The organism is Halomonas campaniensis, assembly GCF_002211105.1.
GTDB lineage: Bacteria > Pseudomonadota > Gammaproteobacteria > Pseudomonadales > Halomonadaceae > Vreelandella > Vreelandella campaniensis_A.
The window spans coordinates 1-49,015 of record NZ_JPUA01000026.1; the positions used below are offsets into that span (position 1 = coordinate 1).

Sequence of the window (49,015 nt, forward strand, 5' to 3'; positions counted from 1 at the left end):
GATGTCGTTCTCCTCACGGGCGAGGTGTTCAGCCAGTGTGCCGCCGACCTGGCCGGCGCCGAGAATAATAATTTTCATTAGTCGTTAGGTCACTCCGGCGACATGTTAATGCAGATACTCACCTACCCAAGGGGAAACTGTCGAGGGTAGGGAGCTTCAGATCTCTACTTTTGGCCGACGAAAAAGGCTTTTTTTACGTCTTTTTGACGGCTAACGCCTTAAACGCCATCGAATTTTTACGCCTGCAATCTCTAAGCTCAAGGTGCCAATCAAAGGAGGCACTTTCATGAATATTGCATTGCTAATTATCGCGACCGGCACAGCGGCGTATCTATTTTACGCACTTATCTGCCCCGAGCGTTTTTAGGAGATTACCATGAACGATATGATCGCTATTTACGCCCTCGTGGCTCTGCTTAGCGTACCACTGGGTATCTACATTGCCCATGCGCTAGGTGCCCAGCCGAACCGTCTCGACACGCTGTTTGGCGTGATTGAAAAGCCTATCTACCGGTTGGCGGGCGTTAACAGTCAACATGCCATGACGTGGCAAGTGTACGCGTTAGCCATCCTGAAGCTGCATATGGGCTTGATACTGCTGGCATGGCTAGTGTTTATGTGTCAGGGCCTACTGCCAATCAATCCGGACGGCATCCCCGGCATGGCTTGGGACACGGCGCTGCACACGGCGGTGTCCTTTGCTACCAACACCAACCAGCAGCACTACTCTGGCCAAGCGCAGCTTTCGCATTTAAGCCAAACCTTCGCCATTGTCACGCTGCAGTTCTTAACCCCCGCCACGGGGCTCGCAGTGTTGGTCGCCATTGCCCGCACTTTATTAGTCGCTAAACCTGCCAAGGTGTTAAACGGCGTTGGCAACTACTACCACGACCTTACCCGCACCCTGGTACGGGTTATGTTGCCACTGGCAGCGGTAGTCGCACTATTGCTCACATGGCAGGGCGTACCGGCCAGCTATCAGGCCGCCCACCAGGTAGAGATGCTGGATCCCCAGGTGGAAGAAGTGCAGTCGATTCCCTTAGGCCCGGTGGCGTCCATGGTGGCGATCAAGCAGTTGGGTACCAACGGGGGTGGCTGGTACGGGCCCAACTCAAGCGTGCCGCTTGAGAACCCCACGCCGCTGGCGAACGTTATCGAAACCGCTTCGCTGACGATTATCCCCGTGGCGCTGCTTATTGCGATTGCTCTGATCAGTGGCCGACGCCGACTAATGATGGGCATTGGCGCCGTAATGATCGCGTTCTCACTGATCTCCACCTCGGTGGTGGTCTATTCGGAACGCATGCCAAATGCTGCCCTGGCCGAACTCTCCCAGCCGGGGGCCAATTTGGAAGGCAAAGAGCTGCGTTTTGGCACTGACCTTTCCGCTCTGTGGGGCAGTTGGACAACGCAAACCTCCAACGGCTCAGTCAACGCCATGCACGATAGCTTCAACCCCATGGGCGGCATGATGCTGCTGATGGATATGTTCGTGAACGTGACCTTCGGTGGCGTGGGCGTTGGGCTGATTGGCTTCTTTCTCTACCTGATGTTAGCGGCCTTTGTGGGCTCGTTGATGGTGGGCAGGGCGCCCGAGCTTTTTGGCAAACCGTTAGAAACCCGCGAGATGCGCTGGATTTCACTGGCGATTCTGGCTCAGCCGCTGGTCATCCTGGGGTTGAGTGCGCTGACCGTAGCGATGCCAAACGCTGCCGCCAACTCAAACCCAGGGTTCCATGGCTTATCCCAAGTGCTTTACGAATTTACCTCCGCGTTTGCCAATAACGGCTCTGGTTTTGAAGGGCTGGGTGATGACACTCCATGGTGGAATATCGCCTGCGTGGTCGCCCTGTTGATTGGCCGCTTCTTACCCATGCTAGTGCCATTAGCGGTAGCCGGCTGGTTGGCCGCTAAGCGCACGGCACCGGCGGGGCGTGGAACCCTACCTATGGATAGCCCCGCCTTTATGGGCTTAACCGCAGGGGTGATTGTGATCGTCAACCTGCTTGGCTTCTTACCGGCGTTAGTGCTTGGCCCGATTGCAGAATCCGTCGTGCAAGGCTTCTAGGAGAAAAGAGATGTCACATACAGAGCTTGCTAAACAGCCGCGTCGTTCGCTGCCCATTGGCCAGGTCGTCGCCGGCGCGGTAAAAGGGCTTGCGCCCCATCTACTGGCGCGCAATCCGGTTATGGCAGTGGTCGCCATTGGTACCGTGGTGTGTTTCGGGCTAACGCCGGTTGCCTTCGCTCAGGGCGAAAACGGCGGCTTTGCGCTCACCATTGCGCTACTGCTGCTCGCCACCGTGCTGTTTGCCACCGGTGCGGAGTCACTGGCGGAGTCCCGGGGTAAGGCCCATGCAGGAGCGCTGCGCAAAACCAAAGGGGAGCTCAAGGCGGCTAAGCTAAACGCTGACGGCACCACCAGCGCCGTGACCGCCGACTCGTTGCGTAAAGGCGACCGAGTGAAGGTGGTGGCAGGTGAGCTGATTCCGGCAGATGGCGATATCGTCGAGGGTGCGGCGTCTATCAATGAGTCGGCGGTAACCGGTGAGTCCGCGCCGGTGCTGCGTGAAGCGGGCACTGATAACAGCGGCGTCAGCGCGGGCACCAAAGTGCTCTCGGATCAGCTGATTATTGAAGTCAGCGCCAACCCCGGTGAGTCCCTGCTGGATCGCATGATTGCCTTGGTAGAGGGCGCCAGCCGTCAGAAAACGCCTTCCGAGCTGGCGCTGTCGGTGCTGCTGGCGATGCTGACCCTGGTCTTTCTGATTGTGGTGGTGACGCTGGTGCCCATGGCCGCTTTCGTAGGAGTAGAAACCTCGACGGTCATGCTGGTAGCGCTACTGGTGTGCTTGATCCCCACCACTATTGGCGGTCTTTTACCCGCCATTGGCATTGCCGGTATGGAGCGCGCCATGCGGGCCAACCTGGTCGCCAAGTCAGGCAAGGCGGTGGAGATTGCTGGCAGCATCGATACGCTGTTGCTGGATAAAACCGGCACCATTACCCTGGGCGACCGCCGCGCGACGGAGTTCGCCCCCTGTCAGCAGGTGTCGCGGGACAAGGTACGCGACGCGGCGTTCCTGACCTCCCTGGAAGACCCCACGCCGGAAGGCCGCTCGATTGTGGCGCTCGCCACCGAGCAGGGGGTGGATGTGCAGCTCAGTGAAGAAGCGGATGGCGCAACCTTTGAAGCCTTCAGTGCTGAAACCCGACTTTCGGGGGTGGATCTAACCAGCGGTAAAAAGCTACGGAAAGGTGCCCCCAATGCCATCGCCGAGTGGGTAAGGACGCAGGGCGGCGATATCCCCAGCGACTATAACCAGGTCATTGAGCGTATATCTCGGGATGGTGCCACCCCCATTGCGGTGGCGGAAGATAAGCAAGTCTTGGGCGTAGTAGCACTGTCTGACGTGATCAAAAGCGGCATCGCGGAGAAGTTTGCCGAGCTGCGTGCCATGGGTATCAAAACGGTGATGATCACCGGTGACAACCCGATTACCGCTTCGGCGATAGCCGCCACGGCTGGGGTCGACGACTACATTGCTGAGGCCACGCCTGAGCGTAAGCTGGCGCTGATTCGCGAAGAGCAGGCCAGTGGCCGACTGGTGGCCATGGTGGGTGACGGTACCAATGACGCTCCGGCGCTGGCCCAGGCTGACCTTGGTCTGGCCATGAATTCCGGCACCCAAGCCGCCCGCGAAGCGGCCAATATGGTCGATCTGGACTCCGATCCCGGCAAGCTAATCAGCGCGGTGGAAATTGGTAAACAGCTGCTGGTGACACGAGGCGCACTGACCACGTTCTCTTTGGCGAACGATGTCGCTAAGTACTTCGTGATTTTACCGGCACTTTTTGCGGCAAGTTTCCCGGCGCTGGGCGTGCTGGATGTAATGAACCTGCATTCACCCACTACGGCGGTGCTGGCAGCCGTGCTATTCAATGCGCTGATTATCCCTGCATTGATTCCCTTTGCGCTGCGTGGCGTGTCCGTAAAGGCCGCTTCGGCGACGGTACTATTGCGCCGCAATCTGCTGATCTACGGTCTTGGTGGTCTGCTACTACCGTTCCCTGCCATCAAGCTGTTCGACATGCTGATTGCGCTGTTTATCTAGGAGAAGCGTCATGAATATAGGTATTAAAGATCCCGCGGCGATTAATGACGAAGAACAGCAGGCACCAACGTTTGAGGCAAAAGCCACTTGGGGCAGTGCGCTGCGTTTTATGGTGGTGATGGCCGTTCTGCTTGGGCTGGTGTACCCCTTAGCGACGACAACGGTCGGTGGCTGGTTGTTTCCTGAGCAGGCGCAAGGCAGCTTGGTTCGTGACGCCGATGGTCGGGTAGTGGGTTCAAGCCTGGTGTCGCAAACCTTCGTCAGCGATGAATACTTTATCGGTCGCCCGTCAGCGGCGGGCAACGATGCGGGTGGAGTTTCTGGCTCTAACCTGGCACCTAGCAATGAAGCGCTTCGTGAGCGTGCCCAGGCCGATGCCCAGTCGATTGCCCAGCGAGAAGGCGTCAGGGTCGATCAAATCCCGGTTGATCTGATCACCGCTTCGGGTTCCGGGGTTGACCCGCATATCTCGTTACCAGCCGCTGAATTACAGGTTGCAAGGGTAGCGCAGGCGCGTGAAATCGACGAAGCTAGCGTCACTGAGCTGATCGGCCAAGCGCTTGAAAACACGGGCTGGCTGGGGTCGCCAGTGGTCAACGTATTGCAGTTGAATGTGAGTTTGGATGAGCGTTTTCCCGTCGCCACCACCACATCGTCCGTCCCCCCTGTGGAGTAGCTAAATGTATTCAGCGGATCAGCGACCCGATCCCAATGCATTGCTAAAAGCCGCGCGCCGAGAGGCGCGCGGCTGTTTGCGTGTTTTTTTGGGAGCCGCCCCCGGCGTAGGCAAAACTTACACCATGCTTCGCACGGCCCGGGAGCGGGCAGAAGAGGGTGACGATATCGTAATTGGCGTGGTGGAGTCCCACGGGCGCGCCGATACCGAAGCCTTCTGCGAGGGGCTGTCGCGTGTTCCGCTGGCGCCTTTACAGCACCATGGCCGAACGTTTTACGAATTCGATATTGATGCGGCCCTAGAGCGGAAGCCCACCATTCTGCTGGTAGACGAGTTGGCCCATCGCAATATCCCCGGCAGCCGACATCCACGGCGTTATCAGGATATCGAAGAGTTGCTGGATGCGGGGATTGATGTCTGGACAACGGTGAACGTCCAGCATTTGGAAAGCCTTAACGACGATGTGGCCCGGATTACCGGCATACGCATGCGCGAAACCGTTCCCGATACGTTGTTGGAGCGCGCTCGGGATGTGTCGCTGGTGGATTTAACCCCGGAGGAGCTGCTCGAACGCTTAAGACGCGGCAAGGTATATATCCCGGAACAGGCACGCGCCGCCATGGAGGGCTACTTTAATGAGTCGAACCTCAATGCGTTGCGCGAGCTGGCGATTCAAACCATGGCCGAGCGGGTGGATGCCGATGTAAAAGTGGCCATGGATGCCAGCGGCAGAGCAGGCCCTTGGCCGGTAAGGCCGCACCTGCTGGTGGTCGTTAACGGGAGTGAAGACGATGTGTCCCTCGTGCGCGCAGCCCACCGAATGGCCGAGAGGCGTCTGGCCGTATGGCGGGCGGTCTATGTAGATAAAGGTGTCGCCTCGCCCGAGCAGCAGCTAACGGTTGAGAAAATATTTAGCCTGGTGACCCGCCTGGGAGGCGATTCACTTCGCTTGCAGGGGCATAGCCAGCTAGGTGAAGTGATCAACTACGCCCGCTCGATTAATGCCACCACGATTATGGTGGGCCGCGACGGCAAGCGCCGCTGGTGGCCGTGGTTGCGGTTGCGGCCGCGGCCGCTTGCCCAACGCTTGATCGCGCATACCGATGTCTTTGATATCGTGGTAGTAGCGCAGGGGAGCGTGAAGCAAGGTAGGCGTAAGCGGCAGCCTGGCTGGAGAGTGCGTCCACCTCAACTACTCGCTACCAGCTTGGCGGTGATGGCCTCATTGGGAATCGCCCACCTGCTAGAACCCTGGCTGGAGCTTGCTAATCTGTCGCTGGTGTTTTTAGCCGCCGTGCTGTTCAGCGCTATCTGGGCGGGCACCGCTATGGCCATGTTGAGTGCCGTGGTGGGCTTTTTGGTGTTTAACTTCTTCTTTACAGAGCCGCGTTTGACCTTTGCCATGGTGGAGCGGGGGCAACTACTGACGGTGGTGTTCTTCTTTTTGGTAGCGCTAGTGGTGGGGCAATTGGCGGGCCGTGGACGCCAGCGTTTAGTCGCACTGCGGGCCAGCCGCGACCAGACCCAGCTTCTGTTGCGCTACGCCGAGCAGCTTTCCACCGCCACCGACAGTGCCAGCGCCGCTAAAGTGGGTGTCGATACGCTGGTGCAGTGTTTTGAAGTCCCCGTTATCTTTATTGAAACGGCGGAAAGCGCTAGCGAGGTGCAAGTGGTCTACGCGCTACCGGATGCCGAGCGTTTGGATATGACCGCCAAGCAGGCAGCGGTATGGAGTTGGCAGCACCAAAAACCGAGCGGTCGGGGCACTCAAACGTTGAGCCAGCAGGCGTGGCGCTTACTTCCGCTGGCGGTGCATGGCGAAAAAGTGGGGATGCTGGCGCTCAAACTGTCGGCAAGCCCAAAGGCGCTCAACCATGAGCGTGAGTCGCTAATTGACACCCTGGTGCGGCAACTCAGTATGGCCCTGGAGCGCACGCGTTTGGTGGCCGAATTGAATACAACGCGTGTGTCCGAGGAGAACGAGCGCTTACGCTCGGCGTTGCTCTCGTCGGTTTCTCATGACTTGCGCACGCCGCTGTCATCTATCATTGGCGCCACCAGCTCACTAATTGAGCTAAAACCCCAGCTCAGTGAAGACGATCAGCGCGAGCTGCTAGACGGTATCTTATCCGAGAGCGAGCGGCTCAACCGCTATATTCAAAACCTGCTCGATATGACGCGGCTGGGGCACGGCACGCTGAAAATAGAGCGTGACTGGGTGTCGTTTGACGACGTCATCAACTCAGCGCTGAAGCGACTGGGGCAATCGCTAAAACACGTCGTGGTGCGCAAACAGTGGCCCACCACGCTGCCGTTGTTGTACGTTCATCCCGCGCTGGTGGAGCAGGCGCTGGTTAACGTGCTGGATAACGCCCAGCGCTTCTCTCCGCCAGGCGGCGAGCTGCTGATCAAGGCCCACCTTAATGAAGGTGATCCAGCCACCTTGGTAATCACCATTGAAGACCAAGGCCCAGGGATTTCCCCCGAGCTGCGCGAGCAGGTATTTGATATGTTTTACAGCGGCGGCGACGGCGACCGCAGTGCCCATGGCAGTGGCCTCGGTTTGGCCATTTGTCGTGGCATGATTGGCGCCCATGGCGGCACGATTAATGCTGACACCGGCGAAAGCGGACGGGGCACAGCGATTATTATTACCCTGCCACTGTTGGGCGCAGATATTAGGAGTGTTGATGAAGAGTGAAGGCAGTGGGCGCATTCTGATTGTTGACGACGAACAGCAAATACGCCGTTTTCTTCGTATCAGCCTAGCCTCTCAAGGCTACGCTGTGCTGGAGGCAGAGAACGGTGAGCAAGCCTTGGCAGCGGTATATACCCAAGCGCCCGACGTGGTGCTGCTTGATTTAGGCCTACCCGATATGGATGGCCACGAGGTGCTGCAGGGCATCCGTGAGCACAGCGCTGTGCCGGTAATTGTCGTATCCGTGCGGGATAGGGAGGAGGAGAAAGTCTTATCGCTGGATAACGGCGCCAATGATTACGTTACTAAACCCTTCGGCATCCAAGAACTGCTTGCTCGCATTAGGGCCGTACAGCGTCAGTCGCAGCAAGCGAGGGGAGAGGTGGCCGCTAGCTACTATGTTAGCCAGGGACTGGTGATCGATCTTGAGTTAAGGCAGGTTTCTCTGCACGAGGTACGTGTGCATTTGACCCGCAAAGAGTTCGCCGTGCTGGCCCGTCTTTGCCGCTATGCCGGGCGCGTTGTCACCCAGACCCAGTTGCTTAAAGAAGTATGGGGGCCGACCCATGTAGACGACACCCATTACCTGCGTATTGTGGTCAGCCGCCTGCGCCAAAAGCTCGGCGATGACCCCCAAACACCCGTACTGCTACAAACAGAAGCCGGGGTCGGCTATCGGCTGTTGGTAGAGCCAGCTCAGCGACCCGCAACGTCCTAGGTACCTGGAAAAAAACAATAGGTGCCTGAAAAAACTAGCGGCGCCAGAACATCGGCGTCATTAGCACTACCACCGTCAAAATTTCCAGGCGGCCCATCAACATACCGATACACAGCAGCCATTTTGCCGCCTCGGGTAGCGACGAAAAGTTACCCGCTGGGCCAATAGTATCTCCAAGGCCGGGGCCGACGTTGGCCACCGCAGTGGCTGCACCAGAAATAGCGGTAACTAAATCCAGCCCAAGTGCCGAAAGGCTAAGGGCCAGTGCCGCAATGGTAATAAAGAAGAAGAACGAGAAGGCCACCACGCTTCTGGAGATATCGCTGGTGACCGGCTGCTGATTATAGCGAGTAGTAAACACGCCGTTGGCATGAATGAGATAACGCAGTTGGTTGAGCAGCATCAGCATGGCAATTTGAAAGCGGAAAATCTTCATGCCACCGCTGGTAGAGCCACTACAGCCGCCCACAAAAGTTAGGTAGAAAAAAGCAGTCACCGGTAACGCGCCCCATAGCGTGTAGTCGTCAGAGGCGTATCCGGTGGTGGTCACCACTGAAATCACGTTAAAGGTGACGTGGGTAAGCGAAACAAACCAATCATCGCCTTGCAGCACCCGCCACCCGCTAAGCACTACTATCGCGACCAGTAACAGCTTTAAAAGTCCGCGTACCTGCTGGTCTTTCCACAGAGCGGTGCGCGATGTACGAATAAAGCGAATATATAAAACAAACGGCAGCGCCCCGCTTAGCATAAAAAAGCTGCCCATCCACAGTAGCCATGGCTGCTCGGCGTAAGCCCCAAATGAAGCATCCGAGTTGGCAAAACCACCGGTAGCCAGGGACGTCATGCCGTGCACAACAGCATCAAGCGGTAACATGCCTCCCGCCCAATAACTCACCATGGCCGCAAGCGTTAGGGCTACATAAATGCTTAGCGTCGCTTTGGCAATGCCGCCTGTGCGGGGCATGACTTTGTCCGACCAGTCGGAAGACTCGGTATGAAATAGCCGCATACCGCCCACTTTCAGAAACGGCAGAATGGCAATGCCCATAACGATGATGCCGATGCCGCCCATCCACTGCATTAAGCCGCGCCATAGCTTCAATCCGTCGGAGAAATGCTCAATCCCCACCATCACCGTCGAGCCGGTGGTGGTGATGGCAGAGACGGATTCAAAGACGGCATTAGTCACGCTGAGCTGGGGCGCGCCTAAAATCAACGGTAGGCTCGCAAAGCCAGTAATGCTTGCCCAACTGGCCGCTGTAAGCACAAACATTTGCCAGGGCTTTAGCTCCAGAGACACTTTGCGCGTGAGTAGCCAAGTGGCTAGGGTAGCACTAAGAACAATCAGAATAGACACGCCAAAAGCAGGGGCGTCTGGGTCATTCTCTACCAGCAATACGATCCAGGGAATCGCCATGAACATGGCAAGCACTAACCACAATACTGCCATGATTTTAAATATTTGCGCCCAGTTACGGTAAGCGTCTCGGTAGTACAGGCCGCTGGGAAAAATGGTCATATTGCCGCTCTTAATTTGCCCTAGTGTTCAGCGTGGTATCTCACCATGGCAATTACTAAAAGTCTGTAAAATTCTCCTAAAAAAATGACGTTGGTCTAAAAAAACCGGCCCCAAAGGAGCCGGTCGTCAGCATGCCGTTCAAGCGAGAGTAGCGGTGTTGTCAATGGCCTAAAATTAACCTTTAACGCCCCCGGCGGTTAACCCGCCAATAATCCAGCGCTGGCAGATCAGGAAGGCCACAGTGATTGGCAGCCCCGAGAGCACGGCAGCAGCGGCGAAGTCGCCCCAGCGCTGATTGTGGTCGGCCAGGTATTGCTGGGCGCCCACCGCGAGGGTGAGCTTATGCTCATCCACTAGCAGCACCGATGCCATGGGGTACTCCATGATGCTCATCACAAACGCCAGGATGAACACCACCATCAGAATCGGTACCGACAGCGGCAGCAGGATGTAGCGAAACGCCTGCCAGGTGCTTGCCCCGTCCACCATGGCAGCTTCTTCGAGCGACCCGTCGATGGATTCGAAGTAGCCCTTGATCGTCCATATATGCAGCGCTACCGCGCCGAGCGAGGCGACAATCAGCGCGCCATGGGTGTTGATCCCCAGCCAGCCGACGAACTGACCCAGCCGGTCGAACAGTGCGTAGAGCGCCACCAGCGAGAGCACGGCGGGGAACATCTGGAAAATCAGCATGCCTTTCAACAGCGGCTCCTTGCCCTTAAAGCGCATACGGGCAAAGGCGTAGGCGCTGGTGGTTGCTAACATAAGAATTAATACCGATGACACGACTGCTACTTTGATGGAGTTCCACAGCCACAGCAGTACCGGAAAGGGGGGCTGGACGATGCTACCGTCCGGGCGCTCCCAGGGAATACCCAGCGCCAGTGACCAGTGCTCCAACGAGAAGCGCTCGGGGATCAAGCTCCCCGAGGCAAAGTTTCCCTCACGAAACGAGATTGAAATTACCAACAGCAGCGGAAACACGATCAGTGAAACAAAGCCGATCAGCGCCATATGGGCGCCCCATCGCCGTGCGCGAATGGAGCGGGGTTGAACCATCGCCATCGTAAACCTCCTAAACTTTAACCTTGGAAAGCCGCAAATTCACCACCGACATGCCCACCACCAGCAGGAAGATCAGCGTAGCAATGGCTGCCGCCAGACCGAAGTTCTGGCCGGCATCCTGGAAGGCGATGCGGTAGGTATAGCTCACCAGCAGGTCGGTGGTGCCCGCGGGCGTGCTGGCACCCAGAATGTCCGGGCTGCCCCCGGTGAGCAGCGCAATCAGTACGAAGTTATTGAAGTTGAATGCAAAGGCGGCGATTAACAGCGGCGTGAGTGGCTTGATGATCAGCGGCAGAGTGATCTTCATCAGGTTGGTGATCGGCCCGCCGCCGTCTACCGCCGAGGCCTCGTAAAGATCGCCGGGGATCGACTGAATCAGCCCCATGCACAGCAACAGCATGTAGGGGTAGCCCAGCCAGGTATTGACGATCAGCAGCATGGTTCGGGCTAGCCAGGGGTCGGTAAACCACTCCGGCGAAATGCCGAACAGTGCCTCCAGAATCATGTTCACCTCACCAAAATGCTGATTGAACATGCCTTTGAAAATCAGAATCGAAATAAACGCTGGAACCGCGTAGGGCAGTATCAGCAGCGTCCGATAGACCGCCTTGCCCTTGAGCTGATCCCACTGCAGCAGCGAGGCGAGGACGAACCCCACGGCCAGCGTGAACAGTACGGTGAGCCCGGCAAACACGAAGGTCCAGACAAATATCTGCATAAACGGCCCGCGTATATCCGGGTCGGTGAAGATCTTGCTGTAGTTGGTGAAGCCCACGTTCACCGGCCACCCAGGGGTGATGCGTTCGCCGTTCTCGGTGACGAAAAAGCCGATATCGTTATCCGGCGTCAGCACCTGACCCTCCTGCTGATCATAAAGGCTGCCGTTGTCACGAATCTCATAGCGGTCGATCATTGGCGCGAACTGGCGCAGGCCCGCCATGCGTAGCTCGGTGCCCCCGGGCGTTTGCAGGCGCAGCGCCTGGAGGGCGTCGCGGGCCTGGATAGCTGCGCGCATGGGAAGCGGCTCACCTTCGGGCGGGCCGTCTACGGCTTGGGTTGGAGCGCGACGGACTTCGCTGTTAGTTAGGTTGATCGCGGCGGATAGTAGCCGGTCGTTGTCGCCCGCAGGAGCGTCGCTTTCCAGGTAGAGGCGCACCAGCTCGTCCTGCTGGTAAAGCGAATAGGAAAAGGCTGCGCCCTCTGCTTGGTAGCTTTGGGCGGTGAGCTGAGCGCGCACGCGCTCCTGGCTGAGCAGGTTGTCCGAGCTGTAGTTACTGAAGCTAATGCCGACGGTATACACCAGCGGGAACATAACGAAAACGCCAAGCCCGGCCACTGCCGGGAAAATATACCGGTGGCTCATCAGCGAACGTCGACTGAATACCACGCCCAGCGACGTGCCAAGCACTAAAAATAGCAGCGCAAACACCCATTGGCCGTGCAGATAAAAAGCCATCACCAGCCAAAGTAGGGCCAGTACCATCAGCCCGATCACGCTGCGCATTGCCCAGCGGGAATAGCGTTCGGCCACATGGCGGGAGCGGTGGCGGGGCAAACCCCGCGAAGCATTCGTGGTAAACATTAAAGATGTCCTGCGAAACTGCCCGGCCTTGCCAGCGGTGTGCCATGGCAGGGCAGTGAAGGAAAGGCGAGTGGCTACTGGCGCATACGCCGCGCGGCGGCATCCAGTGCTTCCTGGGGGGACTGACGCCCGCTGCCGATGTTTTGCAACGCGGGTTCCATGGCTGCCCAGAAGGCGCCCATTTCAGGAATGTTCGGCATTGGCATACCGACTTCAGCGTTCTCGAGGGTAGCCGCGATGTTGGGGTTGTCGGCAAGCTCGGCCTGATAGTCGATGTGGGCCACGGCCCCCAGCGACCCATCGCTGTTGAAGGTGCGCATACCCTCCTTGCTGAGCAGGTAGTTTTCCAGGAACTCGACGGCCAGGAAGTCGTTGGGCGACGCTGAGTTGATCATTGCCGTCATAACGCCAAACATGGGCTTGGCACGTTCGTCGCCGACCTTGGGCAGCAGGGCGACGCCGTAATCAATGTCGCTGCGCTCAAGGTTCGGCCAGGCCCAGGGGCCGCTAATCATGGTCGCCACTTCGCCCTTGTTAAAGCGGTTATCCATGATGCTGTAGTCGGTTCCCCGCGGCACCACGTCGCTTTCGATCAGCTCGACCAGCAACTCAGCACCCTGTACGGCGCCTTCGTTGTTAACGCCAATATCGGTAACGTCGTAGCCTGCGTCAGTTTGTTTAAACGGGTAGCCACCGTTAGCGGCTAGCAGCGTCCAGCCGTAGTAGGGCTCGCTGTAGTCGAACAGGATGGCTTTTTTACCCTCTCGGGAAAGCGTCTCGTCCAGCTGCATTAGCTCGGCAAAGCTCTCCGGTGGCGTGTCCACCAGGGCTTTGTTGTAAATGAGGCCGAGTGACTCCACTGAAATGGGGTAGCCATAGGTTTCGCCATTCCACAGGGCCGCTTCCCAGGAGAAGTCATAAAAAGACTCACGGAAGCTGTCACTAGGCGCTATCTGTTTTAATAGGCCGCTTTGTGCCCACTCGCCAATCCGGTCGTGTGCCCAGATCACGATATCCGGCCCTTGGCCACTACCTGCCGCCTGTTGAAAACGGTCTGTCAGGTTATCCGGAAAGACCACCTCAACTTCGATGCCCGTCTCTTCAAGAAACTGATCGGCCAGCAGCTGAATGCCTTCCTGGCCCTTGTTGTCGCCCATCCAGATGGTTAAGCGGTCATCTTCGAACGCGAAGGCTGGCAGGGTAGCGCTGGCAGCCAGAGTGGCTGTCAGTAGCGGTCTGATAAAGTAGCGTAGCGTTGCCATCGAGTAATAACCTCATTGTTGTTGTGGTCATTTATTTATCAACTTCCGCAGAGTGGCCAATTATGCGCAAGGTCACCTCCTCCTCAGGGGGCGTAGCAGTGGCGTATATCAAGGGCGTAGAGTAAAAGTGGAAGGAGAGGGATTGATATGAAGTGCTGAGTGCGTCGATAGAGCAGAATCCGCGGTTATTTTGTAGTAAAATTACACGAATTATTGCGTACAATACCCGTATTACGGTAAATTTTAGGTAATCTAACTACATTAGATGCCTAATTATAAACAGGAGTGACGATGAGCCAGTCCACTGCTTCCCAAGGTGCACCGCTGGGCGATCCGAATAACGCTATTGATTTAGCGCTGTTTGGGGCGCTGGGTGATCTTGCCATGCGCAAGCTATTTCCTGCCTTATACCATCTTGATCGCGAAGGCTTGATGCCTGAAAGCACGCGCATTATGGGGCTGGCTCGCCATGAGCATGACGCTGCATCGTTCCGGAAAATGGTTAACGACGCGCTGCAGAAACGGTTGAAAAGCAGCGAGCAGGATAAGCAGAGCCTCGAGCGCTTTCTCGCCCGCCTAGATTATTTAAAACTCGATTTTTCCAGCGTTGAAGGTTACGACGCCATTCGCCAGTGGCGAAAGGGCTCACCGCGCCCAATGGTGGTCTATCTCTCCGTTGGTGCGCCTATTTATGGCGATATCTGCCGTCACCTGCAGGCCAGTAAAAGCCTGGACGATGAGTCCCGTGTGGTGGTTGAGAAACCCATCGGCTACGACCTGCACTCATCCATTGAAATTAACGACGCCATTGGTCAAGTATTTCCCGAATCGCGGATTTACCGTATTGACCACTATTTAGGTAAAGAGACCGTACAGAACCTGATTGCGCTGCGTTTTGCCAACCCGCTGTTTGGTACCCAGTGGAACCAGAACAATATCTCCCATGTGGAAATTACCGTTGCCGAAAAAGTGGGCATCGAAGGGCGCTGGGGTTATTTCGACCAGGCGGGTCAACTGCGAGACATGGTGCAAAACCACTTGCTGCAGCTGCTGTGCTTAATCGCCATGGATCCGCCCTCTAACTTGGATGCCGACGCCATTCGCGATGAGAAGGTGAAGGTGCTTAAAGCGCTCAAGCCGTTTGTGGGCGAGGCGCTTGGCCGTGATGTGGTTCGCGGCCAATATATCGCCGGCACCAGCGATGGCCAGTCGGTGCCGGGTTACCTGGAAGAAGAGGGCGCCAATACCCAGAGCCAGACCGAAACCTTTGTGGCCATGAAAACCGAAGTGGCTAACTGGCGCTGGGCAGGCGTGCCGTTCTATCTGCGCACCGGTAAACGCATGCCGGAGAAGCTCTCGCAGATCGTCATTCACTTCCGTCAGCAGCCCCACTATATCTTCGACCCGGATCAGCGCGGCATCGCCTCTAATAAGTTGATTATTCGCCTGCAGCCGGAAGAGGGTATTGCCCTGCAAGTATTGACCAAAGATAGCGGTTTGGATAAAGGCATGCGTCTGCGCCCGGGGCCGCTGCATTTGGACTTCAACAGCGCATTTCCCAAATCGCGGATACCCGATGCTTACGAGCGCCTGCTGCTCGAAGTCATGAAAGGTCAGCAGTACCTGTTCGTGCGTCGCGATGAAATTGAACACGCCTGGCGCTGGTGCGACCAGCTCATTGATGGCTGGAAAAAACGCGACACGCCGCCGCGTCGTTATCCAGCAGGCTCTTGGGGGCCGGTCGCTTCTATTGCCATGATTACTCAGGATGGACGCAGCTGGTACGAGGATTATTAATATGAGCCAAGCACGCCAACAGTTGGCCGAGCAGCTTGCCGAAGCTGTGTTTCAAGGGCTGCAAGAAGATTTAAACCATCAGGAGCGCGTCCTACTGGTCGTTTCTGGTGGCTCTACGCCAGTGCCCTTTTTTAAGGCACTGGCGGCCAAGCCGCTGCCCTGGGATCGGGTAGATGTAACGCTGGCCGATGAGCGTTGGGTAGACGAGCAGAGCAGCGATAGCAACGCCAAGTTGGTGCGTGAGCATCTTCTACAGGGCGAAGCATCGGCGGCCACTTTTATACCGTTAACTTGCAGCGCGGCTACACCTGAAGAGGGCGTTGATGAAGTTGCCAAGCAAGCGGAATCGCTAGCGTGGCCTGCCAGCGTGGTGATTCTAGGTATGGGCGGTGATGGTCATACGGCGTCACTATTTCCCGATAGTCCTGAACTGACCCTGGCCCTTGCCACCGAGGAGCTGTTAGTGGCGGTAAGAACGCCTAGTCAGCCGCAACCCCGGATCACCTTTTCCGCCGATCGCCTGCATCAGGCGCGGCGGCACATTCTACATATTACCGGCGAAGATAAACGCGCCGTATTGGCCAAGGCACTCAACGGCGACGACGTTCGTCAACTGCCTATTCGTGCCTTTTTAACCTGCCCGTTGGCAATTTACTGGGCGCCTTGAGCGCTAACTGCCTTAGCCAATAATAATTGCTTGGAGACTCACGAATGACTATAGACAAACAGTTACCCTCTACCCGTACCGCCGAGCTGGATAGCATCTGCTTAAAAGCCGAAGTGATTCCGGTCATCACCATTGAGCGCTTGGAAGATGCGGTACCGTTAGGCCGCGCCCTGGTGGAAGGCGGCTTAACCGTGCTGGAAGTGACCCTGCGTACCGACTGCGCCCTGGACGCCATCAAGCGAATGAAAGCAGCGCTGCCGGGTGCCAGCATTGGCGTGGGCACCGTGCTAACACCCGCGCAATATCGCCAAGCCGAGCAGGTGGGCGCTGATTTTGTGGTGACGCCAGGGGCTACTGACGCGCTTTACCGCTACGGCGTGGAAAGCCCGGTGCCGATGTTGCCAGGTGTATCGACCATTTCTGAACTGATGACCGGCTGGCAGTACGGCTACCGTCGGTTCAAGTTCTTCCCCGCTGAATCCAGTGGCGGCGCTAAAGCCATCAAAGCGTTTGGTGCGCCGATTCCAGAAGCGCGCTTCTGTCCAACCGGTGGCATTACCGTGGACAACGCCGACTCTTACCTGTCACTGCCGAACGTGATGTGTGTAGGCGGCTCCTGGTTGACGCCGAAAGCGATGGTCGATGCCGAAGATTGGGACGGCATCCGCGAGCTGGCCCGTCAATCAGCAGAGCGCTTTCATCACTAAGTAAGCCACTACTGGCTGTACCCATTGAGCAAGAACGGCTATCCCTAGCAATGTTTCTAAACATTGCTAGGTTTTTTTAGGGCAAAATTTTGCGTTTACCTATCTTGGCCCCTAGCGTAAGACCAAAGGCGTATAACGGAGCATATTCAGCTCAACTAAAATGACGGCTCGATTTGTCTGACATTTCGCTCTACGCGCATACAGTAACGTGTGTGCCACTTATAATGATCATGAGGTGAGTCAAAATGCACGCGTTGACCCTGGCGTCCTTCCTGTTTTTTACAGGGCTTGTCGCCTTTATCACTTGGCGCATCACCCGTCGAGATGACCACTCAAGTACCAGCGGCTACTTTTTGGCTGGACGCACGCTAACCTTCCCGCTGATCGCTGGCTCTCTGTTAATGACCAATCTCTCTACCGAGCAAATGGTAGGGCTGAACGGGGCTGCTTTTGCTGATGGTTTAAGCGTAATGGCCTGGGAAGTGGTCGCGGTTATCGCACTGGTGGCGTTGGCGCTCTTCTTCCTTCCGCGGTTTTTGAAAAGTGGTATTGCCACGCTGCCGCAACTACTCGAGATTCGTTTCGATAAAACGACTCAGCTAATCACCAATATCATTTTCTTGATTGCTTACGCGGTGATTCTGCTGCCGATCATTCTCTATTCAGGTGCCATCGGTCTGCAGGGAATGCTCGACCTACAGGGGTTAACCGGCATTGATTCTTCGACGACGCTGCTTTGGCTAACGGTGTGGATCGTCGGTATTATCGGTTCCGTGTATGCCCTGTTTGGTGGCCTGCGCACGGTTGCCGTTTCCGACACGCTCAACGGTGTTGGCCTCCTGATCGGTGGTTTCGTAATAGTTTATTTCGGCCTGCAGGCCGTGAGTGGCGGCACGGGTATTATGGAAGGCTGGAGCATCCTTAAAGAGGCTGACCCGGATAAGCTTAATTCGATTGGCGGTGCTGAACAGCAGGTGCCGTTCTTTACCCTGTTTACCGGCGTTTTCCTGATCAACCTGTTCTACTGGAGCACCAACCAGCAGATTATTCAGCGTACCTTTGCAGCCAAAAACCTCGCCGAAGGTCAGAAGGGCGTGCTGCTGACCGGCCTTTTCAAACTACTGGGGCCGCTGTACCTAGTGCTGCCGGGCATCATTGCTTATCACCTTTATGCCGATCAGGGCGTGCGTGCTGATGAAGCCTACGGTCATTTGGTGTTTAACGTACTGCCACCGTATCTAACCGGGTTCTTCGCTGCGGTGATGGTCGGTGCAATTCTGTCGTCGTTTAACTCCGCGCTTAACAGTACCACCACGATTTTCAGCCTGGGCATCTATAAAGGCGTGCTGAACAAAGAGGCTACGGAAGAGCAGGTGGTTAAATCGGGTAAGGTCTTTGGCTGGATCATGGCCATTCTCACCATGATTATCGCGCCGTTGTTGGCAGGCCAGGATAGTCTGTTTGGTTACCTGCAGAAGATGAACGCAATCTACTTTATTCCGATTCTTGCCGTAGTGCTGGTCGGGCTGCTAACCAAACGGGTTCCGCCGATGGCGGCCAAAATCGCCCTGGTGGGCGGCTGCTTGTTGATTGCCGCCGGTTACTTTGTGCCACCGTTTACGCTGCTGCCCCAGATCATGCACGAGTTCCACTTCGTGGCGCTGGTCTTTGTGCTGTTGGTCGTCGTGATGCTGATCATCGGCAAGCTGCGCCCGAGGGAAACCGACTGGATTCAGGAGCACAGCGGCGATGTGGATCTAACACCCTGGAAAGGGGCGGTACCCGCCGGTATCGTTTTGGTCGTGTTAGTGATCGTTATGTATATTAGCTTTGCGGGTTAAACGGCTTTCTGAAGCATTTAGCTTGTGTAGCACCTAATTAGTTTGACATCTATGTCATATCAGAACGCCCGCTGCATTGCAGCGGGCGTTCTGTATTTCAGGAGGCAGGTTCGGTTATAGCTTTTGATTGATTCGTTGATCATATCGCGTGCTTGGTTCAGTATTTTTAGATTCACTGACTTTTCTTACCCATAGTGGACACTAATTTAAGAGTTTAAAAATCATTTAACCGGTGCGTCGCTTGTTTGATCCGGCCGTGCCAGCTTTAAAGGCACTTGCCTTAGCCGATAATTGAGGACGAGAGAATGACACAAGCTGGCGGGCCTGCTGCGATAAATGGCTTTCTTTACCAGATTCTCCATCACTTAGGATGGATTACGGAAGTCTCGCTCTCCGGCACTATAGATGGGGCGCTGATCGATGATGCATGTCTGGTTCTTGAGCCGCGTAATGGTGGCGACGCACGAGCAGAGGCGACTGGCATATATCTCGTCGAGCAGTACAAAACACGTAAAGACAGAACTTGGTCTGTCAAAGATATCGTCGCTGTTCTCTCTGATCTTCGAAAGGCGGTGCCCTCCCAACTCCCATCCTTTGCCTGTTACCGGTTTGTCACTGATGGCCGCCCTGGCAACCTTTCTTCCTTAAATGCGTTCTTTACTGATGTGAAATTAGTATCGACGCCGGATGACCTGGACAAGTCGGATGAGAAGAATTTCAGCTCTGGGTTGTTATTTACAAATAATGAATTTTTTGAATATGTTGTGACTAACAGCCAAATAGCGGGTAAGCATTCGGCAGCTGATGAGCGAATGAAGGTCTTTCACTTGCTTCAGAATTTGGAGCTGGAGTTTGGCTCTTATGGCGCTGAAAGGTCTTATGCTGTAGATAAACTGCTGCGCCGCTATGCCCCTAACCTGGGAGATGAGAGCGGCATACGAGAGCGGCTTGTAGGTATTCTTGTTGAGAAATTAAGTAAGGGAGAAGCAAGGCTTGATCGCCAAGAGATAAACGATATGTTTCGCAATGTAGGGCTCAATCCAGAGAGGATGGTTCGTCTTGAGCAACTAGCTGAAACGATGGGCGAGCGGACTCGCAATCGTCTTGATCGTATGGGGTATCGCCCTGAGTGTGATGTGCGGAACCCACCGGATTGGCCAGATAATAAGCCCGTTCTTTTGATCGCTGGCACAAGCGGTATGGGAAAAACTTGGCAACTGGGGCGGCTTCTGGAGACTCTGGCGCAAAGCCGGGAGATAGTCACTCTCGTACCTTCTAACAGCGCTTCGGAAACAGTGCTGAAGGATGCAGCACAGGATATCTGGCAAACCGGGCTCGACGAAACATCTGAGAAATCACTTGTTGCGGTTGCGCGATTTCTTTGCGAGCTTGTGCCAAACGCCAAGGCTCGAAAGGTCACGATCGCCGTTGATGATGTTCAAGACGTGGATGTTGTCCGCACTCTGATTCGACAGGATTGGGCTGAGTGGGACATGCGACTTGTCATGACTGTACCGCATGATGTGGTACCTGCAATAAAGTCAGCTGACAGAGAGTATACCCATCTGCATCCTGTCCTTGATTTCTCTACCGAAGAACTCAATCGGTTGTTACATCAGAATTGTCGTAGCTGGTTGGAACTCCCATCAGACCTCAAGATGCTTCTACGCACTCCAATTTTAGCAGGTCTTTTTCTCAAACTTCCCTATAGCTCTATACAGAGAGTTCCTCGTAGCGAGTATGAAATCTTCGAGACCTTTTGGGAGCGTATTGCTTTGAAGGGCCGCCCCGGCGATGAAGGAATCGTACTCGCTCTCGCTGGTTTATACGTCGGCGAGGAGTCTGATCCTCTTCCTCGAGAGAGATGGAGCGAAATTGGTTTGACCGATGACAGTCGTGCACGCCTGGATGCCGCTGGGTGGTTGCGTGCCACTGAACAAGGCGAAATAGAGTTCGCACATGACCGTCTGCTGAATTGGGCTGTTGCGAAAGCGCTTGTTCACCAGTATCAGCGAAGCGATTTGAGCGTGGAAGAACTCGGCGAGATTCTTGCAGGTGGTAGCAAAGAAGACCAGTCACAGTGGCGTCGACTCGGATATGTGCCGATGGATACGATCTGGCTGCTCGGGGAAAACGATCAAAACGCCGAACCGTTGGGCATGATCATCGCACGAATGGAACAAAGCCGGGAGTTCGGAAGCTACGGAGGAGAACTGTACAAGCATCTGCTTCCAACATTGGGTCAGCGTGCGGTTCCAATTCTTCTCTCGCGCTTGAATTCTGTAGTTTCCAGCGGGGCTGGAGATTACCGTGTGAACTTGATCGGCCAGGCCTTTACAAGTTTGGCTCGGCAGGATCATGTCGACTTGGCGCAGGTTATGGTATTGCTGCTTCGATCCAATGTATGGGATCTTCAGAGTGTGGCGATAGAGGTGCTTAAAGTCGCGCCGGATGCACGTTGGCTCGATAGACTCTGGGACATTCACCAACGTTGCGTCGCAATTTTAGAAGACCGATCGAACAGCGTATCGCATGATGGCTACCAATCTACCATGGCCGCCATGCGCGCCGGGGTTGCCCAGAGTCCGGAATGGCTTCGGCTGCGAATACTCTCTGTCGATCCCGGTAAGGAGTCCATCTGCGATCTTGGATATTTGCTAAATACCCTAGAACACCCCGATGCGCTGACTATTTGGAGAGAAACACGGGATCGATTGATTGAAATGATGCCTGCAAGTAAGCCCCGCAGCCTGCTGCATTGCATCGCACGCTTTGGCGATCGGGAAAAGGTGGATTTCATTACTCAGAACCTCACACAAAAGCAGGATTTCGCTAGCGGGGCTGGACTCTATGCGCTCTCCGTTCTTGACCCACGCGCTACAATTGATCGGCTCGAGGAGGTTGGTGAGTCAGGGCGTTACTTATCTCGAAATCAGTGGCTACCAAGCTTGTTGCGCGCTGAGCCGGAATTGACGCTGAATCGTGTGCTCGCGCTAGCTAAGGCGCAGCCGAGAGGCCGTCACATGATTGAAATTCTCTTCGGCGAGAGGCCGGACGAGATCAACGAGGCGATGTTGCGGTTTGTACTACGCTCCCTTGAACATGACTTGCTGGAAGATCTCGATACGATCACCGTCGAGGAACTGAGGTGGCCTGATCGCCCGCTGAGTTTTTTGGGTGCTGTTACGCGCCCGGATCTTCTTACCATCATAATGGCAGAGGCAGGTGGTGAACTGGAGCGAGTAATCACCACTGTCGGTTGCAGCCGACTGCGGTTTAATAGCAGGTCTATGGATCATATTCTTGAGGGCACACGCCGCCTCCTCACCTTGATCGGCGGCGAAGGGCTGACGGTGTTGCTTAGTAAAGAGTTAGAGTCTGAACACTACTGGGTACGCCATAACGGTTTAAATTGGGCTTTTACGCGCCGCGATGATGGAATCATTAAGCGGTTGACAGCTATTGCTCGTCAATCTAATGCGCGTGGTATTGAGGGAAAGCCGAGTGAGGAGTTTAACCACGAATTCTATAAGGCGATACAAGGATTAGGGGCTCTCGGCGCAGATGACGCCCTAGTTAATATTCTTATTGCAAGCGAGGCTAAGAACATACCTGATAATCTCGCTTTGCTTAGATCGTATCGAAATCCGATTGCAACCGAACTCATCGAAAAGGTTAATTTTATTTTGAGTGATGAGGATGCAGCACAAGATGAACTTTACATAGCTCTTATTATTGCTTGGGTAAGCGGTAACGCAACTCTTTTGCCTAGAGTACATAAATTGCTAGCAACGACTGATCCCTCGAGTGATTTGGCAATATATGTCTGTATCGCGCTAAGTGAGCTTGGCGACGTATCAGTGGAATTTGCTCATTTTGCTTTTGATGTAGCTCAAACAAAAGATAATGCGTGGTGGGGTCTCACTGCCCTTACTAACCTTGGTGACCACGGTATTGAACTGCTGACGGAATGGTTACAAAGTTCTAATACCGCCTCACGAGTAGATTATGAGTCATTTGTAATTAATGTTTTGTACGAAAATCCAACAACACGTATGCAGGCTACGGCGGCCGCGGCAGAAGCCTGCCAACACAGCCTTAATTTTGGCGACGCACCTTATAGCATTGCAGCTGAAGCCAGCGACCCAATATTGCGGGAACAAATTCTGGATAAGGCGTTTTCCAAAAACTCTTTATTCATGACAGAGCCACTGCGCGCAATTGAAGGCCTAGCCAAATTTAATATGGCGCGTGCTGTTGATGCAATTGAGTTGGCATTCCAAACCCACCCAAAGATTGAGCGAGAGTTGGCGAGGCTGCTCGTTCGCCTCGCGCCAGATGTAGCAGCCGAGAAGCTGATTAATGCGGCTGTTATGATTGAGCGGGAATCGATTAGAAGTGCCGTCGGACGAGCTCTGCGACAGCTCGACCCTGCAATAATTGCCCCGCTGTTTGCCGAGCGCGTAAAGGGTACAGCTTCCGAGAGAAAGGTCATCGCTGAATTAGCTGCTTGGTTGCCACTTCCTCAAATTAATAACGTTCTCGTTGGGCTTGCTGACCAAGATAGCGCTAGCGAAGTTAGGCATTCGGCACTGCAGGCGCTCGAATACCATCGTAAGGAAGCAGGCCTAAGAGCGCTGCTAGAGGCCTTTAAAACTGCAGGTTTTGACAAGCGGTGGAGTCTTCTAACGGCCATCCTGAATGGTGCTGATGCTCATTTGTTGAAGAGCCGAGATGATCCACTTTGGTTAGGCCACATCCTAACGGACGAACTCCCATTTATATTTGAACACCATGCTAATAATGTGCTGAAGCAAAGAATCCAGCGAGGCAAGTAGTGGCATAACCTAGTCCGCCAACAGTACGTATCGCTTTAAGGCAGCACACTGAAACAAGGTCAACATGGCAAGCAGCTTCAATGAAGAAGACACGTATCTTTTAAGTGGCTGTTCAAATTGATCGCGTAATTAGATCCGTAACGACCGAGTAGGTGATCGATTGTGCTGCAGGGGCAGACAAATAGGAGATTCGCACTCAATAGTAGCCCCGCAGTCGCGGGGCTACTCATTTCTGACTAAGCCAGACGTAGAGGTGGCTCGGCGAGTCCAGCGATGCCGGTCTCGACCACATAGAGCGAGCCCGCTGTTGGCTCTTGGGCCAACTGCTCAGCACTGAATCCCTCTTGCGCGGTGGTGATATACAGCGTTTTTAGATCAGGGCCTGCAAATACCGGGCAGGAGGGTTGGCTGACCGGTAGCTCGACGCGGCCTATTATTTCGCCGTCATGATCCAAACGCACGACCTGCCCAGCTCCCCACAGCGCTAGCCATAGGCAGCCTTCGCTATCCATCACTGCACCATCGGGATTGCCTTGGCTGGAGAAAAAGTCCGCCCAAGGCTGCGGCTCGCCTTGCGGCCAGCCGTCGCTATCCAGTGCCCAGCGCATCACTACACCGGTCACGGTGTCGGTAAACCACGCGAACTCGCCATCTTCGGAGAAGCAGATGGCATTGGGAATCGTCAGGCCTGAACGCAGCCGCGAGAGCTCGCCGCGATGCAGGCGATAAAGGCTGCCAGCGTTTCTTTCGGCGCTTTTACCCATGCTGGATAGCCACAGGCTGCCGTGGCGATCAATGCGCGCGTCATTGCTGCGGGTGATGGGATTATCGGCTTCGAAATCGCACCACTTTTCGATACTGCCGCTGCTGGGGTCGAAGCGGCTTAAACGGTCTTCGCCCACCAGCAACAGGCCACCCTCAGCCAGGGGCGCTGCCAGAGACACCCGATGATCGAGCTGATAGTGGCCGCTTTCCCCGCTTGCGGGGGAGAGCCAGTGCAGCTGTTTTCCAAGAATGTCGCACCAATAAAGGCGCTGATTTTTGGCGTCCCACTGCGGGCCTTCACCCAGTGAGCAGCGGCAATCGACCGCTAACTCGGCCTCCCACGTTGAAACACTCATATCGGTATTCATTATTGTTGGTTCTCCTTATTGTTCTCCCGCTAGCCAGGCATCGACTAGGGCTTGTGCCTGTTGGCCTACCTGGGAAGCGCTTTGGCCGGGTTTGTATAGTGCGCTGCCCAGGCCTGCACCATCGACACCCGCTGCGCGCCATTCGGCGAAGTTATCGACTCCAGCGCCGCCGACGGCATACAAAAGCGTGCCTGCCGGAAGCACGGCGCGTACTGCTTTCATGCCTTCCAATCCTACCTGTACCGCGGGGAATAGTTTAAGTCCGGTGGCGCCTGCATCCAGTGCATCGAAGGCTTCTGAAGGCGTCACAATGCCCGGCCAGCTTGCCATGCCGAGCTTATGTGTTTCTTCAATCACCGCTGGCCGACAGTTGGGAGAAACGATTAAGCGCCCCCCAGCAGCGTGAACTTCACGCACCTGAGCCGGAGTGAGCACCGTACCTGCACCAATGACCGCGCGCTCGCCAAATGCGTCGACCAAGCGGCGAATGCTCTCCAGCGGGTTGGGGGAGTTAAGCGGTACCTCAATCTGGGTGATGCCCGCGGCTAGCACCGCTTCCGCGATATCAACAGCCTCATCAGGCGTTACACCGCGTAAAATTCCAATCAGTGGCTGCGACATAGCAAATCTCCCCATAAATAGTTAGTGGCGTTAAGCCTTGAGCGCACGGTGGGCAAGGCATAGACCTGCCAGCACGGCAGAGTCGCCATCCACATGCTGCGTCTGATAGCCGATCGCATTAAGCGCCAACGCATAGCGCTGACTCAGGGCTTGGTTGCCAATCAGCATGATCGGCTTATCGGTAGGGCACTCACGGCAGGCGCCAGCGAGCTCAAGGCCAATGGCGAGCCCGGAGAGCCTGGCCGCAAGAACGGCTCCACGCGTATCGCCTGCAGGTAGTCGGCCGTCGAGTAAATCTTGCGCGCGCAGGCCGAACAGGCGGCTACTAAAGGTTTCGGGGGCTGTGTAGATCTCACTAACTGCCGAAACAAACGCCTCACGGCAAGCGTGGTCTTGAAGCTCATCGCTACCGATTGAGTGGCGCAAGACCGATTGGTTGGCCAATAATTGGTAAAGCTCGCCGGTTAAGTAGGTCGAAAATCCACTCACAGCACCCGCTTCAAGAGTGGCCCATTTGGCGTGGGTGCCCGGCAAACAGGTGAGGCCCGTAAAGTCAGGTGTGTCAGCGACGAGGCCTGCCAACTGGGTCTCTTCGCCACGCATCACATCAAAGTGGGTTGCAGCACTGCGGGTTTGACTTAATCCGGGCAGCAGATAAACACGCAGCTGGTCGCCTGTAAGCGTTGGCGTTACTGCGCCTTGGCTAAGCTGGTCAAGCCGCGTGGGGATCGGTAAATAGGCGGCTTCCAGCCAGCCCTGACGGGCGCCTGCCATACCGCACACCATCACATCAATTGGCCCGGCAGTAGGCAGCCAATCACCCACCAGCCGCTCCAGCTCGGCTTCGTACTCATCGGCTTTGAGCGTCAGCATGCCCTTGTCGCTACTGGCTTGGGCAATCACCTGGTCGTGTTGATCCAGCCCCCAGGCACGCAGATTGCTGGAGCCCCAATCCACGGCAATCCAGGTTAATTGATCTGTAATTCCTGGTGTTTCATTCATCCCGGTTGATCCCATGGCTTACCACTCCGCAATAGAGCCGTCTTCATGAGTCCAGACCGGGTTGCGCCAGCGGTGGCCCACCTTCGCTCGCTCCTCAACGAACTCTTCGTTGATCTCTACACCAAGGCCTGGGCCCTGGGGAATGGCGCAGAAACCGTCTTCAATGGCGAGGGCGGATTTATCGACCAGGTAGTCGAGTACGTCGTTACCCTGGTTATAGTGAATACCCATGCTCTGCTCTTGGATAAAGGCGTTATGGCTGATCGCATCCAGCTGTAGAGAGGCGGCCAGGGTCAGCGGGCCGAGCGGGCAGTGGGGCGCCAGGGCGACATCGTAGGCGGAGGCCAGGGAGGCGATTTTGAGGCCCTCGCTGATGCCGCCGCAGTGGGAAATATCCGGCTGGATAATGTCGATCATGCCATCTGCCAGCAGGTCGCGGAACTGAAAGCGCGTGTGTAAACGCTCGCCGGTGGCTAACGGGTAGCCAAGCCCACCAGCAATATCTTTCAAGCAGGGCAGATGCTCCGGGGCAACCGGTTCTTCAACGAACATGGGGTGGAAAGGTTCTAGCTCGCGCAGCAGTGCTTTGGCCATGGGGCGGTGCACGCGGCCGTGGAAGTCGATGCCGATGCCTACATCTGGCCCAACGGCGTTGCGGGCTTCTGCCACCCGGGCAACGGCTTCATCGACCTTGCGGTGGGAGTCGACGATTTGCATCTCGGGGGTGCCGTTCATTTTAAAAGCGGTGAAGCCTTTTTCGACCAGCGCTTTAGCCCCAGCGCCTACGTCGCTAGGGCGGTCGCCCCCCGTCCAGGCGTACATGCGCATTTTGTCGCGAACGGCGCCGCCTAACAGCTGATGAACAGGCACACCCAGGTCGCGGCCTTTAAGATCCCACAGCGCCTGGTCAATCCCGGCAATGGCGCTCATCAGGATCGGCCCACCGCGATAAAAACCGGCGCGGTACATGATGTTCCATAGATGCTCGATGCGGTGCGGATCCTGGCCGATCAAGTAGTCGGAAAGCTCGTGCACGGCGGCTTCAACGGTGGCCGCGCGGCCTTCAATCACCGGTTCACCCCAGCCGTAGCAGCCTTCGTCGGTTTCGATTTTGAGAAACAGCCAGCGCGGAGGAACTTGCCAGGTCTTGAGTTTGGTGATTTTCATTAGATCAGATCCTTATTAATTGACGATGCCAAGATCGATGGCGGTGCGGCGCAGTACTTCTCTCGCAGCACTCTCTGCGCTGCTGGTATCACGGTTGCGTATGGCGTCAAGCACCTGACGGTGGCGTGCAAGGCTGTCGTCTAGCGTATCGGTGCGGTGTTGTGAACGGTGTATCAGCGCCATGATTGAAGGGCGCAGCAGATACCCCATTTGCCGCCAGACTAAATTGTGGCTGGCCCGGTAGGTGGCGTCATGAAAGGCGACGTCGTACTCGGCATGCTCAGCACGCGCTTTAACGCTGCCTGCACTGCTCTCCATGCCTGCAAAGGCGCTCTCCAGCCGTTCTATATCTTCAGCCTGGGCGGCCTGGGCAGCGAGTCCAGCAACCACCGGTTCAGCAGAAAAACGAAAGGCGTAGATGGCTCTTACCAGCTGCGGGTCGAGGTTGACCAGCCCGGTCATCCATTCACTCATCAGAGGGTCGAGTAAATGCCAATCACCCATCTCGCGCACTCGCGTGCCCCGGCCCGCGGTGCGCTCTAATAAACCCGCAGCGGTGAGGCTAGTGAGGGCGTTACGCACCTGGTTTCGGCTAACGGCAAAGTGTTTACCGATATCCAGCTCACGGGGAAAAACATCGCCTGGCTGCCAGTGGCCTGCCAGCAGTGCCTGGGCGAGTAGGCGCGCTAACTGTTCAGCGCCACCCTGATGGGACGGCAGAGTGTCCAGCGTCATTGGTTGTCTCTTATTATGTGTTCTATGACCGCTAGTCTAGTAAATGTCTGACATTTCCACAAGCGAACTGCTTTAGACAAAAGTCCGAGTTTAATTTGATGTCTAGTCGCCTCAAGTCAGGTACAAAAAAGGCACGCCTGGGTCAGGCGTGCCTTATGGTAATAGCTTATAGGGCGACTTATTTAGCCAATATCCGCGCGCGTTGGCAGTGCGGCGTATGCGCCTGGTCGAGTAACAGCATGGGCGCCGCAGCGGCAGGCGGTAGCCACTGCACGATGTAGAAAATCGACATCGCTCTGCCAGTTTTCACCGATGCCGTGGGTCGAGAGCTCTGCCAGCAGCCCGCCAATAAAGGCATCGCCCCCTGCTGTAGTATCGATCGCTTCCACTTTGGGCGGCGCAATGCGCTGGTCGATACCGATGCCTTTGAGCACCACGTCGTTTGGGCCATCGGTTACCAAAATTACTTTTACCCCTGCCGCAAGCCGTTCTGATAGCCACGACTCTGCAGGGTGATCGGCACGCAGGTAGTCGAGTTCTTCCTGGGAGAGCTTGAGCAGCTCAGCGCCGTCTAGCAGCTGTGTGACTAAGCTGGCATCGGCTTCGACGCCGGGCCATAGGTTGTGGCGTAGGTTGGCATCGACGCTTACCAGGCAGCCTGCGCGCTTGGCCATGGTGGCCATTGCCAGGGTGACGTCGGCGATCTCTGGGTCGGTTAGGCTGTTACTGCACAAGTGCAGAATGGCCGGGTTCTCGAAGACGCCATGAGGTAAATGTTCAAGGCGATAGAGCAGGTCAGCGGCGGGTGGACGATAGAAATCAAAGGTGCGTTCGCCCACGTCATCCCGGGAGACGAACGCCAGTGCCGTGCGGGCTGCTTGGGTAAAAACCACGCCGCTGGTGTCTACGCCGTGGCTGTTGAGCTCACGTACCAAAAAATGCCCAAAGGTATCGTCGCCCACCATACCTAAAAACTGGCTAGGCACACCCAGGCGGGCGCAGGCGACCGCCACGTTAGCAGGAGCGCCACCAGCGTAGGGCGTAAAGGTTTCCTGGGCATCAGTGGCGGTTCCTAAACGGCTGGAGAGCATATCGACCAGCGCTTCCCCAAAAGCGATAACGGGTGTCATCTGTGGCTCCTTATTGAATTGTTTTAAAGCGGACAGTTTATGCCACGCAGTGGCCGCGGGCGGCTTCAAGAAGTTCGTACCACACTTCGCGAGGCAGGCTGGCGGGGCCATTAAGCATCGTGTCGATTCGCTCAGGTTTAACGCTGCCGATCACCGGCATCGGTGAATGAGGAAGCGTACGCAGCCATGCCAATGCTAGCGCACTGGAAGTGCTATTAAGCTCAGCGGCCCATTTATCTAGGCATTCGCCGACAGCACCCTGCATCAACGTCCCACCTGCCAGCGGCGACCACGCCATGGGGGCGTGCCCATCGGCGCATAGATCATCAAAGCTGCCATCAAACAGCGGTGTGGTATGGGCAATCGAGAGCTCGATCTGATTGGCACTTAAGCGATGATGCATAGCGCCTTGCAAGCGCCGCCACTGGCTGGGCAGGTGGTTGGAAACGCCTGCAGCGCCAATTTTGCCCGCCTCAATGGCGTTGTCCAGCGCTCGGCCGGTGGCTTCCGCATTCATCAGCAAATCGGGGCGGTGAATCAGAAAGTGATCAAGGCGCTCGACACTCAACCGCTCAAGGGAGGCGTCAATGGCGCTATTAAGATAAGCAGGGCTGGCGTTGTAGTGCTTTACCTTGCCCGAAGCGGGGGCAGGGTTGTCGTTGGCAATGCTCGCCTTGGTGACGACATTGACCCGCTGAGCAAGCGCCGGGCGCGCCTGCAGGGCGGCACCGAACAGCGCTTCCCCTTCGCCGCTGCCATAGATATCGGCATGGTCAAACCAGTGAAGGCCTTGCTCCAGGCGTGCTTCTATCCACTGCGCCAACTGTTCTGGGTCGTGCATAGCGGGTGTTTCGTGCAGGCGCATCATGCCGAGCAGAAACGGCACATCAAAGGCGGCGACGGACATGGTTTCTTTCCTATTGATATTGTTAGAAAACTTCTTCGTTGTGCAGTGCTTCGGCGGCGCCCAGCAGCCCCGTCCAGGGTGCGGTCACCACCCATATAGGAATATCCGCGTTATAAGCGCCCATACGGCCTTTATTGACAAAGGCGGCGCGCAGTTCGCTTTTCGGCAGCCACTCCAGCAAGCGGGGGAGAATACCGCCGCATAGATAAACGCCGCCCCTTGCGCCCATGGTTAACGTAGCGTCGCCGCATACATCGCCAAGAATTTTGAGAAAGCGCAGCAGGGCAGCCGTTGCCAGGCTATCGCCTTGATTGGCCGCTGTGGTCACCTCTGCGGGAGTGGAGAAGCGTGGTTCAACGCCCTCAAGGCGGCAGTGCGCCTGATAAAGCTCCAGTAAGCCCTGGCCGCACAGAATGCGCTCTACGCTGACCCGTTTATGATGCTGGAGAAATACATTCAGCAGTGCCACCTCGGTGCTATCCGTGGGGGCAAAGGTGACATGGCCGCCTTCGGTGGGCAGTGGGATCCAGGCGTGTTGCCCAGGAAATACCCCGGCAACGCCCAGACCAGTGCCTGGGCCGATGATTAAGCGTGTGGAGTGGGCCTGGGTTTGCCCCGGCTGAACCTCGACCAAATCACTGGCTGCCACATGGGGAACGCCCAGCGCCTGGGCGGTAAAGTCGTTGATGACTTTAAACAGCGAAAGATTCAGCGCCTGCTGAACCTCGCGCTTTAAAAAATCCCAGTGATTATTGGTCATTTTGACCCGCTCGTTATGAACGGGGCAGGCAAAGGCCAAGCAGGCTTCTTGAGGGGCGTTTTCACCCGTCGCGCCGACACGGCTTAAGTAGTCTTGAACCGCTTCCACCACGCCGGGGTAATCGGCGCAGGGCAAATTCAAAATATCGTGAGGAGTTACTTCACCGGGAGAAACCAGCGCCAAGCGGGCGTTGGTTCCCCCGATATCGCCGATAAGTGCCGGTCGCATCAGGCATCCTCTTGTGAGATTTGCCCCTGCTGACGGGCAAGGTCATCGGCTTCAAAACCACCAAATACGCCTGCCCCTTCTTCGCCGCGCATGGCCAAGTGGCGGAAGCCGCCAAATAGCTCGCGACCCAAGCCCACGTGGTAGTGATCCAGGTTGCCGATGGCCAGTTGCCGCTCAGCCCAGGTGGCGGGATCGACTTTGGCTTCCAGCGTACCTGCGTTGGCGTCCAGACGGACAATGTCACCATCACGTAGCTTAGCCAACGGGCCGCCATCCAAGGCTTCAGGGCTCATGTGAATGGACGCGGGCACTTTGCCGGAAGCACCCGACATCCGCCCATCGGTGACCAGTGCTACCTTAAAGCCGCGGTCTTGTAGCACGCCCAGGAACGGCGTTAGTTTGTGTAGCTCCGGCATGCCATTAGCTTTGGGCCCCTGGAAGCGTACGACCACGATGACATCGCGATCCAAATCTCCAGACTCAAAAGCCGCTTTCATTTCATTTTGATCTTCGAAGATTTTTACTGGCGCTTCAACAATGCGATGCTCTTCGGCGACGGCGGAGATTTTAATCACACCGCGTCCCAGGTTGCCTTTCATCACCGTTAAACCACCCGTTGCCGCGAAGGGCTTAGCGACGGGGCGAAGAACATCTTCATCAAGACTTTTTTCAGGGCCTTCATGCCAGACGACTTTGCCATCTTCCAGGAACGGCTCCTGGGTGTAAGCGGTCAGGTCGGTGCCGAAAACAGTAGGGATATCGCCGTGTAACAAGCCTGCGCCCAGCAGCTCGCGGAACAGGTAGCTCATGCCGCCCGCCGCCTGGAAGTGGTTAATATCCGCCTGGCCGTTAGGGTAAACCTGCATCAGGCTGGGCGTCACCGCCGAAAGGTCGGTGAAGTCATCCCAGTTCAGGGTAATGCCCGCAGCGGCGGCCATGGCGATCAGGTGCATGGTGTGGTTAGTTGAACCACCGGAAGCCAGCAAGCCAACCACAGCGTTAACAATCGCGCGCTCATCAATCTGTTTAAAGAACGGGCGATAGTCGCCGCCGGGTTCGGTGTTGCGGATGGCCTGCTCGGTGGCGTAGCGGGTCAGTGCCTCGCGCATCTCGGTGCCGGGGTTTACAAACGAGGTGCCGGGCAGGTGCAGACCCATCACCTCCATCATTAGCTGGTTGGAGTTGGCGGTGCCGTAAAAGGTGCAGGTGCCAGGGCTGTGGTAAGACTCCGACTCGGCTTCTAGCAGCTCGGCGCGGCCTACTTTGCCTTCCGCGTAGAGTTGGCGGATGCGCGCCTTCTCTTTATTTGGCAAGCCGCTGGGCATAGGGCCCGCGGGGACAAACATGGCGGGCAGGTGACCAAAGCGTGCGGCAGCGATGAATAGGCCTGGAATAATCTTGTCGCATACACCCAGATAAAGAGCAGCATCAAACATATTGTGCGAGAGGCCAACGGCCGCAGACATGGCGATCACATCGCGAGAAAACAGAGATAGCTCCATCCCCGGCTGGCCTTGCGTCACACCGTCACACATGGCGGGCACTCCACCGGCAAACTGGGCGGTGGAGCCCATGGCACTGGCGGCGGCTTTAATCGTTTCCGGGAATGTTTCAAACGGCTGGTGCGCTGAGAGCATATCGTTGTAAGACGATATAATCCCCAAGTTGGCGCTGTTCATCAGCTTGAGTTCGTTCTTATCACGCGGGTTACAGGCGGCGAACCCGTGGGCCAGATTACCGCAGCTTAGCTCAGCACGGTGCACGCCACGCTTGTGCTGGTCAGCCATGCGCCGCTCGTAGAGGGCGCGACGCTCAGCAGAACGCTCACGAATGCGCTGGGTAACCTCAGCAACGGTGGGATTTAACGTAGCAGGTGTTGAGCTCGGCATAGGGACCTCTGCATGATAGAGACGGTGGGTAAAGATTGTAGTTATTTTACATTTTTTGGTGTCGATTTAAGAGACTTTACGGCAATAAAAACCATATTTGTAGTTTTATTACCCGAATGTAGGGTGGCGATGGCGCCACGCTCACAACCTCAAGAAAGCCATAAGCCCTAACAGGGTGGAAGACCTGTTGAGGAAATAGCAAGTATAGCACCCAGGCTTTTGCTACCATTTTGCGCCTTGCCTTTGAATGTTTGATGACCCCTAGTGAGCCGGAGCCTGCATGCACGCCATTGTTGACCAGATTCAGTCCGTTGATCTCAATGCCGGTGAAGAGACGCGTCGCTATTTGGACACGCTGACCAAGCCGCCCGAGAGCTTGGGTGCCCTGGAAGAGTTGGCGATACAGCTGAGTGCCATCACCGGTGAGCTCAAGCCCCGCGTCACGCCGCCAGCGGTGGTCGTGTTTGCCGCCGATCATGGCGTTGCCGCCGAGGGGGTCTCCGCCTTTCCCCAAGAAGTGACCGCCCAGATGGTGGCTAATTTTGCCAGCGGCGGGGCGGCGATTAATGTTTTTGCCCGGCAAATAGGCGCTCAAGTCGAGATTGTGGATGTGGGCGTCGCGGCCCCCTTAACCATGCAGGGTGTCACCTCTGCGAAGGTACGCCACGGCACCGCCAATATGGTGGTAGAGGATGCGATGCAGTTTGAGCAAGCCTTAGCCGCGATTGACGTAGGCGTGGCGGCCGTTGAGCGCGCCAAAAGTGCTGGAGCAAGATGCCTTATCGTGGGCGAAATGGGCATTGCCAACACCACGGCCAGCAGCGCAATGCTGGCAGTACTGACGGTTGAGCCGGTCGCAAACGTGGTGGGGGCGGGGACGGGGATTGCTCCGCAGCAGCAGGCGCACAAAGTCGCAGTGATTGAACGTGCCATTAGTGCTCGTCAAGCCAACCCAGAGGCGCCATTGGAAGTGCTTGCCAAGTTAGGTGGCCTGGAAATTGCGGCGATGACTGGGGCTTACCTGGCCGCAGCGGCGCATCGACTGCCTGCGATTGTGGATGGCTTTATTGCCACCGTGGCGGCGCTGACTGCTTGCCGTCTTTGCCCCGCTGTACGCGGCTACCTGATTTTCGGCCACCGTTCACAGGAGCCTGGTCACGACATCGCCTTAAAGGCGTTAGAGGCCAAGCCACTGCTCGATATGAGCATGCGGCTGGGTGAGGGGAGTGGTGCCGCGCTGGCCTATCCATTACTGCAAGCAGCCACCGCGATGATGCGTGAAATGGCTACCTTTACCGGTGCCGGTGTTAGCGATAAGGCGAAATCATGATCCCAGGCGTCACACTTGGCGGAATTACCCTGATTGTTCTGGCCATTGTGATTGATTTAGTGGTTGGCGACCCGCGTTCGTTGCCCCACCCAGTGGTGCTGGTCGGGCGCTTTATCAGTGCTTTTGAGCGGCTGTGGAATCGTGGCACCGCGCAGCAGCGCAGAGTTAGTGGCTTTCTGCTAACCACTATTGTCGTCGGCGGCGTATGGGCTATTAGCTGGCTAGCGCTGGCACTGCTGGAACGCTTGCAACCAGGGTTAGCGCTGATCGCCGAGCTTTGGTTGCTCTCAACTACGCTAGCGATCAAAGGCCTGGGCGATGCGGCTAGCGCCGTGATCAAACCGCTTACTCAAGGCGATTTGCCCGCCGCCCGCAAGGCGCTGGGGATGATTGTTGGCCGCGATACGCAAACCTTGGGTGAGGCGGAGATTACCCGGGGCACGGTGGAAACTGTGGCGGAAAACACCGTTGACGGCATCACCGCGCCGCTGTTTTTCGCACTAATCGGCGGAGCGCCGCTGGCGCTGGCGTACAAGGCGGTGAATACCCTGGATTCAATGGTAGGTTACAAAAATCAGCGCTATGCCGACTTTGGCTTTGCCTCCGCGAAGCTGGACGACGTGGCCAACTGGATACCCGCACGCGTAACCGCGCTATGCTTGTGGCTCGCTGGCCTGCTACTGGATGTTTCAGGCGTTTTGAACCTGCGCTGGAAAGGCGCACTGAGCTGCACCTGCCGCGATGCGCCGCGTCATCCAAGCCCCAACGCTGGCTGGCCGGAGGCCATGGTGGCAAGGCTGCTCGGCGTTCAATTGGGTGGCACCAATGTCTATCAAGGTGTGGTGTCGCAGCGCGCGACCCTAGGCGAGCCGCTTGAAGTGCTGCAGGTCACGCATATCACGGCCACGGTGCGCTTAATGCACGGTGCCTGGATACTGTTTACGGTGCTTTCAGTGGTGGTCATAGCGAGCATATTATTCATATTTAAGGGGCTACTATGAGTCAGCCTATGTGGCCCAGCTCTCCATGGCCGAGCTCTCCATGGCCCAGTCACGGCGGCCAAGCCGAGGCGCTATTAGCGCACTTCGGTTTGCCCGCCGATCACCGTCTGGACGATTTTAGCGCCAACCTCAATCCTTTGGGGCCTCCGGCCTGGGTGAGCGATTGGTTGACTAAGCAACTGACAGGTCTTGAACGCTACCCCGCGCCGGATTACGCCGCTGCACGTCAGGCCATCGCCGCCCACCACCAGCTTCAGCCTGAACAAGTGCTGCTGACCAACGGCGGCGCTGAGGCGATTTTCCTGGCTGCCGCGCTGCATGCAGGGAAGCGGGCGGCGATTATTACCCCAAGCTTTGGCGAGTATGCCCGTGCCTGTCGTGCTCATCGGCTCTCCATCACTGAGATCGCACTGCCCGCGCCGCACTTTACGCTGGATATTGATTCGCTGTTGGCAGGGCTTAACGGCATTGAGGTGCTGTTTTTATGCCGCCCCAATAATCCTACCGCTACGCTAATTGATATGTCCGCAATGGAAACTCTGTTAGATCACAGCGCAGCCATTGGCTGCCATGTGGTCGTCGATGAGGCCTTTATCGACATGGTAGGCGAGGCGCCCCAGCAGGCCTCTATGGCTCCGCTGTTGGCGCGCTATTCGCACCTGACGCTGCTGCACTCCATGACCAAGTTTTATACCCTGCCAGGGCTGCGGCTGGGCTATATGCTGGCGGAGGCGGCAACGATCAAGGCCGCAGAGACTTGCCAGCCAGCCTGGAGTGTTAATCACTTGGCGGCTGAGCTAGTGGCGCCGTTGCTGACGGATGATGCCTTTGCCCGGCGCACCCAGCGGTGGTTGGCCAGCGAACGGCCGCGTGTGGCGCAAGCGCTTACCGAGTTGGGCTTGGACGTTGTGCCCAGCCAGGCGTGTTTTTTTCTGATCCGCCCCAGTGCTGCGCAGGAAATCACCACGGATGCGCTATTTGAGCAGCTACTGCGCCAGGGCATTTTAGTGCGTCATAGTCACAATTTTGCCGGGCTTAATGGCGAATGGCTGAGAGTGGCGCTGCGTGACGAACCTGCCAACCGACGGCTAGTTAATGTGCTGAAAAAGGTACTGCATGATTGTCTTCGTTAGCGGCGGCGCACGCTCCGGCAAAAGTGATATTGCCGAACAGCAAGTAGTGGAGGCGGCGGGTAGTTCACCCTGTTACTACTTAGCGACCGCAGCCGTATACGACGCAGAGATGGCTGAGCGAGTGGCACTACACCAGCAAGCTAGGAGCGGTCACGGGCAAGCCATTCGATGGGTAACGCTAGAGGCGCCTGTGGATATAGATCAAGCGCTGGCCGAGGTGCCCGATGGCAGCGCGGTGTTGCTGGACTGCTTAACGCTATGGGCCAGCCAAGTGCTGTATGGCAGTGAACTTAGCGATGACGAGGGCATGTTGCTGTTGATAAGGATGTTATCGGATGCTCGCACGCGCAGCATTTATCTAGTGGTTGTCTCTAACGATATTAACGAAGCGCTGCCGCCCACTGATACGCAAACCTGGCGCTACCTGGCGTTTCTTCAGCGTGCTCACCGCTCGCTAGCGGCAGAAGCGGACTCGGTGCTAGAAGTGGTCGCAGGCTGCGCCATCGAATGGAAAAACCACGGGAAGCTGCTGTGAAAAATGCTCTGTTCGGTCTCCTGCTGGCGCTGCAGTTTCTGACCCGGATCCCAATCCCAATAGCCGTTCCCTGGACGCCCGATACCCGCCGCTGGGCGGTGCGCGCCTACCCCTTGGTGGGCCTGTTGATAGGCGGCGTGCTGGTACTGCTAGCGTTTGTGATGCACGACGCCCCCGCGCCGATCACCGCGCTGGCGATATTAAGTGTGTGGGTGGTGCTTTCCGGTGGGCTGCATTTGGATGGCGTCATGGATATCGCCGATGCGCTGGGCAGCAATCAGCCGCTGGCGCGCCGCTGGGAGATTATGAAAGACCCACAAATCGGCAGTTTTGGAATGCTGGCGCTACTGTTTCTGCTCGCCTGGAAGGGCGTGCTGCTGTGGGCATTGCTCACTTATCAAGCGCCGCTCTGGTGGCTGCTGGTGGTGCCCGCGCTAGGGCGCTGGGCGGGCGTTGCCTTGCTAGTTTTGACCCCCTGCGCCCAGCCGAAAGGCTTGGCTTGGAGTTGGCAACAGTCGCTTAGCGGCCAGGACGTGGCGCTCGCGCTATTGCCATTGGCGTTGATCGCACTGTTAGCCCCGCCAGTCGTATTGATAGGGCTAACGGTCATGGTTTTTGTGGTACTTATGCGCTGGTTTATGTTGCGACTGTTTAACGGCATCAACGGCGATATGGTAGGCGCCACCATTGAAGGAGGGGAGCTTTGGTTATTGATCTTAGTGTGGAGCTGGTGGCAGTTCGCCACGGTATCACCGCTTGGAATTTAGAGCGTCGCTATCAGGGCCAGCAAGATATTCCACTGCTGTTTCCCGATGCCGAAGCAGGGTTGCTGGCGCTGCGTGAGGCACTAGCGGATGAGCGTTTTGATGCTATTTACTCCAGCGATCTTAACCGCTGCCAGCAAACGCTAAAGTGGGCGGAAGTCGCCAAACCAGGCGTGCCCCTTACGCTTGAACCTCGCCTGCGCGAGCTCGATTTTGGCGAGTACGAAGGCAAGGTTTACGACGAGCTAAAGGATTTACCCCATTACCGCGCCTGGATTGACAGCGTGGGCGAGCTGCAAATCCCTGGTGGCGAATCGGCTGCACAGTTACGCGAGCGCTTGGATGCTTGGCTACACGATGTTGCGACTAATGCCCAAGCGGGTGACCATAAAAAGGTACTGACAGTGACCCACGGCGGCGTGATTCGCGAGCTGCGCCGTCGTTTTGAAACCATTCACTTCTGGGATGGCTCAGTGAGTCAGGCCCAAGGCAGGCGCTGGAAACTCTCTTATTACACCGATGCGAATGGACAAGGAGAATGGCAATGCAGCTCTTCATCGGCGGTGCCTGCGCTGGCAAACGCGACGCCGTAGCGGCGCGGTTTCCTGGTGCTGTATGGTACCGACTCACGCTGTCTCAGCGGCTGGCTGAGTGTCAGCAAGCGCTGGTTGCCGACACGCCGCTGGTGATAACCGGCGTGTTTGAGTGGCTCGAAGCTGCATTAGCAAACGCGGAAAACGCCCCCCTCCGCGAGCAGTGGCAGGTCGATATGACACAGCTCAGTCAGCGGGCTGACGAGCTAAACGCAGCGTTAATTATCATCGCTACCGAAGTAGGCCGCGGCATTGTGCCCATGCAGCCCGAGCAGCGTCGCCTGCGTGATCTAAATGGCTGGTTCGTTCAAGATGCCACTGCTCGGGGTGATCAAGTGTGTTATGTGCGCCACGGGTTAGTGGTGGCACTTAAGTAGCTCGGTAAGTCCTATGCTGGGCGCGTTTTGCGCCGCACTTCAATTGACCACCCTCCAACAAGTTGCTAGCTTACGCCCACTCTCAGGTGCTGGCGGTGATCAAGCCGCTAGTGAAACGGGAAGTTGGTGAACGCCTTGCGTGATTCCAACGCTGCCCCCGCAACGGTAATCGAGATAAGAACGGCTAAGACGCCACTGTGCTCAAGCACGGGAAGGTGGTCGTTCGGAAAGGTGCATTGTTAGATGCTGCCTTTCGCTCGTCAGCCCGGAGACCGGCCCGAGAGTAACGGTTCAACCTGAACCGATACATGCCGAGGCGCGGTGGGTGCTCTCAGGGCGATTAACGGTGGCACAGCGCAATTATGCAGCGCGACCGTGATTTCCTTGTTTTGTCCTGCGCTCGGTCAAAAAAATACGCCGTGCGGGTGAGCACGACGAGCAAGGGATCTCTCCATGAACTACCGTTTCCGCACCACCGCCCAACGGGCGGCGTTGAGTATGGCTGCTTTACCACTCGCCATCCCCTTTTCCGCCCAGGCCCAATACGCCGAAGCGACGACTGAGTTAGCAGGGCTTGATCCTGTTGTGGTTACCGCGACGTTAGCGCCGCGCACTGCCAACGAGAGCCTTTCATCGGTTAGCGTGCTGGACGAAGCCACTTTTCGCCGCCAAGACCCCACCAGCTTGAGTGATCTTCTGCGCGGCCAGCCAGGCGTTGATATCACCAGCAACGGCAGCTTTGGTAAAAACAGCAGCGTTTATCTACGCGGTGCGCCCAGCGATGCTTCCGTGCTGATGATCGATGGTATTCGGCTGCGATCTGCCACGGCAGGCGGCGCCGCTTTTCAGTACCTAGACCCACGCATGTTTGATCGTGCAGAAATCGTGCGCGGCCCCCGTGGTAGCCTTTACGGTGCGGATGCGGTCGGCGGTGTCATTCAGCTGTTTACCCCTGAGGGTGATGAGGAGGGGCCGCAACCAAGCATTTCAGTGGGCGGCGGTTCCTTCAATACCCAGCGGCTAAGTGCTGGATTGAGTGGGCGTGAGGGTGGAACCCGCTACAGCTTTGCAGCGAGCCACCTCAATACCGATGGTCAGCCTATTCGTCGCGGCGGTGAAGACAAAGGCCACGACAATACCTCGGCGCTTGCCCGCGTGGCGCATACTTTTGAGAGTGGCGCTGAAGTTGGCGTACTGGCACTGCGTGCCCGCGGTAACAACGAATACGACGGTGGTGAGAATGACTTCGTCCAGCAGGTGGCAGGCATCTACGCCGAGGTGCCGGTCACCGATACCTGGCAGAGTCGCCTGACCCTTAGCGAAGCCCGTGATGAGCTAGATACGATTGATAATTTCGGCGCCTCCGTCATTGATACCCGCACCCAAACCGCCCGCTGGCAGAATAATCTTCAGTTTGGGGCCCATGAGTTGATTGCTGGCGCTGAAATCAGCGAAGATCGCGTTTCAAGCACCAACGACTTTGACGTCACCAGCCGCGATAACACCGCCGTGTTTACCCAAGGCCTGCTCGATTTCTCGCCGTTTGCCATTCAGGCCAGCCTGCGTTACGACGACAATGAAGCCTATGGCGATGAAGTCACCGGCAGTCTGGCGCTGGGCTACGATCTGGATGATTACCATACGCTGCGTGCCAGTGTAGGCACCGCGTTTAAAGCGCCGAGCTTTAATGACCTCTATTGGCCGGATTCGGGTAATCCTGATCTCAATCCAGAAAAGTCTGAAACTGTCGAGGTGGGTGTTCGAGGCCAATACAACCAATGGTTCTGGGACTTGGCCGCCTTTCAAAACGACTATGACGACATGATTGCCTGGGCGCCAACGTCGAGTGGCTTATGGGCGCCGCAAAACGTTAACAGCGCGCGTATACGTGGGGCTGAGCTGTCAAGCGGCGTAGAGGTCAATGACTGGACACTCCAAGCTGCCTTCACCTACCTGGATCCGGAAGACCGGGCAACCGGTAATCGACTAGCCCGCCGGGCTACCCAAAGCGTGCGCTTGGATGCAGATCGTGAGCTTGGCGATTGGTCATTTGGGGGCTCGTTAGTGGCACAGAGTTACCGCTATGATAATGCCGCCAACACCCAGCGGTTAGGGGGCTATGGGCTGGTTAATCTGCGTGCAGGCTGGCAGTTTGCGCCACTCTGGAGCGCCCGTGTTACGCTAGAAAATGCTTTTGATAAAGAGTATTCAACGACCCGTGACTATATTAACGCTGGCCGAGCAGGATTTTTGAGTGTTCATTTTGGTCAATAAAAGCAGCTACTTAGTACGTGGGGCCTTAGGCCTCGCGCTGCTGCTACTGTCGTCGATATCCCACGCCCATGACCACTCGCGCTGCGTAGTGGATGATCGTGACCGTGAGGTTTGCCTCTACAACGCTGCTCAGCGTATTGCCACGCTGTCGCCAGGTGCGACCGAATTGACCTTTGCTGCAGGTGCAGGGGATCAAGTGGTCGCCGTTGTTTCCTACAGCGACTACCCGCCGGAAGCCAAGCAGATAACGTCAGTGGGTAGCCACACCCGGATTGATTTAGAGGCCTTAGTGGGGCTGGCGCCGGATTTAGTCATTGGCTGGGTAACCGGTAACCCCGCCGAACAGCTTGAAACCCTCGAAGCCTTGGGCATGCCGGTGTTCTATATCGAACCCCGCGATGTAGAAGGCGTGGCCAGTGCCATTGAGCGTTTGGCACGGCTGGCGGGCACAGAAGCCGCCGGCCAGGCAGTGGCCGCCAATTTTCGGCAGACCATGGGTGAAATTGATGCGCGCTATGCTGATCGAGAGCCGGTGGCTACGTTCTATCAGGTCTGGGATGAGCCGTTAATGAGCGTCAATGACCAGCACCTGATCGGCCAAGTGGTCGAGATGTGCGGTGGCGAGAATGTGTTTGGCGAGCAGGCGCGGCTGGTGCCACGCATCGATGATGAAGCCGTGCTGGCGACGAATCCTAAGGCGATTGTGGCCGGGGGCATGGGGGAAGAGAACCGACACTGGCTGACCCACTGGGAGCAGTACCCCAACCTGACGGCGGTGGCAGAAGATAACCTCTTCTTTGTGCCGCCATCGCTGATCCAACGGCCAACGCCGCGCCTGATGGAGGGTGCGCAGTTACTCTGTGAGAAGCTCGACATCGCCCGTCAAAAACGCGAGCGTCGCTAATGCTAGCGCGGCTGGGGCTTCCGCTTGGCGTGTTGTTGCTAGCAGCACTGGCTTCGCTACTGATTGCCCTTGGTGTTGGCAGCGCACAGATTCCGCCAGCGCAAATTTGGGATGTGGCGCTTAGTCATATAGGGCAGGGCTCAGGTGACACTCTGGCGTGGACGATGGTGATGGAGTTACGCCTACCCAGGGCGCTCTCGGCGTTTGCCGTGGGCGGTTTGTTGGCGGTAGCCGGGGCGTTAATGCAAGTCTTACTACGCAATCCCCTTGCGGATCCGTATGTACTTGGTCTTTCCGGCGGAGCCTCGATTGGTGCACTGGCAGCCATGTTAGGCGGGTTAGGCGGACTGGCGATTTCAGGTTCGGCGTTTGGCGGCGCGCTATTTTCGACGTTTTTAGTCTTCGGTTTGGCCCACGGCAGCGGCGGCTGGACGCCTTCGCGCTTGCTGCTAACGGGCGTGGTGGTAGCAGCAGGGTGGGGGGCAGTGATTACCCTAATGCTGGCGATGAGCCCCGCCGAACGCCTGCCGGGCATGCTCTACTGGTTGATGGGCGACCTCTCCTACGCGCGTACCCCTTGGCCGCCGCTGCTATTGTTGTTGGCTACCTGCGTGGTACTGATTCCGCTTGGGCGTAGCCTGAATGTGCTGGCCCGTGGCCCTCAGCAGGCCGCCGCGCTGGGCGTTGCGGTCAGGCCACTTGAGTGGTGTATCTATATTGCCGCCAGCCTACTCACCGCAGCGGCAGTGACCACCGCAGGCAGCATTGGCTTTGTCGGTTTAGTGGTGCCCCACATGCTGCGGCTGCTGTTAGGCAATGACCAGCGGCTGATCTTGCCTGCCTGTGCGTTGGCGGGGGGCACGCTGTTAGTGTTGGCCGATACACTAGCTCGCACCATGATCGCCCCGGAACAGCTTCCCGTTGGCGTGATCACTGCGCTGTTGGGCGTGCCCACCTTCCTGTTTCTGCTCTACCGGAGCCGTTGATGAGCGTATTGGCTACCCGAGACCTCATCATCGACGTGCCCGGCCGCGCAGACGGTACGCCGCTTAATATCACCATCGAGCCAGGCCAAGTTTGGGGCGTTTTAGGCCCTAACGGGGCAGGTAAAACCACGCTGTTGCATACCTTGGCAGGGCTGCATGCCCCACGTTCAGGCAGTGTTCAACTCAACGGCTCAGTGATTGGTCAACTGCGCCGCCGCCAGGTCGCCCAGTGTTTGGGATTGGTGTTTCAGGAGCGCCAGGATGGCTTTCCCGCGACCGTGCTGGAAACCGCGCTAATTGGCCGTCATCCCTATCTCTCTCCGTGGCAGATGGAAGGCGCCGATGACTATGCCCGTGCCGAAGCCGCTCTTGAGCGCCTGGATGTGGCGCACCTGCATGATCGTTTGGTCAGCACGCTTTCCGGCGGCGAGCGCCAGCGGGTGGCGATTGCTACTGTACTGACCCAGGCGCCCGATGTGTGGCTGGCCGACGAACCCACCAATCATCTGGATCTTCACCACCAGAGTGCCGTGATGGCACTGATAGCAGAACAGGCCAATCAGGGGCAGGCGGTCATCATGTGCCTGCACGACCTCAACCTGGCTGCCCGCTGGTGCGACCATGTGCTGTTGCTTTATCCCAATGGCGAGGCGTGCTGGGGCTCGCGGGATAGTATGCTGGTGCCCAGTGCGCTGGAAGACCTCTACCGCCAAAAGCTCGCGGTAGTAGAGGTGGATGGCGCACCGGTGTTTGTGCCGATAAAGGGGTGATACTTACTGCCCCAGCTCTTCCCGCCAGGAGTGGCGTGGTTCAAAGCCGACCAGACGGCGGGCCTTTTCGATACTGTAGAAGGTTTCGAATTCGCTCATTTCACGCTTGATCGGAACACCGGAGTAGAAGCGTTCGATCACCTGGGCGTTGCTCAGGCTAACCGACAGATCGTCATTGGCGACGTTAAACACCTGGTAGCCGAGGCCATCTGTTTTCAGGCAGCAATCGACCATCTGGCCCAGGTCGCGGGCGTCGATGTAGGCGAAGATATTGCGACGACGCAGGGCAGGGTCGTCCATGTAGGCTGGGAAATTCTGACGGTACTCGTGGGGCTCGATAACGTTGTTGATGCGCAGGCCGTAGATATCGATGCCCGAGCGCGCCTGGAAGGAGCGTGCCGTTACTTCGTTGACTACCTTGCTCATGGCGTAGCTGTCTTGAGGCACGGTGGGGTGCTCTTCATCGATGGGGAGGTAGTCCGGCTTCTTTTCGCCATCGGCAAAGCAAACGCCATAAGTGGTCTCGCTGGAGGCGAAGATGACCTTGGGAATTCCCAGTTTGGTGGCAGCATCGAGAATATTGTAGGTACTTAGCGCATTGATGCGGTAAGTCTCGTTGTCCGGTCGATGCAGAATGGCGGGTATCGCCGCAAAGTGGACAATCGCATCGTAGCGCGGCACGCCGGTGCCTGGCTCCAGCTCGTCGAAATCGGCGTAAGCCAGGCAGGCATTGAATACCTGGCCTGCATCGGTCAGGTCGGTCTTCAGGGTGGTAATGCCGGGTACGTCTGATGTCACCCAGTCTAGGTTGGTGACTCGATGACCTTGATCACGAAGATAAGCCGTCGCATGACGGCCAGCCTTGCCACTGCCGCCGGTGAACAGAATACGCATATGGATATCCCACCAATTAATAGAATGAACCACCCCACCTTAGCAAAGATAAATCCTCACCTCCGAAAATGATTTTGTGTTCTACACTAAAAATGATTCGGAATCTAATTGATCCAATCGATCATCGTCTGACCCTAACAACAGAGCATCTACAAAACCGGGAGGTCGTTATGATCCATCATGTTTGGGGGCTTCTCCACCATCCTGAAAAAGAGTGGCACTCGATCCGTGGCGAGCATGAATCTATCAGCCATCTGTATGCCCACCATGTCCTTTTACTCGCTGCTATACCTGTCGTCTGTGCGCTAATAGGCACTACCCAGGTTGGCTGGACCTATGGTGGCTCTGAAACCTATCGAGTCTCTCTCGCCAATGGCATTGCATTAGGCGTGGCTTTTTATGCGCTGATCCTAATGGCGGTTGCTGTTGTGGGCACTTTGATCCATTGGTTAGCCCGTCGTATAGACACTCGTCCCAGCCGCCGCGATTGCCTTATTTTCGCGGGTTACATTGCGACACCGATGTTCCTGTGCGGCGTTTTTGCCCTCTATCCGGCTTTTTGGTTCTGTATGCTGGGTATGGTGATCGGGCTGCTCTACAGTGCCTATCTTCTCTATAAGGGAACCCCCAGCTTTTTAGGCATCAGCCATGAGCGCGGGTTTATTCTGTCAACAACGACGTTGGGTGTTGGTGTCTTGGTGCTGGAAGCGCTGCTCGTGGTGATTGTACTGCTGTGGAGTATGGGCACGGATCACAGCGTGGTTTGGCATTTTTTCCGTTGAATGGGCGCTATGGTGAGCTGCCTGTCCAACTAAACTGCACTGCGAAAACGCATGATCTGTTTACCATCTACAGGATCATCGATCACATGGGTATATACCCCAAAAGTCTGCTGTAACCTGCTGGTGGTGAGTACTTCATTAGGGTGGCCGCTGTCGATCAGGCGGCCGCCATCCATCACGCCGATGCGGTCACACTCCATGGCTTGGTTAAGGTCGTGCAGCGAGATAATCACCGTGATCGGCAACTGCCTGACCAATTCAAGAATCGACAGTTGATGGCGAATATCCAAATGGTTGGTGGGTTCATCCAGTAGCAGGATTTTAGGCTTCTGGGCCAGCGCACGGGCAATGTGCACCCGCTGGCGCTCGCCGCCAGAAAGGGTGTGCCAAAGCCGATCCGCCATATGCACCATATCGACATCTACCAGCGCCTGAACCACGATGGCATCATCTTCAGTTGACCAGGGGCGCAATGCAGTAAGAAAGGGCGTCCGGCCCAGCGCTACTACGTCACGCACGCTAATTCTATCGGTGGTGTCGGCCTGCTGCTCGACTAAGGCGATAGACTGAGCAATCGCCCGTTGCTTGAGGTTGTGCAGGGGCTGGCTACCTATCAGCACCTGTCCTGACTTGGGTTTGTTCAAGCCCGCCAACAGGCGAAGTAGCGACGTTTTGCCCGAGCCGTTCGGCCCCACCAGGCCAAAGGTTTGGCCGGGCTCGACGGTGAGATTGACGTCGCTAAGCAGTGGCGTGCCATGCACTGACCAAGCGAGCTGTTCAGCAGATAATCGCATTAAGACCTCTTGCCACGCACCAGAATCAGCGCAAAAGCCGGCGCGCCGATCAGCGAGGTAATCACCCCAATGGGAAGTACCTGGCCGGACACTAGCACCCGGGAAAGAATATCGGAACCAATCAAAAATACCGCGCCCGCTAAGGCGGTCGCTGGTACCAGCCGGGTATGACGGCTACCCACAATAAAACGCATGGCATGGGGAATCACCAGCCCAACAAAGCCAATCGCCCCCACAATAGACACCATCACCGCCGTGACCAGCGCCATGGCGATAATCAGCATGCCACGCACTGGGCGCACGGCGATCCCCATGGAGGCGGCGCTGTCGGCACCGAAGGTAAACGCATCCAGGGAGCGCCGATGCCATAGGCAAACCAGTAGCCCAAACAGCGCGGCAGGCACCGCCAGGGACACATCGGCCCAGCGCACCCCGGAAAGATTGCCCATCAGCCAGAACATGATGCCCCGCGCCTGCTCGGCGCTCGCTGACTTGGTAATGATAAACGCGGTCAGCGCATTGAACAGCTGTGATCCTGCAATGCCTGCCAGAATAATCGCTCCCGCTGCCTGAACGCCGCGACCACCACCTACACCGCTATTGGCCGCATGGGCTAGCATCACCACGATGCCAAAGGCGAGGAGGGCGCCCACAAAGGCACCCAGGGAGAGCGAAAGCGCCCCCGCGCCAATACCAGCGACGGCCACGGCCACTGCACCGGTAGACGCCCCAGCGGAAATGCCCATCAGGTAGGGGTCGGCTAAAGGATTTCGCAGCAGCGCCTGAAGCACGACTCCCGCCAGCGCCAAGCTGGTACCACAGCAGGCGGCCACGACGGCCCGGCTAAGCCGGTAGTTCCAGATAATGCCTGCATCGATCCGGTCAACCGCATAATCCGCGCCCAGTAGCTGATTGGCGAGTACTTTGAGAATGGTATCAACGGGAATCGGTGTCTCGCCGATGGCGGTGCCCGCGATCAGCGCCGCCACGAGCACCAGCGGCGTGATCCATAGCCAGCGCAGTCCAAAATCCGCCGTAGATAGCTGCGTTATCGCTAGGCTCATTCGTCAAATGCCATCGTCGCTAGCGCCTCGGCCAGTGTTTCAAGGCCGTAAATAGTGCGCATGGTAGCGCTCATGGCATGGGCATCCATCTCTACGATGCGGTTGTTTTTAACCGCCGTCATTTCACGGGTGACCGGATCACTGCGCAGAAACTCACGCTTGGCTTCAATGTCGTCGGCAGGAAAGCGACGACGATCCATGCGAGCGATAACAAGCACATCGGGATCAGCCCTGGCGATGCTCTCCCAGCCCACCGTGGGCCACTCCTCATCGGACTCGATCACATTGCGAATGCCGAGCTTGTCCATCATATAGCCCGGTGCGCCGAGTTGACCCGCAACGAAGGGGCTAACCCCCAGGTCTGTCGATGAGAACCAGAAAGCCGCTGATAAATCGTCCGGTAAGTCCAGGCTGTTCGCCAGTGCTATTGCCCGCTCTTCGCGGTCGGTTAAGTCGGCTACAAGCGCCTCGCCAGCGTCTTGCACATCATATATCTGTGCTAGTTCGGTGATGCCTTTATAGATCGAATCCGTGGAGAAAGCGGCCGTGCGGGTGCCATCGCCGCCGGTAGAGTTATCCTTGGTGTCGCAGTCGGCGGGCATAATATAGGTGTTAATACCCAGCTCATGAAACTGCTCACGGGTGGCGACACTGCCGGTGGGGCCTACGTGCCACTCGTACTGTACCGCCACCAGGTCAGGCCGTTTATTGACCACGGTCTCGAAACTCGGGTCGTCGTTGGCGATCCGCTCGATCGCTTCATTGGCATCAGCAAACTGGGGAAGAACCGGATTAAACCAAACCGAGGTGCCATTCACTCGATCAGCGAGCCCCAGCGAATAGAGAATCTCCGTGGCTGACTGGCCTACTGTTACCGTTCGCTCCGGGGGCGACGCCACGCTGATCTCTACGCCGCAGTTGGTTAGCGTAAGCGGGTAGTCGGTGGAGGCGTAAGCCGCCTGGGCAAGGCCAACAGCGCTCGCGGCGATGGCCGTGGTCAATCTCAACATCATGTACACTCCCGTGCATGATGAGCTCCGCAATCGGACAGAAAACACTGACCGAGCCACTTCGCTCGATGTAAGTAATATATCGGCAGTTCTCCTGACTGACGGGTCATGGCTAGCTCGCCTTCCCAGACGCTGTGTCCAGTGGCATCAAAGAGCATCGCTCGCCGCCTACAGTTGCGGGGGCAGTTCCGGTTCGCGGCCAGCCGCGGCGGATTCTCTATTAAGTTCCGTGGGGAACACCGACACTGGCCATTCTAGGTGGCAGGGGAATAGCGAACAACACAAAGCCTAAGGTTCTTATGAGATCCCGTCATAATGGTAATGTTATAACATTATATTTTGAGGGCGTGTAAAAATCCAGTTGCATTCATAGCGTCAGCTGATATACACCCTCGCAAAGTTAATAGCTTGTAACAAATTGGCCTCGCCGCTATGCCTTCCTCTATACTGAATGCCTTTTAAATTCCCACTTTTTTATGAATGGTTTTATTACCACTCAACTAGTTACCATGAATCATATTCAAGCCCCACGCTCCCTGGATCAGTTGGCTATTAGTGATCGGTTAGCGGGCTTAGCCAGCACGGGAGGTGCCGGTGAGTGAGTTTCCCTTTGCGGCAGTGGTTGGCCAGGAGGCGCTGAAAACCGCGCTGCTACTGAACGCCATTAACCCGCGTATCGGCGGGGTGCTGATTAGTGGGCCAAGAGGCAGCGCGAAATCCACCTTAGCTCGGGCGCTGGCCGCC

Annotated in this window: 40 protein-coding genes and 2 riboswitches; of the genes, 23 read left to right on the forward strand and 17 right to left on the reverse strand. The window is 56.7% G+C overall.

Going from position 1 to position 49,015, the window contains the following annotated elements; genetic code table 11:
* The first annotated feature begins 286 nt into the window (after positions 1-286).
* From kdpF to JI62_RS08810, 6 genes are read left to right on the forward strand one after another with little or no spacing between them, the layout of a single operon-like run.
* Positions 287-367, forward strand: coding sequence for a K(+)-transporting ATPase subunit F (kdpF, locus tag JI62_RS23185; protein WP_081742537.1), 81 nt, complete (start codon positions 287-289; stop codon positions 365-367).
* A gap of 9 nt (positions 368-376) precedes the next feature.
* Positions 377-2,068, forward strand: a complete 1,692-nt coding sequence (gene kdpA / locus JI62_RS08790) for a potassium-transporting ATPase subunit KdpA (protein ID WP_088699801.1) — start codon at positions 377-379, stop codon at positions 2,066-2,068.
* Between the two features lie 10 nt (positions 2,069-2,078).
* Positions 2,079-4,115: a potassium-transporting ATPase subunit KdpB gene (gene kdpB / locus JI62_RS08795; protein WP_088699802.1), complete on the forward strand. Its 2,037-nt coding sequence runs from the start codon at positions 2,079-2,081 to the stop codon at positions 4,113-4,115.
* Between the two features lie 10 nt (positions 4,116-4,125).
* Positions 4,126-4,791, forward strand: coding sequence for a potassium-transporting ATPase subunit KdpC (gene kdpC, locus JI62_RS08800; protein WP_088699803.1), 666 nt, complete (start codon positions 4,126-4,128; stop codon positions 4,789-4,791).
* A gap of 4 nt (positions 4,792-4,795) precedes the next feature.
* Positions 4,796-7,492 (forward strand): sensor histidine kinase, encoded by a 2,697-nt coding sequence (locus tag JI62_RS08805; protein ID WP_088699804.1) that lies wholly within the window; start codon positions 4,796-4,798, stop codon positions 7,490-7,492.
* Positions 7,482-8,207, forward strand: a complete 726-nt coding sequence (locus JI62_RS08810) for a response regulator (protein ID WP_088699805.1) — start codon at positions 7,482-7,484, stop codon at positions 8,205-8,207. The genes JI62_RS08805 and JI62_RS08810 overlap by 11 nt, the downstream gene beginning before the upstream one ends.
* Before the next feature lie 34 nt (positions 8,208-8,241).
* On the opposite strand, the gene JI62_RS08815 is transcribed toward JI62_RS08810, so the two are convergent.
* The 4 genes from JI62_RS08815 to malE form a co-directional block, all read right to left on the reverse strand.
* Entirely contained in the window at positions 8,242-9,729 is a 1,488-nt protein-coding gene (locus JI62_RS08815; protein ID WP_088699806.1) for a TrkH family potassium uptake protein, read from the reverse strand.
* Positions 9,730-9,903: 174 nt separating this feature from the next.
* Positions 9,904-10,794 (reverse strand): maltose ABC transporter permease MalG, encoded by an 891-nt coding sequence (gene malG, locus JI62_RS08820; RefSeq protein ID WP_027957650.1) that lies wholly within the window; start codon positions 10,792-10,794, stop codon positions 9,904-9,906.
* A 10-nt stretch (positions 10,795-10,804) separates the two neighbouring features.
* Positions 10,805-12,376, reverse strand: a complete 1,572-nt coding sequence (gene malF, locus JI62_RS08825; RefSeq protein ID WP_088699807.1) for a maltose ABC transporter permease MalF — start codon at positions 12,374-12,376, stop codon at positions 10,805-10,807.
* A 74-nt stretch (positions 12,377-12,450) separates the two neighbouring features.
* A complete protein-coding gene (gene malE / locus JI62_RS08830) occupies positions 12,451-13,638 on the reverse strand; it encodes a maltose/maltodextrin ABC transporter substrate-binding protein MalE (protein ID WP_088699808.1) in 1,188 nt (395 codons plus the stop codon).
* Between the two features lie 291 nt (positions 13,639-13,929).
* Here malE and zwf point away from each other — a divergent pair, with 291 nt between their 5' ends.
* From zwf to JI62_RS08855, 5 genes are all read left to right on the forward strand, one after another.
* Positions 13,930-15,435, forward strand: a complete 1,506-nt coding sequence (zwf, locus tag JI62_RS08835; protein ID WP_088699809.1) for a glucose-6-phosphate dehydrogenase — start codon at positions 13,930-13,932, stop codon at positions 15,433-15,435.
* Between the two features lies 1 nt (position 15,436).
* A complete protein-coding gene (pgl, locus tag JI62_RS08840) occupies positions 15,437-16,102 on the forward strand; it encodes a 6-phosphogluconolactonase (RefSeq protein WP_088699810.1) in 666 nt (221 codons plus the stop codon).
* A 44-nt stretch (positions 16,103-16,146) separates the two neighbouring features.
* Positions 16,147-16,809 (forward strand): bifunctional 4-hydroxy-2-oxoglutarate aldolase/2-dehydro-3-deoxy-phosphogluconate aldolase, encoded by a 663-nt coding sequence (locus JI62_RS08845; RefSeq protein WP_088699811.1) that lies wholly within the window; start codon positions 16,147-16,149, stop codon positions 16,807-16,809.
* A gap of 245 nt (positions 16,810-17,054) precedes the next feature.
* On the forward strand, positions 17,055-18,650 hold the full coding sequence (locus JI62_RS08850) for a solute:sodium symporter family transporter (RefSeq protein WP_088699812.1): 1,596 nt from the start codon (positions 17,055-17,057) through the stop codon (positions 18,648-18,650).
* Positions 18,651-18,955: 305 nt separating this feature from the next.
* Positions 18,956-23,488 (forward strand): hypothetical protein, encoded by a 4,533-nt coding sequence (locus tag JI62_RS08855; RefSeq protein WP_088699813.1) that lies wholly within the window; start codon positions 18,956-18,958, stop codon positions 23,486-23,488.
* A gap of 236 nt (positions 23,489-23,724) precedes the next feature.
* Here the strand turns inward: JI62_RS08855 and JI62_RS08860 are convergent, their stop codons facing one another.
* From JI62_RS08860 to edd, 9 genes are all read right to left on the reverse strand, one after another.
* Positions 23,725-24,609, reverse strand: a complete 885-nt coding sequence (locus JI62_RS08860) for an SMP-30/gluconolactonase/LRE family protein (protein ID WP_240513185.1) — start codon at positions 24,607-24,609, stop codon at positions 23,725-23,727.
* 27 nt (positions 24,610-24,636) lie between these two features.
* Positions 24,637-25,242: a 2-dehydro-3-deoxy-6-phosphogalactonate aldolase gene (locus JI62_RS08865; protein WP_088699815.1), complete on the reverse strand. Its 606-nt coding sequence runs from the start codon at positions 25,240-25,242 to the stop codon at positions 24,637-24,639.
* 30 nt (positions 25,243-25,272) lie between these two features.
* A complete protein-coding gene (locus JI62_RS08870; RefSeq protein WP_240513186.1) occupies positions 25,273-26,244 on the reverse strand; it encodes a 2-dehydro-3-deoxygalactonokinase in 972 nt (323 codons plus the stop codon).
* Between the two features lie 18 nt (positions 26,245-26,262).
* Complete coding sequence (dgoD, locus tag JI62_RS08875; RefSeq protein ID WP_088699817.1) at positions 26,263-27,411, reverse strand: galactonate dehydratase; 1,149 nt, start codon at positions 27,409-27,411, stop codon at positions 26,263-26,265.
* A 15-nt stretch (positions 27,412-27,426) separates the two neighbouring features.
* The gene (locus JI62_RS08880; RefSeq protein ID WP_088699818.1) at positions 27,427-28,146 is read right to left on the reverse strand and encodes a FadR/GntR family transcriptional regulator; all 720 of its coding nucleotides are present in this window, start codon (positions 28,144-28,146) and stop codon (positions 27,427-27,429) included.
* 182 nt (positions 28,147-28,328) lie between these two features.
* The gene (locus JI62_RS08885; protein WP_088699819.1) at positions 28,329-29,276 is read right to left on the reverse strand and encodes a carbohydrate kinase family protein; all 948 of its coding nucleotides are present in this window, start codon (positions 29,274-29,276) and stop codon (positions 28,329-28,331) included.
* A 37-nt stretch (positions 29,277-29,313) separates the two neighbouring features.
* Positions 29,314-30,183 (reverse strand): aldo/keto reductase, encoded by an 870-nt coding sequence (locus JI62_RS08890; protein WP_088699820.1) that lies wholly within the window; start codon positions 30,181-30,183, stop codon positions 29,314-29,316.
* A 22-nt stretch (positions 30,184-30,205) separates the two neighbouring features.
* Positions 30,206-31,171 carry a glucokinase gene (glk, locus tag JI62_RS08895; RefSeq protein WP_088699821.1) on the reverse strand — a complete coding sequence of 322 codons (966 nt, stop codon included), beginning with the start codon at positions 31,169-31,171 and terminating at the stop codon, positions 30,206-30,208.
* Entirely contained in the window at positions 31,171-33,060 is a 1,890-nt protein-coding gene (gene edd, locus JI62_RS08900) for a phosphogluconate dehydratase (protein WP_088699822.1), read from the reverse strand. Before edd ends, glk begins: the two co-directional genes overlap by 1 nt.
* Before the next feature lie 280 nt (positions 33,061-33,340).
* Between edd and cobT the strand changes: the two genes are divergently transcribed.
* The 11 genes from cobT (at position 33,341) to JI62_RS08955 (ending at position 43,727) form a co-directional block, all read left to right on the forward strand.
* Positions 33,341-34,390 (forward strand): nicotinate-nucleotide--dimethylbenzimidazole phosphoribosyltransferase, encoded by a 1,050-nt coding sequence (gene cobT / locus JI62_RS08905; RefSeq protein WP_088699823.1) that lies wholly within the window; start codon positions 33,341-33,343, stop codon positions 34,388-34,390.
* Positions 34,387-35,391 carry an adenosylcobinamide-phosphate synthase CbiB gene (gene cbiB, locus JI62_RS08910; protein WP_088699824.1) on the forward strand — a complete coding sequence of 335 codons (1,005 nt, stop codon included), beginning with the start codon at positions 34,387-34,389 and terminating at the stop codon, positions 35,389-35,391. The genes cobT and cbiB overlap by 4 nt, the downstream gene beginning before the upstream one ends.
* Positions 35,388-36,524 (forward strand): threonine-phosphate decarboxylase CobD, encoded by a 1,137-nt coding sequence (gene cobD / locus JI62_RS08915; RefSeq protein WP_088699825.1) that lies wholly within the window; start codon positions 35,388-35,390, stop codon positions 36,522-36,524. Before cbiB ends, cobD begins: the two co-directional genes overlap by 4 nt.
* On the forward strand, positions 36,508-37,059 hold the full coding sequence (locus JI62_RS08920; protein ID WP_088699826.1) for a bifunctional adenosylcobinamide kinase/adenosylcobinamide-phosphate guanylyltransferase: 552 nt from the start codon (positions 36,508-36,510) through the stop codon (positions 37,057-37,059). Before cobD ends, JI62_RS08920 begins: the two co-directional genes overlap by 17 nt.
* Complete coding sequence (gene cobS / locus JI62_RS08925; protein ID WP_088699827.1) at positions 37,056-37,826, forward strand: adenosylcobinamide-GDP ribazoletransferase; 771 nt, start codon at positions 37,056-37,058, stop codon at positions 37,824-37,826. Before JI62_RS08920 ends, cobS begins: the two co-directional genes overlap by 4 nt.
* Entirely contained in the window at positions 37,763-38,416 is a 654-nt protein-coding gene (locus JI62_RS08930) for a histidine phosphatase family protein (RefSeq protein ID WP_088699828.1), read from the forward strand. Before cobS ends, JI62_RS08930 begins: the two co-directional genes overlap by 64 nt.
* On the forward strand, positions 38,368-38,793 hold the full coding sequence (locus tag JI62_RS08935; protein ID WP_088699829.1) for a bifunctional adenosylcobinamide kinase/adenosylcobinamide-phosphate guanylyltransferase: 426 nt from the start codon (positions 38,368-38,370) through the stop codon (positions 38,791-38,793). Before JI62_RS08930 ends, JI62_RS08935 begins: the two co-directional genes overlap by 49 nt.
* Before the next feature lie 67 nt (positions 38,794-38,860).
* Positions 38,861-39,088: riboswitch (cobalamin riboswitch) on the forward strand.
* Between the two features lie 158 nt (positions 39,089-39,246).
* Positions 39,247-41,067: a TonB-dependent receptor domain-containing protein gene (locus JI62_RS08940; RefSeq protein WP_088699830.1), complete on the forward strand. Its 1,821-nt coding sequence runs from the start codon at positions 39,247-39,249 to the stop codon at positions 41,065-41,067.
* Positions 41,048-41,971 (forward strand): cobalamin-binding protein, encoded by a 924-nt coding sequence (locus JI62_RS08945; protein ID WP_170938516.1) that lies wholly within the window; start codon positions 41,048-41,050, stop codon positions 41,969-41,971. The genes JI62_RS08940 and JI62_RS08945 overlap by 20 nt, the downstream gene beginning before the upstream one ends.
* The gene (locus JI62_RS08950; protein ID WP_088699831.1) at positions 41,971-42,957 is read left to right on the forward strand and encodes a FecCD family ABC transporter permease; all 987 of its coding nucleotides are present in this window, start codon (positions 41,971-41,973) and stop codon (positions 42,955-42,957) included. The genes JI62_RS08945 and JI62_RS08950 overlap by 1 nt, the downstream gene beginning before the upstream one ends.
* Positions 42,957-43,727, forward strand: a complete 771-nt coding sequence (locus tag JI62_RS08955; RefSeq protein WP_088699832.1) for an ABC transporter ATP-binding protein — start codon at positions 42,957-42,959, stop codon at positions 43,725-43,727. Before JI62_RS08950 ends, JI62_RS08955 begins: the two co-directional genes overlap by 1 nt.
* Before the next feature lie 3 nt (positions 43,728-43,730).
* Here the strand turns inward: JI62_RS08955 and JI62_RS08960 are convergent, their stop codons facing one another.
* Positions 43,731-44,621 (reverse strand): NAD-dependent epimerase/dehydratase family protein, encoded by an 891-nt coding sequence (locus JI62_RS08960; protein WP_088699833.1) that lies wholly within the window; start codon positions 44,619-44,621, stop codon positions 43,731-43,733.
* 170 nt (positions 44,622-44,791) lie between these two features.
* Between JI62_RS08960 and JI62_RS08965 the strand changes: the two genes are divergently transcribed.
* Positions 44,792-45,403 carry a Yip1 family protein gene (locus JI62_RS08965; protein ID WP_170938517.1) on the forward strand — a complete coding sequence of 204 codons (612 nt, stop codon included), beginning with the start codon at positions 44,792-44,794 and terminating at the stop codon, positions 45,401-45,403.
* Between the two features lie 29 nt (positions 45,404-45,432).
* Here the strand turns inward: JI62_RS08965 and JI62_RS08970 are convergent, their stop codons facing one another.
* From JI62_RS08970 to JI62_RS08980, 3 genes are read right to left on the reverse strand one after another with little or no spacing between them, the layout of a single operon-like run.
* Positions 45,433-46,197, reverse strand: coding sequence for an ABC transporter ATP-binding protein (locus JI62_RS08970; RefSeq protein ID WP_088699835.1), 765 nt, complete (start codon positions 46,195-46,197; stop codon positions 45,433-45,435).
* Positions 46,197-47,261: a FecCD family ABC transporter permease gene (locus JI62_RS08975; protein ID WP_088699836.1), complete on the reverse strand. Its 1,065-nt coding sequence runs from the start codon at positions 47,259-47,261 to the stop codon at positions 46,197-46,199. The genes JI62_RS08970 and JI62_RS08975 overlap by 1 nt, the downstream gene beginning before the upstream one ends.
* On the reverse strand, positions 47,258-48,274 hold the full coding sequence (locus JI62_RS08980; protein WP_088699837.1) for an ABC transporter substrate-binding protein: 1,017 nt from the start codon (positions 48,272-48,274) through the stop codon (positions 47,258-47,260). The genes JI62_RS08975 and JI62_RS08980 overlap by 4 nt, the downstream gene beginning before the upstream one ends.
* Before the next feature lie 64 nt (positions 48,275-48,338).
* A riboswitch (cobalamin riboswitch) is annotated at positions 48,339-48,530 on the reverse strand.
* Positions 48,531-49,015 lie beyond the last annotated feature (485 nt).

What these genes read in the sequence shown, in the direction of transcription:
- JI62_RS08890 (WP_088699820.1), bottom strand. Translation starts at nt 30,183, where the DNA reads ATGTCCGTCGCCGCCTTTGATGTGCCGTTTCTGCTCGGCATGATGCGC.
- JI62_RS08950 (WP_088699831.1), top strand. Translation starts at nt 41,971, where the DNA reads ATGCTAGCGCGGCTGGGGCTTCCGCTTGGCGTGTTGTTGCTAGCAGCA.
- kdpC (WP_088699803.1), top strand. Translation starts at nt 4,126, where the DNA reads ATGAATATAGGTATTAAAGATCCCGCGGCGATTAATGACGAAGAACAG.
- JI62_RS08975 (WP_088699836.1), bottom strand. Translation starts at nt 47,261, where the DNA reads ATGAGCCTAGCGATAACGCAGCTATCTACGGCGGATTTTGGACTGCGC.
- JI62_RS08920 (WP_088699826.1), top strand. Translation starts at nt 36,508, where the DNA reads ATGATTGTCTTCGTTAGCGGCGGCGCACGCTCCGGCAAAAGTGATATT.
- JI62_RS08955 (WP_088699832.1), top strand. Translation starts at nt 42,957, where the DNA reads ATGAGCGTATTGGCTACCCGAGACCTCATCATCGACGTGCCCGGCCGC.
- kdpB (WP_088699802.1), top strand. Translation starts at nt 2,079, where the DNA reads ATGTCACATACAGAGCTTGCTAAACAGCCGCGTCGTTCGCTGCCCATT.
- JI62_RS08940 (WP_088699830.1), top strand. Translation starts at nt 39,247, where the DNA reads ATGAACTACCGTTTCCGCACCACCGCCCAACGGGCGGCGTTGAGTATG.
- JI62_RS08970 (WP_088699835.1), bottom strand. Translation starts at nt 46,197, where the DNA reads ATGCGATTATCTGCTGAACAGCTCGCTTGGTCAGTGCATGGCACGCCA.
- cbiB (WP_088699824.1), top strand. Translation starts at nt 34,387, where the DNA reads ATGATCCCAGGCGTCACACTTGGCGGAATTACCCTGATTGTTCTGGCC.
- JI62_RS08860 (WP_240513185.1), bottom strand. Translation starts at nt 24,609, where the DNA reads ATGAGTGTTTCAACGTGGGAGGCCGAGTTAGCGGTCGATTGCCGCTGC.
- JI62_RS08965 (WP_170938517.1), top strand. Translation starts at nt 44,792, where the DNA reads ATGATCCATCATGTTTGGGGGCTTCTCCACCATCCTGAAAAAGAGTGG.
- JI62_RS08815 (WP_088699806.1), bottom strand. Translation starts at nt 9,729, where the DNA reads ATGACCATTTTTCCCAGCGGCCTGTACTACCGAGACGCTTACCGTAAC.
- glk (WP_088699821.1), bottom strand. Translation starts at nt 31,171, where the DNA reads ATGCGACCGGCACTTATCGGCGATATCGGGGGAACCAACGCCCGCTTG.
- JI62_RS08870 (WP_240513186.1), bottom strand. Translation starts at nt 26,244, where the DNA reads ATGAATGAAACACCAGGAATTACAGATCAATTAACCTGGATTGCCGTG.
- JI62_RS08865 (WP_088699815.1), bottom strand. Translation starts at nt 25,242, where the DNA reads ATGTCGCAGCCACTGATTGGAATTTTACGCGGTGTAACGCCTGATGAG.
- JI62_RS08980 (WP_088699837.1), bottom strand. Translation starts at nt 48,274, where the DNA reads ATGATGTTGAGATTGACCACGGCCATCGCCGCGAGCGCTGTTGGCCTT.
- cobD (WP_088699825.1), top strand. Translation starts at nt 35,388, where the DNA reads ATGAGTCAGCCTATGTGGCCCAGCTCTCCATGGCCGAGCTCTCCATGG.
- JI62_RS08885 (WP_088699819.1), bottom strand. Translation starts at nt 29,276, where the DNA reads ATGACACCCGTTATCGCTTTTGGGGAAGCGCTGGTCGATATGCTCTCC.
- JI62_RS08845 (WP_088699811.1), top strand. Translation starts at nt 16,147, where the DNA reads ATGACTATAGACAAACAGTTACCCTCTACCCGTACCGCCGAGCTGGAT.
- kdpA (WP_088699801.1), top strand. Translation starts at nt 377, where the DNA reads ATGAACGATATGATCGCTATTTACGCCCTCGTGGCTCTGCTTAGCGTA.
- zwf (WP_088699809.1), top strand. Translation starts at nt 13,930, where the DNA reads ATGAGCCAGTCCACTGCTTCCCAAGGTGCACCGCTGGGCGATCCGAAT.
- JI62_RS08935 (WP_088699829.1), top strand. Translation starts at nt 38,368, where the DNA reads ATGCAGCTCTTCATCGGCGGTGCCTGCGCTGGCAAACGCGACGCCGTA.
- pgl (WP_088699810.1), top strand. Translation starts at nt 15,437, where the DNA reads ATGAGCCAAGCACGCCAACAGTTGGCCGAGCAGCTTGCCGAAGCTGTG.
- dgoD (WP_088699817.1), bottom strand. Translation starts at nt 27,411, where the DNA reads ATGAAAATCACCAAACTCAAGACCTGGCAAGTTCCTCCGCGCTGGCTG.
- kdpF (WP_081742537.1), top strand. Translation starts at nt 287, where the DNA reads ATGAATATTGCATTGCTAATTATCGCGACCGGCACAGCGGCGTATCTA.
- cobT (WP_088699823.1), top strand. Translation starts at nt 33,341, where the DNA reads ATGCACGCCATTGTTGACCAGATTCAGTCCGTTGATCTCAATGCCGGT.
- JI62_RS08850 (WP_088699812.1), top strand. Translation starts at nt 17,055, where the DNA reads ATGCACGCGTTGACCCTGGCGTCCTTCCTGTTTTTTACAGGGCTTGTC.
- JI62_RS08855 (WP_088699813.1), top strand. Translation starts at nt 18,956, where the DNA reads ATGACACAAGCTGGCGGGCCTGCTGCGATAAATGGCTTTCTTTACCAG.
- JI62_RS08810 (WP_088699805.1), top strand. Translation starts at nt 7,482, where the DNA reads ATGAAGAGTGAAGGCAGTGGGCGCATTCTGATTGTTGACGACGAACAG.
- JI62_RS08805 (WP_088699804.1), top strand. Translation starts at nt 4,796, where the DNA reads ATGTATTCAGCGGATCAGCGACCCGATCCCAATGCATTGCTAAAAGCC.
- malG (WP_027957650.1), bottom strand. Translation starts at nt 10,794, where the DNA reads ATGGCGATGGTTCAACCCCGCTCCATTCGCGCACGGCGATGGGGCGCC.
- malE (WP_088699808.1), bottom strand. Translation starts at nt 13,638, where the DNA reads ATGGCAACGCTACGCTACTTTATCAGACCGCTACTGACAGCCACTCTG.
- edd (WP_088699822.1), bottom strand. Translation starts at nt 33,060, where the DNA reads ATGCCGAGCTCAACACCTGCTACGTTAAATCCCACCGTTGCTGAGGTT.
- JI62_RS08960 (WP_088699833.1), bottom strand. Translation starts at nt 44,621, where the DNA reads ATGCGTATTCTGTTCACCGGCGGCAGTGGCAAGGCTGGCCGTCATGCG.
- malF (WP_088699807.1), bottom strand. Translation starts at nt 12,376, where the DNA reads ATGTTTACCACGAATGCTTCGCGGGGTTTGCCCCGCCACCGCTCCCGC.
- JI62_RS08880 (WP_088699818.1), bottom strand. Translation starts at nt 28,146, where the DNA reads ATGACGCTGGACACTCTGCCGTCCCATCAGGGTGGCGCTGAACAGTTA.